The organism is Rhizobium lentis (genome assembly GCF_014200175.1).
GTDB lineage: Bacteria > Pseudomonadota > Alphaproteobacteria > Rhizobiales > Rhizobiaceae > Rhizobium > Rhizobium mulingense.
Window position 1 is genome coordinate 388,770 of sequence record NZ_JACHBD010000004.1, and the last position, 54,560, is coordinate 443,329.

The following is a 54,560-nucleotide window of genomic DNA, read 5'->3' on the forward strand; positions in this document are numbered from 1 at the left end:
TTCGTCCGAGCGTCGGCCTGGCGAAGGACGCCGGCCTTGCGGTCAATCGCGGCATCGTCGTCGATAACGGCATGCAGACTTCGGACGGCGATATCTTTGCGCTCGGCGAATGCGCCGAGGTCGGCGGCATGGTTTATGGCCTGGTCGCGCCGCTTTACGAAATGGCTCGCATCGCCGCCGCGCATCTCTCCGGCGACCGTTCGCCGGCTTTTGTGCATGCGGACACGCCGACCAAGCTCAAGGTCACCGGCATCGAACTCTACTCGCTCGGGGATTTTGCCGACGGTGACGACCGCGAGGAGATCGTGCTGCGCGATGCCAGCGCCGGCGTCTACAAGCGCCTGGTGCTTAAGGACAACAAGATCATCGGCACCGTGCTTTACGGCGAGACCGCCGACGGCGCGTGGTTCAACGATCTGAAGAAGAAGGCGACCGATATTTCGGAGATGCGCGAGACGCTGATCTTCGGTCAGGCCTATCAGGGAGGGTCACCGCTGGACCCTATGGCGGCCGTTGCAGCCTTGCCGGATGACGCGGAAATCTGTGGCTGCAACGGCGTATGTAAAGGCAAGATCACCTCGACGATCACGAGCAAAGGACTGACGTCGCTCGACGATGTGCGCGCCCATACCAAGGCATCGGCCTCGTGCGGCTCCTGCACTGGTCTCGTCGAACAGCTGATGGCGCTGACGCTCGGCGACGGCTACAATCCGGCCGCCGTGCAGCCGATGTGCACCTGCACCGAACTCGGCCATGACGATGTTCGCCGCCTGATCAAGGCAAAGGGTCTGAAGAGCATTCCCGCCGTCATGCAGGAATTGGAATGGAAGACCTCCTGCGGCTGCGCCAAGTGTCGGCCGGCGCTCAACTATTACCTTGTCTGCGATTGGCCGGACGAATACGCCGATGACTACCAGTCGCGCTTCATCAATGAGCGCGTCCACGCCAACATCCAGAAGGACGGCACCTACTCCGTCGTGCCGCGCATGTGGGGCGGCGTCACCAATTCGAACGAGCTGCGGGCCATCGCCGATGTCGTCGACAAGTTCGAGATCCCCATGGTCAAGGTGACAGGCGGCCAGCGCATCGATCTGCTCGGCATCGAGAAGGAAGACCTGCCCGCCGTGTGGGCCGATCTCGGAAAGGCCGGCTTCGTCTCCGGCCAGGCCTATGCCAAGGGCCTGCGTACGGTGAAAACCTGCGTCGGTTCGGACTGGTGCCGGTTCGGCACCCAGGATTCGACGGGTCTCGGCATCCGCATTGAGAAATTTATGTGGGGATCATGGACGCCGGCCAAACTGAAAATGGCCGTGTCTGGCTGCCCGCGCAATTGCGCCGAAGCGACCTGCAAGGATATCGGGGTGATCTGCGTGGATTCCGGTTTCGAGATCCATTTCGCCGGTGCCGCCGGTCTCGACATCAAGGGCACCGAGGTGCTCGGCCTGGTGAAGACCGAGGACGAGGCGCTGGAGCATATCGTGGCGCTGACGCAGATGTATCGCGAGCAGGCCCGCTATCTCGAGCGCATCTACAAATGGGCTAAGCGGGTCGGTCTGGACGAAATCCGCCGCCAGATCATGGATGATGGTGAAAAGCGCAAGGCCTATTACGACCGCTTCGTCTTCTCCCAGAAATTTGCCCAGGTTGATCCCTGGTCGGAGCGTGTTTCCGGCAAGGACAAGCACGAATTCAAGCCGATGGCGACGATCGGCTATCCGCAGGCGGCCGAGTAAGGAGATGGACATGAATTGGATCGCAATCGGTGACATCTCCGATATTCCGCTGCGCGGCGCGCGCTGCGTGAAGACGCCGCAAGGCAAGATCGCCGTCTTCCGTACGGCCGAAAACGAGGTGTTTGCCATCGAGGATCACTGCCCGCATAAGGGCGGCCCGCTATCCCAGGGCATCGTGCATGCCAAGGCCGTCACCTGCCCCCTGCACAATTGGGTGATCTCCCTCGAAACGGGCAAGGCGCTCGGCGCCGACGAGGGCGAAGTGCGGACCATACCGGTCCGCAACGAGGACGGCGCCCTGTTTATCGCGCTCGAAAGCCTGTTGATGGCGGCTGAATAATGGCGGCTGAGGTCAAGACCACCTGCCCCTATTGCGGCGTCGGTTGCGGCGTTATCGCCACGGTCGACGAAACCGGCGCGGTCAGCGTCAAGGGAGATCCGGAGCATCCGTCGAATTTCGGCCGGCTCTGCTCGAAGGGTTCGGCGCTTGCCGAAACCATCGATCTCGACGGCCGGCTTCTTTATCCCGAAATCGCAGGTGAACGCAGCGGCTGGGACGAGGCGCTCGATCTGGTCGCCCGGCGCTTCTCCGAAACGATCGCCGAACACGGGCCTGATTCCGTCGCCTTCTACGTCTCCGGCCAGTTGCTGACCGAAGATTACTACATCGCGAACAAGCTGATGAAGGGCTTCATCGGCTCGGCCAATATCGACACCAATTCCAGGCTCTGCATGTCCTCGTCGGTGGCCGGGCATCGCCGCGCCTTCGGCGCCGATACCGTGCCGGGGACCTATGAGGATATCGAACTTGCGGATCTGGTGGTGCTCACCGGCTCCAACCTCGCTTGGTGTCATCCCGTCATCTACCAGCGGCTGGCCGCCGCAAAAGCGGCGCGGCCGAACATGCGCATCGTCGTCATCGATCCGCGCCGGACGATGACATGCGATATCGCCGACCTGCATCTGGCTATCCGCCCGGACGGCGATGTCGCGCTGTTCATGGGGCTGCTCGCCCATCTTTCGACAAGCTCTGCGATCGACCAGAATTATATCGCCTCCCATACGGAAGGCTTCGCCGGCGCCTTTGCGGCCGCCTCAGCACTTGATAGCAACGATCTCCTCGAGCGGACCGGCCTGCCGGCCATGCAGATCCGGGAGTTCTTCCGCCTGTTCGAGATGACCTCGAAGGTGGTGACCTGCTACAGCCAGGGCGTCAATCAATCCTCCTCTGGCACCGACAAGGTCAACGCCATCCTCAATTGCCATCTGGCGACCGGCCGCGTCGGCCGCCCGGGTATGGGCCCCTTCTCGCTGACCGGCCAGCCGAACGCGATGGGCGGGCGCGAAGTCGGCGGTCTCGCCAACATGCTCGCCGCCCATATGGCGATCGAAAATCCAGAAGACCGTGACCGCGTTCAGCGCTTTTGGGAATCGCCGGTCATCGCTGCAAAGCCTGGTTTGAAAGCGGTCGACATGTTCCGCGCAGTCGCCGACGGACGCATCAAGGCACTCTGGATCATGGCCACCAATCCCGTCGTCTCGATGCCGGATGCAAACAGCGTCGAAAGCGCCATCGCCGCCTGTCCCTTCGTCGTCGTCTCCGACATACTGAGAGAGACGGATACCGCCCGGCACGCGCAGGTGCTTCTACCCTCGCTCGGCTGGGGCGAGAAGGACGGCACCGTCACCAATTCCGAACGGCGCATTTCCAGGCAGCGGCCGTTTCTCGGCATGCCCGGCGATGCGAAGGCCGACTGGTGGCAGCTTGCGGAGGTCGGACGCCGCATGGGATTTGCCGCCGCCTTCGATTTCGATGCGCCGGCCGAAATCTTCGCCGAACACGCCGCCCTGTCCGCCTTTGAAAACAACGGCAGCCGCGATTTCGATATCGGCGCCCGCGCCGGCATCACCGGCGCCGCCTATGACGAACTGTCGCCGTTCCAGTGGCCGCAGCCGGCAGGAAGCGCGCCCGGCGTCACCCGCTTCTTCGCCGATGGCGGTTTCTACCATGCCGACGGCAAGGCGCGTTTCGTTGCAGTGGAAGCACCGGCAACCGATCGCACCAATGCCGACTTCCCCTTCACGCTGAATACCGGGCGCATCCGCGACCAGTGGCACACGATGACGCGAACCGGAAAGAGCGCGCGGCTTTCCGCCCATATCGCCGAACCCTTTGCGGAGATCCATCCGCGCGACGCGATCGAGACCGGCATACCGAGCGCCGGCCTCGTCGAGATCGACAGCCCCCACGGCAAGGCGATCGTCCGGGCGCTGGTGACCGATCGCCAGGCGCGCGGCGGTATCTTCGCGCCGATGCACTGGAACGACCAGTTCGCGGCAAAAGCGCGGATCGACGCCGTGGTCGCGCCGATCACCGATCCCTTTTCCGGCCAGCCGGCGTCGAAGAACGTCGCTGTCACCGTCCGACCCTTCCCCGCAAGCCATTACGGTTTCGCCGTATCGGCGACAAAACCCGTAACACCTGACGCGGCCTATTGGGCACTGGCGAAAGCCGAGGGCGGCTGGCGGCTGGAGCTCGCCTTCGACCAGACCGTCGAAGACTGGACGGCGTGGTGCCGGGCGGTTTTCGCCATTCCTGATGAGATCGAACCGCTGGGTTATGCCGACCGGCAATCCGGCGACCTCAGGCTCGCCTTCTTCGACGGCGAGACCTTGCTCGCCGCGCTGTTCCTCGCCCGCGAGCCGGTTGCCGTGGCGCGCAACTGGGCGATCTCGCAGCTCTCCGCCGTGCATGGCGACCTCAGGAAGCGCTTCGCGCTCGTCGCGGGCCGTCCCGGGGCCGGCAGACCGGATCCGGGCGCCACCGTCTGCTCCTGCTTCAGCGTCGGTGTCAACCAGATCGCCGCCGCCGTGCGCGAGGGATGCCACAGTGTCCAGGCGGTCGGCAAGCAAACGAGCGCCGGAACCAATTGCGGCTCCTGCCGCGGCGAAATCGGCAGAATCATCGATCGCTGTCTGGCCGCGGCCGCGGAGTGAAAGGCAGAAACGGTTGCGCGGCCTGAGATCAGGCCGCGTTCGGGACGATGAGCATTTTATGGTCGGCCGAGATACGCACCGAGATCTCATCGTAGGATGACAGGGTCGGATGCGCCGTCTCCATCCGGGCATGATGGGTTGCCGTCACCACCATGACATCGGCGCCCGCCGCCTCACCGGCGATGATGCCGGCTGCGACATCCTCAAACACCAGGCAGTCCTGCGTGCTGACGCCGAGGCGTTCGGCGCCGAGAATATAGCATTGCGGATCGGGCTTTCCGATCTTGACGTCCTCCGCCGTCACCATGAATTTCGGCAGCGACAGGCCTGCGGCCTCCAGCCGCCGGCGGGCAAGACGCAAGGGCGAGGAGGTCACGATCGCCCAGCGATCCGGCGGTAGCGAACTCAGGAATGCGGCCGCACCTGAAATGGCGACGACATCGCTGACATCGGCGATTTCGGCCTCGGTCACCAACCTCGCTTCATGTTCGGGATCGACGCCCGGCAAATTCAGCCGGGCGATCGTGTCGACGCCGCGCGATCCATGCATCTTCGGCAGAAAGTCGGCGACATCGAGCCCCTGGCGCCTTGCCCAGTCGCTCCACACCCGTTCGGCCGCACGGATCGAATTAAGGATGGTGCCGTCCATATCGAACAGGAAGGCGGCATAAGGCTTCTCGAAGCCACGAGGCATCGGCTGGGACAAAAGGCTGAATCCTTCGGGAAAAAGAGTCGGGTGGCGATCGCTGGACGCGATGAAACGGCAAATCGCCATGTTTTGCAAGCTTTCGATCGTGACGGCGACGATGTCGCAAATCTATCCTAAAAAGAAGCGGCGGCGCCCGAAGCCGCGATCAGGTCGCAGGAGAGGCGAAGGCCGATCCGGTCATGGCAGCGGTCGCCGGTGCGGGCGGCAAGCTCCAGTTCGGCCGGCGCGTCGGCCCGCAGATAGGACTGTGCTGTCGGATCGACGCGCGTCGGAATGGCGGTCCATAACAAGGGGCGGCTGACGTCGATCGCGGACATTCCAGCTTTTTCGCCGCCCATAGCCGCGGAGGCGATTGCCATGCCACCTGCCGTCAACGCGAGTGAAAGCGCAATCTGCAGACCGATATCTGCGGCCTCACGGGCAGAAACGAACATAGTGGCCTCATGCTACGGATCGGCGTTTCGTCATGCCCTAAGACAGGCCGTGGCAGTGATCCAGCGGCTTCGCCCGTTAAGGTTTATGCGTAACCATGCAAGGCAAGCGTGCAGGTTTTTCGCGAATTTCGGAACAATGATTCCGTGACGCAGTTACACCAGGGTCATCCAAGATGAAAATCAAAGGAGGATATCCTCATGACGAGATCTCTTATCGCCGCTTCGCTGCTCGCGATCGGCATGGCATCGTCGGCCTTTGCCCAGTCGAATCCCGATCCGATCGGGCCGACGAATGGCGGCTCGACCGATCCGAGTTCGGGTAACTATTCGTCCGATTACACCAACAGCGACAATGGCATGCATCCTGTGCAGGTCGCCCCGGTCGATCCGACCACGACGCAGAGCATCGGCCGACCCCAGACGATGGAATGCCCCGGCATGCCACAACAGATGTCCGGCGTCGACACGCGTGGCGGCGAGAGTGGCGCTTCAATCAGCGAAGCCTGCCGCGAATACGACAACTGAGCAGACCGTCGCCCGCTTTGAGAAAAGGCCGGTTCACGCCGGCCTTTTCATGTCGCGGGATCACCAAAAGCTTTTCTCTTTGGACGATAGCTTCGGGCTCGATTACGCCCATACGCTTGTCGAATGGCGCGAGCGCTTCCGGTGGGTCTGGGAACGCATCCGCCCGATGGGCTTCGACGAGCGTTTCAAGCGGCTCTGGGAATTCTATCTGTTCTATTGCGAAGCCGGCTTCCGGGCCTGCAATATCGATGTACGTCAAGTGGTGTTCTCGCGCAGCTGATCATTCCGCCGGATGCGGTGTCGCCGGATGGTGACCTGCCGATGACGGCCGTTCGCGCCAGCCGGTCAAGCGGTTCACCAGCGGGAAATAAGCGCCGTAGGGAAGCAGACGCGCAAGCTTCAGCAGCGTGGTGAAGCGCCCGGGGGAAGTGATCTCGAACGCCTGCGATTTCAGTCCGGCTGCGATCTGCCGGGCAGCCTCCTCGGGCGACACCAGCGCCGTCATCGGCAAGGCGCTCTTGTCTGTCGCCGGGGTATCGATGAAGCCCGGGCTTACGAGCTGGATGCGGATGCCCATCTTGTCGAGATCGAATTTCAGGCTTTCGGCCATGTTGATCAACGCCGCCTTGGTGGCCCCATAGGCAGCCCCCGTCGGCAGGCCGCCATAGCCAGCGACGGAGGAGACGATGGCGATCTGTCCCTGCCCTTTCGCCTTCATATGGCGGATCGCCGGCAAGAGACAGTTGACGACGCCGGAAAGATTTACTGCGAAGCTCGTTTCGAAATCGGCGCGGTGCAGGTCCTCGGCATGAACAGGCAGATAGACGCCGGCATTGAGGATCACCATGGCGAGCGTCCCGTGCTCGTATTCGATGGAGGCCATGACGTGTTCCATGTCCTCGGCATCGGTGACGTCGCCGTCAAGAACGACGATGCTGCCGTCAAGGCCGCTGGCCTCGGCCTGCAGTTCGACCAATTTTTCATGGCTTCTGGCGGTGACGGCGACCTTGTATCCCTCGCCGGCGAGCTTCAGCGCAAGCGCCCGGCCGATGCCGGAACTCGCGCCCGATATCCAGACGATACCATGTTCGGGACGGGCGATGAAATCACGCATGACATGTTCCTCCGGCTCAGCCTGACCAACACGAGACAGATCCGGAAGTTCACATCTCCTCCCGGATTTACGGCCCTATCACACCATTGTGGCTGCTTTCAGCCGATCAGGTCGCCGATCATCTGACGGAGGGATCCGGCGAGCTTGATCGGCCCGTCGGAAACGGCAAAGGCGATGCAGGGCCTGTCCTTTTCGGCGAACGGCCGATGCTCGACCGTCTCGTCAGCAATGGAGATGTCGCCGGGACCGAAACGGCCGCGTTCATCGATGAACGCACCGTCAAGGATCAGGATCAGTTCCATGCCTTATGAGTGTGAGCCGGTAAGGCCCGGCCCGGACGGATCCACGTCAGGCTGACCTCGCAGCCCTCCATGCCGAACGAATATTTCTTGAAGCCGGGCAAGCGCCTGCGCCAGGGCACGTCCTCGGCTCGAACCCAAGGAGATGGCGCAAAGCCTGCGGAAACAGCGCCCTTTCTGGCCTCGTGGACACATGGCGTTCGGGGTCAGGAGGACCAGAGGAAAAGGTCGCAGCAAGCCGCTGGTCGCGATCGGCAATGGCGGGCTTCCGGCGTGCTTTCCAGGGCTTCCCCGGCCAAAAGCTCGAGGCTGCTCACGAAGCTTCGATTACCCGGCTTCATTTGCAGATGGGATTGTACGAGCACCCGTCCCGGCTCGGAAAAGAACCGGCGACGTAATGCGCATCAATGCGTCGATCCTATCGATCTGCTCGTGAACCATGTCGATTTTGTCACGCGCTGTGTGCTGCGCTCCGTTTCGCTTTGTCGTCAATCCGTACGGGTAAAGTCAATCTTCGGATCACCGCGCAACCGCCGGATGGCGGGCGATGCGCTTTTTCGGGCGGGGAAAGCGAAATTTTGTCGTGGTCGACAGAGGCATGGAATAGCATTTCTTGCCAACACAGGCTTGTGAAGGGAAAAGACCGTTCTTAAAGTAAGAGTTCGAAAGAGGCAGATTCCATGACCTTCCACCCCTCCGTCCTCGAAGCCATCGGCAATACGCCTCTGATCAAACTCAAGGGCGCCTCGGCGGCAACCGGCTGCACTATTCTCGGCAAGGCGGAGTTCCTGAACCCCGGGCAGTCGGTCAAGGACCGTGCCGCGCTCTACATCATCCGCGACGCCGAGCGGAAGGGGCTGCTTCGGCCCGGCGGCGTCATCGTCGAAGGCACGGCCGGCAATACCGGCATCGGGCTGACGCTGGTGGCCAAGGCGCTCGGCTACCGCACCGTCATAGTCATCCCGGAAACGCAGAGCCAGGAAAAGAAAGACGCGCTGAAACTGCTTGGCGCCGAACTCGTCGAAGTGCCCGCCGTTCCCTACAAAAACCCGAACAACTATGTGAAGGTGTCCGGGCGGCTCGCCGAGCAAATGGCAAAGAGCGATCCGAACGGGGCGATCTGGGCGAACCAGTTCGACAACGTCGCCAACCGGCAGGCGCATGTCGAAACGACTGCGCCGGAAATCTGGAAGGACACCGACGGCAAAATCGACGGCTTTATCTGCTCCGTCGGTTCCGGCGGCACGCTGGCAGGTGTCGCTGCAGGCCTCAAGGCTTTCAAGCCCGATGTCAAGATCGGCATCGCCGATCCCGATGGCGCCGCTCTCTATGAATTCTACCAGAACGGCACGCTGAAATCCGAAGGTTCATCGATCACCGAGGGCATCGGCCAGGGCCGCATCACCGCCAATCTCGAGGGCTTCACGCCGGACTTTTCCTATCGGATCTCCGATGCCGAAGCCCTTCCCTATCTTTTCGATCTCGTCGAAAACGAGGGCCTGTGCCTCGGTGGCTCGACTGCTATCAATATTGCCGGCGCCGTCAATCTCGCCCGGGATCTCGGGCCAGGTCACACGGTAGTGACAATCCTCTGCGACTACGGCAACCGCTATCAGTCGAAGCTCTTCAATCCGGATTTCCTCAGATCGAAAGGACTGCCCGTTCCGGGCTGGATGGCTAAGTCGTCCGACATACACGTTCCCTACGAACCCGTGTGAGACCCATGCCCGTCAATGCCCTCTATCGTGACGACTTCTATCTCTCGACATGCGAGGCGGTCGTCACCGCCGTTCACGACGACGGGGGCATCGAACTCGACCAGACCTGCTTCTATGCGGCTTCGGGCGGCCAGCCCGGTGACACCGGTCAGCTTGAACGCGCCGACGGCAGCAAGATCGCGCTCGGCCCGACGAAACATGGCGCCAGCAAGGATATCATCATCCATGTGCCGCTCGACAATGAGCCGCAGCCTGAGATCGGCGAGACGCTGGTGCTACATGTCGACTGGCCGCGCCGCTACCGGCTGATGCGCATGCACACGGCTTGCCACCTGCTGTCCGTCGTCTGCTCCTATCCGATCACTGGGGCCGCGGTCGGCGAGGAGGAGAGCCGCATCGACTTCGACATGAGCGAGACGATCGACAAGGACGAGGTCACGGCGAGGCTGATGGAACTGGTCGGTCAGAACCACCCGGTCTACTTGCAATGGATCACCGACGACGAGCTTGCGGCCAATCCTGATATCGTCAAATCGAAGAACGTGCGCCCGCCGCTCGGCCTCGGTCGTGTCAGCCTCGTCTGCATCGGCAAGAACTCCTCGATTGACAGCCAGCCCTGCGGCGGCACACATGTCTCGGAGACGCAGGAAGTCGGCCAGATTCACGTTGCCAAGATCGAAAAGAAGGGCAAGGAGAACCGGCGCTTCCGCATCCGCTTCGGTGCGCCCGGCGAAGAAGCCTGACAAGGGAGACTCAAATGACTGAGAACAAGAGCCGTTTCGTCGTCTCCGCCGACTGGCTGCAGGCCGAGCTCGGCAAACCGGATCTGCGTGTGCTGGACGCCTCCTTCTATCTGCCGGCGCAGAAACGCGATGCCGATGCCGAATATGCGGCCGGCCATATTCCCCGCGCCATCCGTTTCGACCAGGACAAGATCGCCGACCATTCGACGTCGCTGCCGCACATGATCCCCTCGCCCGATTATTTCGCCACTGAGGCCGGCCGGCTCGGCATCAGCGAGAACGATCGCATCGTCGTCTATGACGGCATCGGCGTGTTCGCCTCGCCCCGCGTCTGGTGGCTGTTCCGTGTGATGGGGGCAAAGAACGTCTTCGTGCTCGACGGCGGTCTCGACGGCTGGAAGGCTGAGGGCCGTCCGCTCGAAACTGCGGTGCCCGGCCATGCGCCGACGACCTTCACGCCGAACTTCGATGCAAGCCGCGTGGTGAGGCTCGATGCCATGCGCGACATCGTCTCGAGCGGCGCGATGCAGATCGCCGATGCCCGCAGCGCCGGCCGCTTCGCCGCCACCGAGCCTGAGCCGCGGGCCGGCATGCGCTCCGGCCATATGCCCGGCGCCCGTAGCCTGCCTTCCGGCGTCTTTGCCAGCCAGGGTCGGTTCAAATCACTGCCTGAACTCCGCCAGACGATCGAGGAGGCCGGCATCGATCTTTCGAAGCCGGTCGTCACCTCCTGCGGCTCGGGAATCACGGCGGCCATTATCACGCTGGCGCTGGAATCGCTCGGCCATCACGACAACAAGCTTTATGACGGTTCATGGAGCGAATGGGGCAGCCGTGAGGATACGCCCGTTGTCACCGGCCCGCCAACGCCGGTCAAAGCCTGATCACCATGGGGAAGACACCCGCTTCGCTGAAAGCTCACATCACCCGTCTCGAAATGACGGCGGCGCCGAAAACCAGCATGCCGGTGCCGGTCAATATCCAGACGGCGATCATGCGTGCGCCCGGCATACCGCTGCCCTTCTACCGCTATCTCTACCGGCAGGTGGGCGCGCGCTGGCAATGGGTAGACCGGTTGCGGATGAGCGACGAGCAGCTTACCCAGACGCTGAACGACAAGCGCAACAATATCAGCGTTCTCTATGTAAACGGGGCGCCGGCCGGCTTCTATGAATATTTCTGCGAGGACGAGGATACGATCGAACTCAGCCATTTCGGCCTGATCGAACATGCGCTCGGCCTCGGCATCGGCAAATGGTTCCTGCTGCAGGCGCTCTATGCCATCTGGTCGCTCAATCCGAAGCGGGTCACCACCACCACCAACAATCTCGACCATCCGCGCGCGCTGCAACTCTACCAGATGTACGGCTTCTCCCCGGTCTCCACCGGCACCGGCATCGTCCGGCCGCTGAGCGACAAGGAATTGCTGGAGATCGCGCGGAAAGGCTGAGGGCTTGTTTTGCTTTTCCCGTGCATGTGCCTGCTAACCATCTCAGTTACACAGCTATACGGTGAAATGCCCGCCTCTCCTCCTCATATCTGTGCCTGTCACAGGAATCCAGCCACGGCGCGTCTGCACCGTGAATGAAGCTATATCTCAAGGAAAGAGTCTATCGCGCCCAAGGTCTTGGGCGCACTGGATTCCTGTGACGGGCACAGGACAGGGGTTTTGCTGCGCAGGCAACAGCATGCGCAAGAATCGGGTGGCTTGCGCGCTCGTTCGGGCGCATTCATGGCAATCACCAGGAGATCTTCCATGACCGTCATTCGCTTTGCCGCCATGCCGACTGCCGATGCTAGAGCCCTCTGGAGCGGCGGCCGCGACGCCTATGACAGGCTGCCCGAGACAATGGTTTCCGATGGCCCGGGTCATCCCTGCCGCCATTGCCTGAGGAATATTGACGAGGGCGAGGAATTGCTGGTCTTCGCCTACCGGCCCTTCCCGGAGCTGCAGCCCTATGCCGAAACCGGGCCGATTTTCCTGCACAAGCAGCCTTGCCCGCGTTATGCCGCCGAGGAAATCCTGCCGCCGGTGCTGACGACCAGCCGTGACTTCATCGTCCGCGGCTACAGCGCCAACGATCGCATCGTCTATGGCACCGGCGCGGTGACCGCTATCGCCGATATCCCGGCCTATGCCGAGACATTGCTGGCCCGGCCCGAAATTGCCTACATGCATGTGCGCTCGGCCCGCAACAACTGCTTTCAATGCCGGATCGACAAGGTAAAGGCGCCGGCCCTTGTGGAGACCGGCGCCCTCGCCTAACCCTGAGTCAGGCAGCTTACGCTACGTTCAACACGCTCTCCGGCGCGAAGACCTCATAGCCGAGCGCTTCGGCGACCGGCTTGCTGGTGATGCGGCCCTTATGCACATTGAGGCCGTTTCTCAGGTGCTTGTCTTCGGCAATGGCGCGCAGGCCGCGATCGGCGAGCGCCAAGCCATGAACCAGTGTGGCGTTGTTTAGCGCGTGCGCCGAGGTGACGGGCACAGCGCCCGGCATGTTGGCGACGCAATAATGCACCACGCCGTCGACTTCGTAGGTCGGATCGGAATGGGTCGTCGCATGCGAGGTCTCGAAGCAACCACCCTGATCGATGGCGACGTCGACGATAACGGAGCCCGTTTTCATGCCGGACAGCATTTCGCGCGTGACGAGCTTCGGGGCAGCCGCCCCCGGAATGAGCACAGCGCCGATGACGAGGTCGGCCGAAAAGACCTCCTCCTCCAATGCCTGGATGCTGGAATAACGGGTGTGCACACGGCCGGCAAAAATGTCGTCGAGTTGGCGAAGGCGCGGCAGGGACTTGTCGAGAATGCTGACATCGGCGCCGAGACCGGCGGCCATCCTGGCGGCGTGCAGGCCGACAACGCCGCCACCGATCACCGTGACCTTGGCCGGCAGCACACCGGGTACGCCGCCGAGCAGGACGCCAAGACCGCCATTGGCCTTCTGCAGCGCGGTGGCTCCCGCCTGGATCGACAGGCGCCCTGCCACTTCCGACATCGGCGCCAGCAGCGGCAAGCCGCCGCGTTCGTCCGTTACCGTCTCATAGGCGACCGCGGTGACGCCGGAGGCGATCAGACCCTTGGCCTGTTCGGGATCGGGCGCCAGATGAAGATAGGTGTAGAGAAGCTGACCGTCGCGCAGCTGCGCCCATTCGGAAGGCTGCGGCTCCTTCACCTTGACGATCATGTCGCACTTTTCGAAGATATCCTTGGCGGAGGCGGCGATCTTCGCGCCAGCCGCCGCGTAGGCGGCGTCATCGGCGCCGATGCCGGCGCCCGCCTTCGTCTCCACCCAGACGTCGTGGCCATGGGCGACGTATTCGCGCACCGAAGCCGGTGTCAGGCCGACGCGATATTCATGGTTCTTGATTTCCTTCGGGCAACCGACACGCATTTGCGTTCCTCTCATTTTGTCTCCGCAGCCGCGGATCTCCTCGCCCGATGAATCCAACCACCAAGACAGCGAAATGTCCTTGCAAAGACGATTTGCAAAGAAGCAATTTTTCGCTGATTATTGCGCCATTATCATTATTTTTCGAAAGTTCTTCGAATGACTGATCTCGATCCCATCGATCTTGCGATTCTCAAGGTCCTGCAGGCCAATGCACGCATCACCAACGCCGAGCTTGCTGAAAGGATCGGTCTCTCGCCTTCGGCCTGTTCGCGCCGGCTCGACATCCTCGAAAGAAGCGGTGTCATCGGCGGCTATCATGCGCGGCTTTCGCATAAGGCCCTCGATTACAAGATGATCGCCATCGTGCATATCTCGCTCTCCGGTCAGTTCGCCAAAACGCTGGCGGAATTCGAAGCCGCTGTGAAGCTCTGCCCGAACGTGCTCGTCTGTTACCTGATGTCGGGCGAATACGACTATATCCTCAGGGTCGCCGCCCGTGACCTCGAGGATTACGAGCGCATCCATCGTGACTGGCTGTCGGCGCTTCCCCATGTGGTCAAGATCAATTCGAGCTTCGCGCTCAGAGAAATCATTGACAGGCCGAATGTGGGGCTTTGAGGCCTTGCTTATTTGCCGAAACGCTGCCCAGACTTTCGAGGCTCGCGCACTTTCCCTTTTACGGCACAACATGACTTCGAAGACCCACGGTTATATTTTCGCCCTGCTGGCCACCACCATCTTCTCTTTGCAGGACGCCATCTCGAAACATCTGGCGTCGACTTATCCGCCGATCTTCGTGACGATGATCCGCTACTGGGCCTTCGCGCTGTTTACGATCGTCCTCGCTTCGAAAATGCGCGGCGGCCTCCAGGCGACGGCCCGCACAAAACGCCCGCTTCTTCAGGTGGTGCGCGGCGTGCTGCTTGCCGCCCAGGTGGTTCTAGCCATCACCTGCTTTGCCGTGATCGGCCTTGCCCGCTCGCAAGCGATCTTTTCCGCGACGCCGATCCTGATCGCGCTGCTGTCGATGCCGATCCTCGGTGAGCGGGTCGGATGGCGACGGTGGACGGCGATCGGCGTCGGGCTTTGCGGGGTACTGCTGATCCTGAAGCCGGAAGGCGAGTTTTTCGACGTGAAGTTGCTTCTCGCCATTCTTTCCTGCTTCAACTTCGCCTTCTACGTCATCGCCACCCGCTTCGTCAGCCGCGACGATTCGTCGATGACCAGCTTCTTCTATACCGGCGTTATCGGCGGCATCACGATGACGCTCGTCGGCCCGTTCTACTGGAGCTGGATGTCGCCAGGCGACTGGGGCTGGATGGCGCTCGTCTGCATGACCAGCATTTCCAGCCACTATTTCCTGATCCGCGCCTACGATCTTCTCGATGCCGCCGCCGTCCAGCCGCTGACCTATCTGTCACTGGTCTACGCCTCGATCATCGGTGTGACGATCTATGACGAAACGCTCAGTCTCAACACGATCATTGGCTCGGTCATCGTCGTTGCCGCCGGCATCTTCACCATTTGGCGCGAACATGTGGTGGGGCGCAGGGCGGTGGTCGCCAACTGAAGTTTCACTGCAATTTTAGCCAAGCCCCTAAAACCATTTCAATTTTCTGGCGCTATGCTCCCCTCGCGTTTCATAGGGAGACAGCATGAGCAGCAACTTGAAAATCACGGCGCGGAAGGCCGATCGGAAGAATTGCCGCGTCTTCGGCAGCGTCAAATATCTGAACAGCGAAGTGGATGTGCGAATTCTCAACTTGTCGGTGACCGGCGCCGCCCTGGAGACCAAGACGCCGCTCCATGCCGCTTCCGGCAGCAAGGTGCGCATCGAAGCCGAAAACCTTGGACTGCTCGAAGGTATCATTCGCTGGAAGCACAATGGCCGCATCGGCATCCAGTTCGACGTGAATTCGAATGCGAGGGCGCAGATTTCCTCCTATTTCCGCTTTTTCCATAAGGAAATCCGGCCGGTACTGGCGGTGCGTCAACTAAGAGCCATGACCCACGGCGACCGCCCGCCGCGTTTGGCGACATTGACGCTGAAATCGTAGGACCGCATCACTTTTGCGCCGAAGGAGCGGCTGACAATCGTTCCGGCAGCCGCCATCGACATTGACGTCGTGCGCAATGGCGGCCTTGCGTCTGCACGAAGCTGACGCCGCGGTCCTCTATCGATGGCGGTCAGGCTATGACCACGCTAATCACGACCCGCCGCCGATGGATTTCAGCCGGAGCGCTGTGCGATATATTGCCTTTTAAAATCATATCGCCTTTGCTGCCGATTGTTTTGACGTCCTGTCATTTTCGCAGTGTACTCCTCGCCAATTCGTCCTAATTCTGACGGGCCGGACGATTGCATGATCCCTATAGGAGAGTTCCATGTCTTCCATTTTTGATGTCGGCGTCATGAGCCGCCGTTCCCTGCTCGGCGGCCTCGCCGCGACTTCCGCCCTGGTGCTGCTGCACCCTTTCAGCGCCCGTGCCAACGCCAACCAGGCGCATCTGCGGCTGATGGAAACGACCGACATCCACGTCAACGTCTTCCCCTATGACTATTACGCCGACAAGCCGAACGACACGATGGGCCTGTCGCGCACCGGCACGATCATCGACAATATCCGCGCAGAGGCGGTTAACTCGCTGCTGATCGACAATGGCGACGTGCTGCAGGGCAATCCGATGGGCGACTACATGGCCTATCAGCACGGCATGAAGGACGGCGACATCCATCCCGTGATCAAGGCGATGAACACGCTCGGATACACGGTCGGGACGCTCGGCAATCACGAGTTCAATTACGGCCTCGACTTCATGTTCAAGGTCCTGTCCGGCGCAAATTTCCCGTTCGTCTGCGCCAACCTGACCAAGGGCCAGCTCGCCTCGGATCCCAAGCACGACGACCTCTTCTTCAAACCCTACATCATTGTCGAAAAGCAGATCAAAGACGGCGCCGGCAAGGAGAGCCCTGTCAAGATCGGTTTCATCGGTTTCGCGCCGCCGCAGATCATGCTCTGGGACATCAAGAACCTCGAAGGCAAGGCGCAGACCCGCGACATCGTCGAGGCCGCCAAGTCCTGGGTTCCCGCCATGAAGGAAGCCGGCGCCGATATCGTCATCGCGCTCTCCCATTCCGGCATCGACGGAGCAGCACAGTCCGAAAAGATGGAAAACGCCTCACTGCATCTTGCCGCAGTCGAAGGGATCGACGCGATCTTCACTGGCCACCAGCATCTGGTTTTCCCCGGCCCGAAGAGCTGGGACGGCATCGCCAATGCCGATCCCGTCAAGGGCACGCTGCACGGCAAGCCGGCCGTGATGGCCGGGTTCTGGGGTTCGCATCTCGGCCTCATCGACCTGCTGCTCGAAAAAGACGGCAACAGCTGGAAGATCGTCGATTTCACCTCGGAAGCGCGGCCGATCTACCATCGCGACGACAAGAAGAAAGTGGTCGCTGACTACATCGACAAGAAGGACGTGGTCGAAGCCGCCAAGGCCGAGCATGAGGCGACGCTCGCCTATGTGCGCACGCCGGTCGGCAACACGTCGGCTCCGCTCTATTCATATTTCGCGCTGGTCGCCGACGATCCTTCAGTGCAGGTCGTCAGCCAGGCCCAGACCTGGTACATCAAGCAGATGCTCGCCGACACCCGGTATAAGGATCTGCCGGTGCTTTCGGCCGCAGCCCCCTTCAAGGCCGGCGGCCGCGGCGGCGCCGACTACTATACCGATGTGCCGGCCGGCGATATCGCGATCAAAAACGTCGCCGACCTCTATCTCTATCCGAACACGGTGCAGGCTGTCGCGATTACCGGCGCTCAGGTGAAGAACTGGCTGGAAATGTCGGCCGGCATGTTCAATCACATCGACGCCGGCGCGAAGGACGCGCCGCTGCTCAACGCCGATTTCCCGTCTTACAATTTCGACGTGATCGACGGCGTTACATATCAGATCGACCTGTCGCAGCCGCCAAAATATGATTCGTCCGGCAAGGCGATCAATCCGGATGCCAACCGTATCCAGAACCTCGCCTTCGAAGGCAAGCCGATCGATCCGGCCCAAAAGTTCGTCGTCGTCACCAACAATTACCGCGCCGGCGGCGGCGGCAGTTTCCCGGAGATCGCCGCCGACAAGGTGGTCTTCCAGGCGCCGGACACCAACCGCGACGTCATCGTGCGCTACGTCCACGAGCAGGGCACGATCAATCCGTCGGCCGACGCGAACTGGACCTTCAAGCCGCTGCCGGGCACGACGGCGACCTTCGAAAGCGGCCCCAAGGCGAAGCAGTTCCTCGCTGCGGTCAAGAGCGTCAAGATCGAGGAGGCCGGAGACGGCGCCGACGGCTTTTCGAAGTTCCGGCTCGTTCTTTAACCGATGGCATAGTAGCGAAGGCGCGGCTCCGCGCCTTCGTTATTCGGCCGCGAGCGGCTGCGTGGTGTCACGCAGTTCAGCCATCTCAGCATGAAAATCGGCCTGGTTCGGGCAATAGGAAAGCCGTGTGCGGAAGGCGTCGATCATCCAACTGGCGGCCGGTCCGGGTGGGTTGGCGAGCTGGCGCATCGAATAGATGGCATACTCACCCTGTTCATAGGCCTCCAGGTCGAGATGGATGAGCTCGCCGCTGCGCAGATCGTCATGTATGATGGACGCCGGAAGACCGCCCCAGCCAAGCCCAGCCTTAATGAGCTGGTGCTTTGTCGCAATATCACTGATGCGCCACGTCTTGTAGGACAGAACGTTGAAATCCCGCCCCTTTGTCCGGCCTGACGCGTCGGTGACGACGAGTTGCACTTCCTCGCGCACGTCGCCGAGCGTGAGCGGCCGGCCGATCGCGGCAAGCGGGTGGTTGGGCGCGGCGACGGGCAGCATGAAGGAATGGCCGATCCGTTCCGTGACAATCGAATCGTCCGGCTTGAGGACCGCGCCGCCAATGCCGATCGTCACCTTGCCGCTCAGAACGAGATCCATGACCATTCCGAGTTCACCGACATTGAGGTTTAACGAAACGGTCGGGTATCTTTCGCGGAATTCGTGCAGCACATCCACTACCGCGCGGGAAGGCACCATGACGCTGATGGCAACAGAAACCTCGGCTTCGAGGCCCTCCCTCAGGCTCTTGACCCGCGCCCGCATGACCTGCAGGTCGCCGAGAATGCGACGCGCATCCTCGAGCATCGCCTTGCCGGCCTCCGTCAGCTTCGGCTGGCGTGCGCCGGAACGCTCGAAAAGTGGCATTTCCAACTGCGCCTCCAGATTGGCGATCGTATAGCTGACGACCGACTGCGCTCGGTTCAGCGCCCGCGATGCGGCCGAAAAGCTGCCGGTTTCGGCTACGGTCAAAAACACCTGCAACTGGTCTAAAGTCGGGTTCGGAAGCATCTTCCATCCATTCCATCGATAATTTGGATCGACATTATCACCGTTTTTTCGATAGCGGGCCAGTCTTATTTTCCTCTTCGAAACCGCGGCTCACCTCCCAGCACCGAGCCGTCCAATTCAATTCGAAAGGAAATGCAGCATGCCGTCCATCCTTCTTCTGACGTCCAGCCCGCGTGCCGACTCGCTCTCGACCCCGATCGCCGTCGATCTCGCCGAAAAGCTGAAGAACCAGAAGCCTGGCAGCGTCGTCGTTCGCCGCGACCTCGCCGCAAACCCGCTGCCGCATATCGATGACCTCTTTACCGGCGCGATCCGCAAGCCGGCGGAAGCCCGTAGTGCCGAAGAGGTCGCCGCGGTTAAAATCTCCGACGAACTCGTGGCCGAATTGTTTGCCGCCGACACGATCGTCATCAGCACCGGCCTGATCAACTTCAACATCTATTCGTCGCTGAAGACCTGGATCGACAACATCGCCCGCGCCGGCGTGACGTTCAAGTACACGGAAAGCGGCCCCGTCGGTCTCGTCACCGGCAAGAAGGTTTATGTCGTTCTCGCCTCGGGTGGCGTTTACTCGCAGGGTCCGGCCGCTCCCCTGAACCATGCCGTGCCCTACCTGAAGTCTGTCCTCGGCTTCCTCGGCATCACAGACATCGAGACCATCTATGTCGAAGGCCTCGCCTTCGGCCCCGAAGCCGCGGAAAAGGCCGTTGACGCGGCCAAGTCGCGTGTCCAGGAAATCGCGCTGGCCGCCTGATCGGCTCTCAAACCCTAAGGTGTAATGCAACGGCCGGCCCTTCGCCGGCCGTCTGTCATTTGTCGATGGCGCCAACAAAATCGCGGATCGTCTCGAGGATTTCGGCCGACAGAGCCTCGTCTGAGGAAATCCTTGCAAGGCCGATGCCGCCTGCCATCATCGCGAAGGCCATGATCGCCTTGCGCCGCCTTTCCCCTTCATCCGCTCCTGCGGCTTTGCTCCCCAATCCCGCGAAATTGCGCCGGAGTCCTTCCGTCGCGATCGCTCGCGCCTTCTGGCCGCTGCGCGATATATCGGAGGTCAGCGCAGCAAAAGGGCAGCCCTCGCCGGGATTGTCGCGGTGATAGGTGCTGATATAACGCTCGGCGATATCGGCAGCCGTCATCTCCGCCGGATTGATCCCCTCGGCCTCCAATTTGCTTCCCCATGAATCGAAAGCCGACTGGATCGCCTCGGCGACCAGATCGTCACGGGATGCGAAGTGCTTGTAGAAACCGCCGACGGTCAGCCCGGCCTCCTTCATCAGGTCGGCAACGCTGATACCGTCGAGTCCCGCTTCGCGCAGCCGCCTGGACGCGGTCTCCACGATCTTCTCATGCGTCTTCTGTTTTTCCAGCTGCGAACGCCCCATAGGTGCCTCTTGACTAATGTGGATTACAATCATAATCCTTATAGATAGCGATCATAATCTAGATCGTTTTCATTTCCAAGAGGAGCATGAATCATGCGTCTAAAAAATAAGGTCGCCGTGATCACTGGTGGCAATAGCGGCATTGGTCTTGCGACCGCCAAGGCCTTCATCGATGAGGGCGCCAAGGTCGTGATCACCGGCCGCAATCCGGAAACGCTCGCTGCCGCCGAAAAGGTCCTGGGGGCTGGCGTCGTGGCGCTCAATCTCGACGTCACCGATGCAGCCGCCACCGAAAAGGCTTTTGCGGAAGCCGCCGCAAAGGTCGGCAGATTTGACATCGTCTTTGCCAATGCGGGCATCGGCGGCGCGACACCGCTCGGTGACACGTCGCCGGAACAGTTCAATCGGATCATCAGCACCAATCTCACGGCCGTTTTCTTCACCGTGCAGGCGGCCCTGCCGCATCTTAACGACGGCGCCTCGGTCATCCTCAATGGCTCGGTGCATGCCGTGCTCGGCGCTCCCGGCTGGACGGCCTATGCGGCGACTAAAGCCGCGGTCCGGGCGATGACGCGCAATATGGCGTCCGAGCTCGCACCGCGCAGCATCCGCGTTAACCAGGTGACGCCCGGCGGCACGAAGACGCCGATCTGGTCGCCGATGGCCCAGACGGAAGACGCGATGTCGGCGCTCGAAGCCCGTATCGGCGGCATGAGCCCACTCGGGCGCATGAGCGAAGCGGACGAAATTGCCAAGGCCGCGCTCTATCTCGCCTCCGATGACGCATCCAACGTCACCGGTATCGAGATCACCGTCGATGGCGGCATGACAAGCGCGCCTTCAGGCGCCAAGATCTTCCGCACCGCCTGATCGAACCGGAGGGCTAACTGGGTTCCAAGATGATGAGCGGCCGACGACGCGGTTGCGGCCGCTCTTCTTTGCCTCGTAAAGCCTGCCATCGGCGGCTGCGAGCACCGTCGTGAAACTGGCGCCGTCCTCGTCGGCCGTCGCAACGCCGATGCTGACCGTCACGGGCTTCTCATCCGGGGTCTTGACGCTGGTCTCGATCGTCCAGCGCAGACGCTCACTTAGCAGCAGCCCTTCCTCATGGCTTGTGCCGGGGCAGACGGCGACGAATTCCTCGCCGCCGAAGCGGAAGATGCGGTCGCTGGAGCGCAGCGTCGTGCCGAGCCGGGCGGCGATCGATTTCAGCACCGCGTCACCCTGGAGATGACCGTAGCCATCATTGACATCCTTGAAGTGATCGGCGTCGATAATGAGAACGGTGGCAAACAGCCCCTGCCTCAATGCCTCACGCAGCATCAGCGGCGCCTCGAGCTCCATGCGCGTTCGGTCATAGACGCCAGTCAGCATATCCCGGCCGGTGCGCTCCAGAAGGTCGTTATAGCGTTCGCGGAATGTCAGGTCGCCAAAGACGTCGCTGATGGAGCGCGCGGCGGCGTCGGCGCCAAGGCGGCGGATCCGATATTCATAGATCGCAAACATTGCCCCATAGAGGCAGACGGAAAGCATCTTCGCCTTCCAGCCTCCCCAGAACACGGCGATCGGCACATCGAGGAAAAAATGCAGCGCGGCGAAGAAGCCGACTTGGTCGAAGGTCAGCAGCACGAAGCCAGAGATCATGAAACGCAACACGACGCGCCTGCGGAAGAAATCGCCGAGTTTTTCGTAGAGCAGGATGATGCCGAGCGAATCGACATAGAGCAGCGCCGTGCCCCAAACCATCAGCCAGCCCATCTCCTTCAGAAAATCGATGTCGGGCGTATGGTTTGACGACAGCTGCAGCGGCTGGTGCAGTTGCAGCACCCAGGCGATGCCGACTGTCAGCAGGTTGCCGAGGAAGAGGCCGTAGATCGGCTGCCGCACCGTGGCGGCATCCTCCCACAGGTATAACATCAGGATCATCATCAGCTTGCCGGAGAAGAAGACGGATGAACCCGGCGACACATCCCCGAACGGCAGCGAGACGTAAAAGACCGCGGCCAGATAGGTCTCCATGAAATGCATGACGCCGAGCGCCGTCAGGAAGACCCCGAGACCGAGCCGATGGCGGAAGTGCAGAAGCGTCACCATCAGCACGAAATAGGCCACGGCTTCGACGACGAAGAGAACGAGGTTCAGCGACTCCATTACGACACCTCGGCTACAGGCCGGCGTCGCGCCGACGCGGCGATCGCGGCTGCGGATCCTTTGATCGATCGTCCGAAAAAGTCACACACGAGGGCGCCCTGCAATCCTGCAGGCCATAGCTTTCACCGCAATCCTTTAAGATTGCGTGAGCGCCTTCTTATATTTCGGATGAACGCCAAGTCATACGATTGAAAAGCGAGGAATTTCTGTTCGGCGCCCCGGGTCGGAACGATCGCGGCTTCAGACCTGGCGAATCTTTTCGCCGTCGCCAAAGAGCGACAGGCCATGCTGGTCGATGATCTGGTGCGCCTTGCGCACTGTGCACTCGATCGCGTCGTCCGAGGAGGAGAAGAGATCGGCGCGGATGAAATTGCGCACCAGCACCTCGTCGCCGACTTTCTTTTCGATGCGGCCGGCCAGACGGTATTGGCTGCCTTCCTTGCGTGGCTCCGCATAGATCGTGCAATCGCCGTAAAGCTGCGGCTCACCGGAGGGGCCTGCCTCCGAAGCGGCCTTGCCGCCGGAGAACATCGAAAAGAGATTTGAAAGGAACGAAGCCATGATCCGTCTCTAACACGGCGGTATCGCGCTCGCCAAGTCAAATGATCAGACTGGCGAGGATCTCGTTTTCGGTAATATCCTCGTAACCCATGCCGGCGGCTTCGAAATTTGCGATCAGCCGGGCGAAATTCTCCGGTGCCTTGGTTTCTATGCCGATCAGGATCGAGCCGAAATTGCGCGCCGATTTCTTCAGATATTCGAAGCGGGCGATATCGTCGTCGGGACCGAGCAGATTGAGGAAATCCCTGAGCGCGCCCGGGCGCTGGGCAAGCCTGAGGATGAAGTATTTCTTCAGCCCTGCGTAACGCATGGCTCTTTCCTTTACGTCAGGCAGGCGCTCGAAGTCGAAATTGCCGCCGGAGACGACGGCGACGACGGTCTTGCCGCGGATCGCATCGGGATCCATCGCGGCGATCGCCGTCAGCGACAGGGCGCCGGCCGGCTCCAGCACGACGCCCTCGACATTCAGCATCTCCTGAATGGTGACGCAGATGGCGTTCTCCGGCATCAGATGCACTTGGCTTGCCGGGAAATCGCGCAGAGCGGCGAAATTCAGGTCGCCGATGCGGGCGACGGCGGCGCCGTCGACGAAGTTGTCGACCTTGGCAAGCGTCGTCACTTGGCCCGCCTCGATGCTGCGCCTGAGGCTCGGCGCACCGGCGGGCTCGGCAAAGACAAAGGCCGATTTCGGCACGATGCCTTCGAGATGACCGGTAATGCCGGCGGCAAGGCCGCCGCCGCCGACCGGCAGCACGACCATGTCAGGCAACGTTCCATCAGGCAATTGCTGCAGGATTTCAGCGGCGACGGTCGCCTGCCCCTCGATGATATCGGCGTGATCGAAGGGCGGCACCATGACGCCGCCGATCGCCTCGACATGGTCACGCGCGGCCTGGTAGCACTGGTCGAAGAAATCGCCGAACAGCCGGATGGTGATGAATTCGGCGCCGAACATGCGAGTCTTGTCGATCTTCTGCTGCGGTGTCGTCACCGGCATGAAGACGACGCCCGGTACGCCGAAATGGCGGCAGACATAGGCGAAGCCCTGGGCGTGATTGCCGGCCGAGGCGCAGACGAAGGTCTTGCCTGAAGCACCCTGGCCGATCGCCTTGCGGAAGAAATTGAAGGCGCCGCGGATCTTGTAGGAGCGCACCGGCGACAGATCCTCGCGCTTCAGCCAGATATCGGCGCCGTAGCGGGCGGAGAGATGGTCATTGAGCTGCAGTGGCGTCGCCGGGAAAAGGCTGCGCATTGCCGCTTCGGCGCTTTCGACTTCAAGTCTTGTCACGGGCGTGGTCCATTCCTAAAGATTAACCGCCGCCGCTATGGCACAGGCCGGCCGGAAAAAGAAAGCCGGCTCCGGCCATTTCCGGTTCGCTGACCGAGCCGCTCATCTCTTGATGCCGGTTCCGGCCTCGGGAAGCGTTTCTTAAGCCAATCGCAAAATCGGCGGCAGATGAACTGATTTTAACTGTCAATGCAAAGGCCTGCCACTTATATGGAGCGATGATGATCTTCAAATTCGCAAAACCGATTGCCTGGCTGCTGCTCGCCTTGATTCTCTTTGTCACGGTTTCGCCGATCGGGCTGAGACCGCATACGGTAACGACCGTCGATACGGATCGTGGCGGCGCCTATGTTCTCCTCGGCCTCGCCTTCGCGCTCGCCTATCCCAGACAGTGGAAACTGGTGGCCGTGCTGCTGATTACAGGGGCGGTTGCCATCGAATATCTGCAGTACTTCACGCCGACCCGCCATCCGCGCCTGCACGACGCCGGCATCAAGGCGATGGGCGCAGCGCTCGGGTTGCTGGCCGGCTGGGTGGTCAATAAGTGGCGCGAAACCAGGGCGCCGGACACCCTTCCCGTTGCGGAACGCTGATTATTCCAACTTAAAAATCGCGCAGTTGTATCGCCCAGAAAAACAGCGGGACCGCTGCGATCACGGTTCCCAGAATAAGTGCGACACTGGTTTTGAAGACCCGAATGCGCCGGGCCCTTACCCCACTCCAATCGTAAACCATCGTCTTACTCCCACAAGACAACACTTACTTACCCCGCCGCGGCGCAATCCTTGCATTGAAAACGCCATTGTCAAGCAATAACGCGCGTCTTCACGCAATATACAGGCTATTCAAACAGGATTATGAACGTGGTGCGGGCGACGGGGATCGAACCCGTACAGCCAAGGCCGAGGGATTTTAAGTCCCTTGCGTCTACCAGTTTCGCCACGCCCGCTTGCGGCGTTTTCAATATCTTGCGTCATTGACGATGGGAAGAGCCGAGAGGAGTAAAAATCACGCTTCCATTGTCGGCAACAGAGGCAGCCCGTCTGATCCCAGAAATTGCACATCTGCGAGGCGACCGTGCCGCTCACACTTTTCCGCATCATGCTCGAGTGTTTGCAAAGCGGCCGAAGGGCGCTACCTATTGACCAGCCTCACATCACGGAACACCCTATGAGCCATGACACCGTCGTCACCGCCGCCATGCTCGCCATCGGCGACGAACTGCTTTCCGGTCGCACCAAGGACAAGAATATCGGTCATCTCGCCGAGCTCCTTACGCTTTCCGGCATCGATCTCAAGGAGGTGCGCATCGTCGCCGACGACGAGGAGGCGATCGTCGAGGCGCTGAACGCGCTTCGCGTCCGATATGATTACGTTTTCACCTCTGGTGGCATCGGGCCGACGCATGACGACATCACCGCCGATGCGATCGCCAAGGCGTTCGGCCTGCCCTGCGAGCATGACGAGGAGGCCATGACGCTGCTAGCCGAGATGTATCGCCGCCGCGAAATGGAATTCACCGAGGCGCGCCAGCGCATGGCGCGCATGCCCCGCGGGGCGGCCCATATCGCCAATCCTGTCTCGACCGCGCCGGGCTTCATCATCGGCAATGTCTATGTCATGGCCGGCGTGCCGCAGGTTTTTCAGGCGATGGTCGACAATGTGTTGCCGACGCTTCGAACCGGCACGCCGGTGCTGTCGCTCGCTATCGCCTGCCCTTACGGAGAAGGCGATATCGGCACGCCGCTCGCCGCCATCCAGAAAGCCCATCCGGACACCAGCATCGGTTCCTACCCGCGTTATATCGGCCAGAAATTCTCGACCGAGATCGTCGTGCGCGGCCGCGCGCAGGCGGCAATCGACGCGGCCGGCGCCGAGGTGCATGCGATGATCGACGCCATCCGGATGAAAAAGGAGGTCACTGAGAACCATTCCGCCGAGGCTTGAGGACAGTACGGGAACTGGCCATCCTTGATATCGGTCAAGGAACAGGAGAGAGGACCGGTGCTTTCCTTCCCTCGCGCCCGCCATTTCAGCGCAAGGAGAATTGATATGTCTTACAAAACCATTCTCGCCATTCTCGATACGAGAGACAATAGCGCCGCGGTTGCCGACTTCGCCTTTGCCATTGCCGCCGAAAACGGCGCTCATGTGATCGGACTGCACGCCGAAAACATCTCCGCCGTGCCGCTGGTGGCGCCGATGGAAATTCCCGATCCCGTCGCCGTGCAGGCGCTGCAAGACATGGCGCATGGCGAAACGACCGATGTCGAGGGCATATTCCGCGCCAAGGCGCAGGCCGCCGGCGCCTCCTCCGAATGGCGCAGCTTTGCCACATCGACCGGCTACGGCTCGGCACCGCTGATCGATAGCGCGCACAGCGCCGATCTTTTGATTGCGTCACAAGCCGATCCGGCCAACCCATCCGACAGCCATGTCGATCTCGACAGTTTCCTCTTCGAAACCGGCCGGCCGGTGCTGATGATCCCCTATATCATTCGCCAGCCGAAGCCGATCAAACGTGTGCTGATCGCCTGGAACGGCTCGAAGGAGGCGGCGCGCGCAACCTTCGACGCGCTGCCGTTCCTGAAGGCGGCCGAGGCCGTGGAGATCTTTTCGGTTGATCCGGCGGAGATGGCGCCGCAATCATCGATGATCCCAGGCGCCGAGATCGCCGCGACACTTGCCCGCCACGGCGTGAAGACGACGCTTTCGACGGCTCGAAGCATTGATAAGAACACCTCGCATGTCATTGAGAACCGGCTTTCCGACGACAGCATCGATCTCCTCGTCATGGGCGCCTATACCCACTCCTGGCTCTGGCAGATGATCTTCGGCGGCACGACGAGGACCCTGCTGCAATCGATGACGGCGCTGACGCTTCTGTCGCGTTGATCCTCTTGCCGGAATCGTTGGGCGCTCTTGCGTTTTGCTGGCAAATCCCGCTAATTGCGGCGACCGATGAGGGCTTCGAGCCTCGGCCGATCTCGCGCAGTTCCGGCTCGCGCGATTTCTTGTTTTGCCGATCGCCGCCGCAAGCCCGTCCGGTCGCCGGCAAACGGCGTGTCATCTCTATCATGCCGCGGAGCAGCCCGATGTCCCTTCCCGATAAAGCCTTTCCCGTTTCCTGGGATCAGTTCCACCGCGATGCGCGCGCCCTTGCCTGGCGGCTTGCCGGCCTCGACCAGACGTTCAAGGCGATCGTCTGCATCACCCGCGGCGGCCTTGTTCCGGCCGCGATCATCTCGCGCGAATTGAACATCCGCCTGATCGAAACCGTCTGCATCGCCTCCTATCATGACTACGCCAACCAGGGCGACATGGTGCTGCTCAAGGGAATTGCGCCCGAGCTTGCGGAAAACGGCGGCGAAGGCGTGCTGGTCGTCGACGATCTCACCGATACCGGCAAGACCGCCGCACAGGTGCGCACCATGCTGCCGAAGGCCCATTTCGCCTGCGTCTATGCCAAGCCGAAGGGCGTGCCGACCGTCGACACCTTCATCACCGAGGTGAGCCAGGATACCTGGATCTATTTCCCCTGGGATATGGGCTTCACCTATCAGGAGCCGATCGCCAAGGGGGCGCGCTGACCGCCCCCTTTCGGAGCCCGCCGGCAGCGTCGCCGGCGCAGTTCGACAGCCCGATATTTCCGGCGAATCGCCATGCGCATCTGCGCCGAAAATGCCATCACAAGATTTGCCGCAGGACGCTTTTTTGTGGTTCCGGCGTTTTCCTCAGCCGGCAGTGCCCGCAAGCCATTGTAATTTCAGCGTTCCCTGGCTTTCCCCAATCTTCACAGGCGCATCCACAAGATGTTGTGGTTAGCAATCAATTTAAACCCAGCCCTTGACGGAATCAGCTGTTTCAAACTTTACTATCCCTGATGTTGCGGCGGCGACAGGACCGGAGGTAACGAGCCCGGTTCCTTTTTGAAAATAAGACGCGGAATCAGGTGCTGCACCGAAAAACGGTTCAGGCCCGACAGCATTTCCGCGCGATTTTCAGCCCCAAAAAAAGTGACATCGGGGCTGGCGATAATAAGCTGTTAATACTATATTTAGTGTTTGCAGCCACCATCACCACAATATACAGGAAGGGCATCTCCGGATGACACCCCTGTCACGATACGGAAACGAGACTGGCTGCATGACAGAAAGTGCCGCCGGATAGGAATTTTGCGCCCTGGGGACAGGCGCCAACGCGAGGTCAAGACTATGCGCATCGAACGTCGTTTCACGAAGGCCGGCCAAGGCGCCTATGCGGATATCGAATTCCGCAAGGCGACGAGCGAGATCAAGAACCCGGACGGTTCGATCGTTTTCCGCCTCGAGAATATCGACGTTCCCGCCCAGTTCTCCCAGGTCGCGACCGACGTTCTGGCGCAGAAGTATTTCCGCAAGGCCGGCGTTCCCACGCGGCTGAAGAAGGTCGAGGAAAACGACGTTCCGTCCTTCCTGTGGCGTTCCGTTCCCGACGACGCCGCGCTAAAGACCCTGCCGAAAGAAGAGCAGACCGGCTCCGAGATCGATGCGCGCCAGGTCTTCGACCGTCTTGCCGGCACCTGGACCTATTGGGGCTGGAAAGGCGGCTATTTCTCTTCCGAGGAAGATGCTGCGGCCTTCAAGGACGAGCTTGCCTATATGCTCGCCACCCAGCGCGTGGCGCCGAACTCGCCGCAATGGTTCAACACCGGCCTGCATTGGGCCTACGGCATCGACGGCCCCGGCCAGGGCCATTTCTATGTCGACCCCTTCACCGGCAAGCTGACCAAGTCCAAGTCGGCCTACGAACATCCGCAGCCGCATGCCTGCTTCATCCAGTCGGTCGAGGACGACCTCGTCAACGAAGGCGGCATCATGGATCTCTGGGTGCGTGAGGCGCGCCTGTTCAAATACGGCTCCGGCACCGGCTCCAACTTCTCCATGCTGCGCGGCGAAGGCGAAAAGCTTTCCGGCGGCGGCCGCTCCTCCGGCCTGATGAGCTTCCTGAAGATCGGTGACCGCGCCGCCGGCGCCATCAAGTCGGGCGGTACGACGCGCCGTGCCGCCAAGATGGTGGTCGTCGACATCGACCACCCCGATATCGAGGAATACATCAACTGGAAGGTCAAGGAAGAGCAGAAGGTCGCAGCCCTCGTCACCGGCTCGAAGATCGTCGCCCGGCACCTGAAGGCGATCATGAAGGCCTGTGTCAATTGCGACGGCGGCGACAATGGCGATTGCTTCGATCCGGCCAAGAACCCTGCCCTGAAGCGCGAAATCCGCGCCGCCAAGAAGGATCAGGTTCCGGAGAATTACGTCCAGCGCGTCATCCAGTTCGCCCGCCAAGGTTATAAGGATCTCGAATTCAAGACCTACGACACGGATTGGGATTCGGAAGCATACCTCACGGTCTCCGGCCAGAACTCCAACAACTCCGTCTCGATCAAGGACGACTTCCTGCGCGCCGTCGAAAATGACGGCGAATGGAAGCTGACCGCCCGCAAGGACGGCCGGGTGATGAAGACGCTGAAGGCGCGCGATCTCTGGGAAACGATTTCCTACGCCGCCTGGGCCTCGGCTGATCCGGGCATCCACTTCAACACGACGATGAACGACTGGCACACCTCGCCCGCCGGCGGCCCGATCCGCGGCTCGAACCCGTGCTCGGAATACATGTTCCTCGACGACACCGCGTGCAATCTTGCCTCGCTGAACCTGCTGCAGTTCAAGGACAAGGCCACCAAGCGCATCAATATCGGCGACTATGAACATGCCGTCCGCCTGTGGACCGTCGTGCTCGAAATCTCGGTGATGATGGCGCAGTTCCCCTCGAAGCGCATTGCCGAACTCTCCTACGAATACCGCACGCTCGGCCTCGGCTACGCCAACATCGGCGGCCTGCTGATGTCCTCGGGCATTCCCTATGATTCGGCCGAAGCCCGCGCCATTGCTGGCTCGCTGACGGCGATCATGACCGGCATCTGCTATGCGACCTCGGCCGAAATGGCCGCCGAGCTCGGGCCCTTCCCGAACTTCGCGCCGAACCGCGAAAGCATGCTGCGGGTCATCCGCAACCATCGCCGCGCCGCTTACGGCGAAACCTCCGGCTATGAGGCGCTGTCGATCGACCCGGTCGCGCTGATCCATTCGGAAAACCCGGACCAGGATCTTGCCGCCCATGCCAAGTCGGCCTGGGACAAGGCGCTCGAGCTCGGCGAGAAGCATGGCTACCGCAATGCCCAGGTCTCGGTCATCGCGCCCACCGGCACGATCGGCCTCGTCATGGATTGCGACACGACCGGCATCGAGCCCGACTTCGCCCTCGTCAAGTTCAAGAAGCTCGCCGGCGGCGGCTACTTCAAGATCATCAACCGCGCCGTGCCGGAAGCGCTGCGCACGCTCGGTTATTCCGAGAGCCAGATCGCCGAAATCGAGGCCTATGCCGTCGGCCACGGCAACCTGAACCAGGCGCCGGCGATCAACCCGTCGACGCTGAAGGCCAAGGGCTTGACCGACGAGAAGGTGGAAGCCGTCAACGCGGCGCTGAAGAGCGCCTTCGACATCAAGTTCGTCTTCAACCAGTGGACGCTCGGCGCCGACTTCCTGAAGGAGACGCTGAAGGTTTCCGACGAACAGCTCACTGACATGAGCTTCAGCCTGCTCGACCATATGGGCTTCTCGAAGAAGGACATCGAAGCCGCCAACATCCATGTCTGCGGCGCGATGACGCTGGAAGGCGCGCCCTTCCTGAAGGCCGAGCACCTGCCGGTCTTCGATTGCGCCAATCCCTGCGGCAAGATCGGCAAGCGCTACCTCTCGGTGGAAAGCCATATCCGCATGATGGCGGCCGCCCAGCCCTTCATCTCCGGCGCGATTTCCAAGACGATCAACATGCCGAACGACGCCACCGTCGAGGATTGCAAGAACGCCTACCTTCTGTCCTGGAAGCTCGGCCTCAAGGCCAACGCGCTCTATCGCGACGGCTCGAAGCTGTCGCAGCCGCTCAATGCCTCGCTGATCGAGGACGAGGACGACGAGGATGCGCTGGAGGAACTGTTGCAGGCCCCCGTCGCCGCACAGGCCGTCACCATCACCGAGAAAATCATCGAGCGGGTGATCGAACGCGTTTCGCGCGAACGCGAGAAGCTGCCGAACCGCCGCCAGGGCTATACCCAGAAGGCCGCCGTCGGCGGACACAAGGTCTATCTCCGCACCGGTGAATTCGGCGACGGCCGCCTCGGCGAGATCTTCATCGACATGCACAAGGAAGGCGCTGCCTTCCGCGCGATGATGAACAATTTCGCCATCGCCATCTCGCTCGGCCTGCAATATGGCGTGCCGCTCGAGGAATATGTCGAGGCCTTCACCTTCACCAAGTTCGAGCCGGCCGGCATGGTCATCGGAAACGACGCGATCAAGAACGCCACCTCGATCCTCGACTACGTCTTCCGCGAGCTAGCCGTCTCCTATCTCGGCCGCCACGACCTCGCCCATGTCGATACGTCGGATTTCTCGAACACCGCACTCGGCAAGGGCATCCAGGAAGGCAAGACCAACCTGCTGTCGACCGGCTGGACCCGCGGCTACAAGCCGACGCTCGTCTCCGGCGCTGGCGAGCGCCAGGCGGGCGAACCCAAGGGTGCCGCCACCGCAGCCCCTGCCCGCGCCGCGTCCACCGGCACCGTGACCGCCTTTGCCGGCAGTGCTGCCCGCAAGCTGGAGCCGACGGTCGCCATCTCCACCTCCGAAATCGTCGCCTTCAAGCGCGATTACGAGGAGCGCGCCAAGGAATTGGCCGAAGAGATCGCCGAAGAGGTGCTGGAAGAAATCACCAGCGACGCCACCGCCCTCTTCTCCGACAAGGCGGCAGCCGACGCGGCAACGGCCAAGACCGAAGCCAAGAAGGTGGAAGCCGAACGCAGGCAGCGCTCGATCATGCAGGGCTATACCGGCAACATGTGCTCGGAGTGCCAGAATTTCACGATGGTGCGGAACGGGACTTGCGAGAAGTGCGACACGTGTGGTGCGACGAGCGGTTGCAGTTGAGAGAGCCTAAGTAGCGCTCATTCGCCATCATCGCGTTTGAACTCTGACAGCCGACCTTGAGTTGAAAGCCGAGAAAGCCGGGCTGCCACGCCCGGCTTTGTCGTTCACGGCGACCCCTTAGCCGTTGGTCGCGGCCCGGAAGTCACAAAGGCAGGAAATCGAACAGGCGCTTGCTTGCGCTCGCCGCCCAGGAGGGCTTCACGGTTCCGGCCGCCAACGGCGGGCCTGGCGATGGAACCAGGGGCGACGGGTAAAACCGGTTGAGCATCGCGTCGCAGACATAGTGCCCCCAATTCGCCAAGCGCTCCGTCTCTCGCGCGCCGAGGAAATGAAGATAGGTGCCGACGTCGGCGGGAATGACCGACGACGGCGGCAGCGTGTAGGAGGCATATGGCTTGAGTTCGACATCCCTGCTGTCGATCGACCAATAGACGCCGTGCGTTCTTGCGCGCAGAGCCGATTTTGTAAGATCGTCGAGGCCAAGCAGATCAGCCCGTTTTGCGGCCTTGAAGCCGCCGATCAGGTCCCGCCGCCGCAGCGCCCTCACCTGATTGTCGGCCGTGTCGAGCACCCGCTTGAGCTGGCTGAAGTAGTTCCAATATCCGCGGGTGGAGGAACGCCAGGGCGCGCCGGCATCGCTGACGAGCAGGCAGTCGCAGCGTTTCAGCGCCGGCTCGATGCCGTGATTGTCGTAAACGCCGCCATCGCTCAATATCGCCCGGCCCGGAGCGACAGGTTCGCCGACCGTCTCGTCGAGCTTTTCTCTCTTCCATGAAAATTGCGACAGGTCCAATCGCAGCGGTGACAGCACGGGCGGGAATGCGGCCGAGGCGGCAACTGCGGTCGCAAGCGGAAGCGCCGGATGAAACGAGAGGCCGATCCGGTAATCCGCGATATAGCGATTGGACATGCGGAAGAGCGAACCGGTGCTGAGATTGCTGGCGCAGAAGACGAACCAGGGCGATCCCGGCAGGTCTTTCAGGCTCGGCGACTTTCCGTCGAACAGGTGTCGGTCGTAGAGTTTGGCGGCTTCCTCCGCCGCACTCGAGAAGGGGTTGAACACGCCCTTCAGGAAGCTCGGCTCATCCGCAAAGACCTGGCTGAAGGCCAGGATACGATCCAAATACTCGGCGTTGAAATTGACGGCGACCCCGTCCTGAAGGACAAGCCGCGGCCACACATAGGCCAGCAAGCCGGAGGCGATCGATCCGCCCGATACCGAAGAGATCATATCGAGCTTCGCCAGAAGACCGGCCTCGTTCAGCCTCGCCAGCGATCCCGCATGGAACAGCATGGCCCGATAGCCGCCGCCCGAAAGGCAAAGGCCGAGTTGGTAACGTTCCGCCGGCTTCTCGGGATCGTCAGATCCAGACAGGACGCCGTTTTCCTCGGGATGCTCGTCTTCTGACATGCTCGGCCTCACTCAGGAATGTGAGTTTCCCAACATTTCTTCCTCCGAGCAACCACCGGTCGCTCGTCTTTGGGCCTGCGCGCTACTTGCTCGTATATCGGCGGGAATTGGCATCGCATTTGTGCCACTCCCAGTTTATTCCGGCTTCGCCTTCATGGCCGTAGCACCAGTCGACGCGATTGAGCAGCGGACCGAGCTCGTCGCGCCGTTTGCATGCCCGTAGCGTCTCGGTGCCCTCGCGATCGACACTCGTACGGCAGAAGTCGTCCAGTCCTGTCCACTGATGGATCAACCGGTCCGGCGCCTTGGCTCCCTTGTCCGTGGCGAGCACCTTTCCGGTCTCGGACTCGATCTGCAGAGAGGCCGTGTTCCACACGAAGGAGAATTCCGCCATGCCGGAGGATGTCTTACCCGTGTCCCTGTTTCCGGCAAACCACTCGACAATTCCCGACATTTCGCATTTTCCGGCACAGCTCGCAGTCACGGAGCCGGGCTTGACGCTGTAGATGCGCTGCGGCCAGCGTTGGGCGAAGGTCGCCTTGTCCTGTAGCACGACGCCTTTGTCGACCGAGTTTCCAAAGAAGGAGACCTCGTCGGCATAGACGTCCTTCATGAAGGCCAACGCCGAGGCGCTGTCTTTCGACCATTCGTCATTGTATCGGTTGACGAAATCAACCGCTTCCGTGGTCAGGTCGCCAGGTTCGGATGCGGCCGCCTCCTCAGAATCGCTTGAGTCCGGTGGCATGACGGCGGGTGTTGCGCTCACCTCAGGCGCGGCGTCCTGAGGCGGCGACGCGCTTTCCTGCGGCGCGGGCATGTCCTCGGGCGTGTTGATGTTCCAGTTCCCCATTTCCGCAGCAGTGAGATACCTGATATCGGTGCTGTCGATCGACAGGCTGAGCTGCAGCAGACTGGGGCTTACCCCCATGTCGGTGAGATAGCCGATGATCTCCCCGGTCATCACTTGAACGGTCGAGACTGCCAATTTGTTGTCCATGGGAACATCGTCGGATAGGGAAACGCGATGCACGCCGATGGAGCCCGGCTCGGCAAACCGTTCAACGCCACCGACAAAGGCGAAGGCGCAAGCCGATGCACATTCCAGGGCTCTGATCTGGAGCGTTTTTGCATTCAGTGCGCGGAGAGCCCGGCCGAACCGGATCGCAGCGACCACGTTTCCGCCGGGCGAGTCAAAGCTGATATAGTCCGGATGGTACTGCGTATATTCTTCGACAAGCGTCATCGGATCGTCGGAGAATTCGAACACGCCCTTTATCACCAGACCACGCTCTCCCGGCGCACCGTCCAGACGTTGGTAGGAAATTGCCGCATGCCCCTCTCCGGCCATGGCGACGAAGGCCAGCAGCATCGCTATCAACGAGACGGATTTCCGCATTCTTCCCCAGCCTTCGAGCACCTGTACCTCTCCTGTCGTCATTCGCAGCCTAGCTTGCGCAGGGTATAGCCGGATGACGAAATCACCTGCCCCCGTGAATCCCGGCCGTCCGCGCCCAGCCGACGCCGATTACGGTCTGAAGAACAATAGCTTCGCAGAGAATGTTGATAGCGACCCCAGCAGCTTAAGATCAATGCACAACGGGCGATCTTCTGGCAAGCGTCACAATCAGAAGTGTTGGGACAAGGTAAATGCTGATCCTCGCCGGGAAAGATCGCAGTTCGCAAGGCATCATAGACCTATGCAATAAATATCGGTTATGTCGCCTGCACCGAAGCATTTGACCAACGAGGCACTTCGTGACTTCTATCTATGACAATCACGCCCTCGACCTGACGAGCGATCTCGATTTCTTCTCCCTCCTCACCTGCAGCTACATGCGCATCGTTGGCCGTCCTCTTGTCCAGGACGGACAAGGGCCGGGCTGGCTCTACAATTCTGCTCCTTTCGTGGTCCTCGCCCACAATACCGAACCCGACCCGCGCTTCATCTACGCGAATCGCACCGCGCAGACCTGTTTCGAATATAGCTGGGATGAATTCATCGCGCTGCCGTCGCGGCTTTCGGCCGAGCAGCCGGATCGGGCGGAACGCCAGCGGCTGCTCGATAGCGTGACCCGCGACGGTTTTGTCGAGAATGGCCGCGGCGTCAGGATCGCGAAATCGGGGCGCCGTTTCTGGATCGAGAAGGTGACTGTCTGGCAGCTTATCGACGAAAGCGGCAAACGTTTGGGCCAGGCTGCGATATTCCTTTCGTGGCGGGACGCGTAGGCTAGCCGGCCAGCCGCCGGGCCTCAGCCTGATGCATTGTACCCGGGCGGTGACGTCACGGCTTTACGCGGTCGGGATGCGCCGCCTGGAAGGCCGGCAGTTCGGCACACCGGGCGGCGATCGCGATGATGCGCTTGAGATGCGTGAGATCAACGCCCCAGCGGCGGGCATTGTAGACCTGTGGGATGAGGCAAAGGTCGGCCATCGTTGGCGCATCGCCGAAGCTGAAGGCTCCGCCGGTTTCGGCAATCATGGCTTCCAGTTTGCCAAGTCCGTCGGCGATGAAATGCTTCATCCATTCCTCGCGGGCATCCGCCTTCTCGGTCAGGGTCATGACATGCGACACGACGTGCATGTTGCAGATCGGATGGATGTCCATGGCGATTGCATAGGCAAGCGCGCGCACATGCTGGCGATCGGCGTTGTCCGAGGGCAGCAATCCGCATTCCGGCCGCAGCTCGGCCAGATATTCGATGATCGCCAGCGACTGCGTCAGGGGCCTTCCATCGATCACCAGGGTCGGCACGAGCCCTTGCGGGTTGAGTGCGAGATAATCCGGTTTCCTGTGCGCGCCCTCCAAGAGGTTGACCGGCACCGTCCTGTAGTCGATCCCAAGCAGGTTGAGGGCGATGCGGACGCGGTAGCTCGCCGACGATCGCCAGTAGTCGTAAAGAACGACCTCGCTCATTGCGGTCCCGCTCCTCCATAGCGTTCGACGGTCTGCTCGATCGCCCCGAAGATCGAATGGCCGGCACGGTCCTTCATCTCGATGCGGACCTGGTCGCCGAACTGCATGAAGGGGGTCTTCGGCGAGCCGCTTTCGATCGTCTCGATCATCCGGATTTCGGCGATGCAGGAATAGCCGTCGCCGCCGTCTTCGACCGGCCTGCCCGGGCCGCCGTCCCGCTTATTGGAAACCGTACCCGAACCGATGATCGTTCCGGCGCTGAGATGACGGGTCTTGGCGGCATGGGCGATCAGCTGGCCGAAATCGAAGGTCATATCGATGCCGGCATTGGCCTTGCCGAAAGGCTTGCCGTTCAGGCTGACGAGCAGCGGCAGATGCAGCTTGCCGCCATCCCACGCCTCCCCCAGCTCGTCCGGCGTCACCGCCACCGGCGAAAATGCCGAGGCCGGCTTGGACTGGAAGAAACCGAACCCCTTGGCCAGCTCTTCGGGGATCAGGCCGCGCAGCGACACGTCGTTGACGAGCATCACCAGGCAGATGGCGTCGCGGGCGGTCTCAGGGCTTGCCCCCATGGCGACATCGCCGGTGATGACAGCGACCTCGCCCTCCATATCGATGCCATGAGCCTCGTCGGCCGCGACGATCTGATCGCGAGGCGCGAGGAAGACATCCGAGCCCCCCTGATACATCAGCGGATCGGTCCAGAAGCTTGCCGGCATTTCGGCGCCGCGCGCCTTGCGCACCAGTTCGACGTGGTTGACGTAAGCGGAACCATCGGCCCATTGATAGGCCCGCGGTAGGGGTGACGCGGCGTCATGTTCGTGAAAACGGCGCGTCGGCTGGGCGCCGGTCTCGATGCCTTCGGCAATCAGCCGGAGTCTCGGCGCCACATGGTCCCAGTCGTCGAGGGCTGCCTGCAGCGTGCGGGCGATGTGGCCGACTTCGGAGCAGCGGGTCAGGTCGCGGGACACGACGACGAGGCGGCCGTCCCTGGTGGAGTCCTTCAAGGTCGCAAGTTTCATGTGCCAATTCCGATGCTATCACTTGATACCGGGGGTTCCGTCGAACTTGCGTTCCAACCCGTCCCAGCACTCGAGGTAATCCTCCTGCAGCGTTTCCAGCTCGGCGGCGTATTTCGTCAGTTGCTGCGGGTACCGGGTCTCGAACATGAAGGCCATGGTGTGATCGAGCTTCACCGGTTTGAGCTCGACATTGGCCGCCTTTTCGAAGGCGAGCGCATCCGGCCCATGCGGCAGCATCATGTTGTGCAGGCTCATGCCGCCCGGCACGAAACCCTCTTCCTTGGCGTCATACTGTCCATGGATCAGACCCATGAATTCGCTCATGATGTTGCGGTGATACCAGGGCGGGCGGAATGTATGCTCGGCCACCAGCCAGCGCGGTGGAAAGATCACGAAATCGACATTGGCGGTGCCGGCATCCTCGGTCGGAGCGGTCAGCACCGAAAAGATCGACGGATCGGGATGATCGAAGAGGATGGCGCCGACCGGAGAAAATGTCGTGAGATCGTATTTGAACGGGGCATAATTGCCGTGCCAGGCCACCACATCGAGCGGCGAATGGCCGATCTCGGTGACATAGAATTTGCCGCACCACTTCACATGAACGCGGCAAGGCGTTTCCTTGTCCTCATAGGCGGCGACAGGAGTCTTGAAATCGCGCGGGTTTGCCAGGCAGTTGGCACCGATCGGGCCACGCTCCGGCAGCGTGAATTTGGCGCCGTAGTTCTCGCATATATAACCACGCCAGGTGGTCTGCTCGCCTGATGTGAGGATCTTGAACATCATGCCGCGGGGGATGAGGCATATTTCGGCGGGCTCGACATCCATGATGCCCATTTCGGTGAACACCCGGATGGCGCCGAGCTGCGGCACGATCAGCAATTCGCCATCGGCGTTGAAGAAATAGTCATCGACCATGTCCTCGTTGAAGACATAGGCGTGGGCCGACATGCCCACCTGGGTCGTGGCGTCGCCGGCCGTCGTGATTGTCCGCACGCCTTCCAGAAAATTCAGCTTTTCGGTGGGCGCAGGGATAGGGTCCCAGCGAAGCTGTCCGAGAGGCAGCGAATGCTCGTCGAGGCAGGGCGCGGTCTTCCAGAGCGGATAGGACGCGTTCGAGAAGCGCCGCGTGTGGCGCACGCTCGGGCGAATGCGGTAAAGCCAGGACCTCTCGTTCGTCCCGCGCGGGGCGGTGAACGGCGAGCCGGAAAGCTGCTCGGCATAGAGGCCGTAATTGCATTTCTGCGGGCTGTTCTGGCCCTGCGGCAAAGCACCGGGAAGCGACTCGGTTTCGAAGTCGTTCCCGAAACCCGGCATATACTTCACTTTGTCTGCCGCCGCCGCTTCACCGCCGGAAGCCTGGATCGATGTCTGGTCCATTGCTCAACTCCTCCCCAAAAACTCAAGGCCGAAAACTCCGGCGCCGCGCGCCCTTCAGACGCACGGGCGCCCTTAGAGTTTACTCCGCTGCGGTGCCGATGACACCACGCTTGATCTGATCGGCCTCGATCGACTCGAAAAGAGCGCGGAAGTTGCCTTCGCCAAAACCCTCGTCACCCTTGCGCTGGATGAATTCGAAGAAGATCGGGCCGATGACGGTTTTCGAGAAGATCTGCAGCAGGATTTTCGTCATGCCGCCATTCACCACACCTTCGCCGTCGATGAGGATGCCGTGCTTCTTCATGCGCTCGATGGGTTCACTGTGGCCGTTCACACGTTCATAAGACATGTCGTAATAGGTCTCCGGCGGACCCGGCATGAAGCGCAACCCGTTGTCGGCAAGCCGGTCGGTGGCCCCATAAATATCCTCGGTGCCGACGGCGATGTGCTGGATGCCCTCGCCCCGGTACTTCTTCAGATATTCCTCGATCTGGCTGGTGTCGTCCTTCGATTCATTCAGCGGAATGCGGATCTTGCCGCAGGGCGAGGTGATGGCACGGCTGACCAGACCGGTGATGCGGCCGTCAATATCGAAGAAGTGGATCTGCTTGAAATTGAACAGCTCGCGGTAGAAATCCCACCATTTGTCCATATTGCCGCGGAAGACGTTGTGCGTGAGATGATCGAGGTAGTAGAAGCCGATCCCCTCAGGGCGCGGGTTACGCTCACCCAACCAATCGAATTCGGCATCGTAGGCCGATCCCTTGGCGCCATAGGTCTCGACGAAATAAAGCAGCGAGCCGCCGATACCTTCAATCGCCGGGACGTCCAGCATCTTGTCGTCGCCTTCATAGGGAACGGCGCCCTTCGACACCGCATGGTCGAAGGCGTGTTTGGCGTCGACGACACGCCAGGCCATCGATGCCGCGCAGGGACCGTGCTTTTCGACGAAGCGGGCGGCATGACTGCCGGGTTCGGCATTGACGACATAGTTGATATCGCCCTGGCGCCAGACGGTGATGTCTTTCGTCTTGTGCCGGGCGACGGCGGCGTAGCCCATGCGTGTGAAGAGCTCGCTGAGCTTCTCCGGCTCGGGATGCGCGAACTCGACGAATTCGAAACCGTCGGTGCCGGCCGGGTTGTCGGCGGTGATTTCCGACGGCGGTGCATCATGCGGGAAAGGACCCATTTTCTCCTCCTGACGATTGGAGTTTGACTGTGCAAAGTGTGACCCAAAACGCGCGCAAAGTTCTTGCATTCTTTATGCGTACAGAAGATATTATGCACAGTTCGTGAGTATTTTGGAGATTTTGCGCAATGGATGAACGGCTGGACAAATTGGATCTGCGCCTGCTCCAGGAACTGCAAAAGGATGGCAGGCTGACGAACAACGAACTTGGCGATCGCATCGCCCTTTCACCCTCGCAATGCTCGCGCCGGCGCACGCGACTGGAGTCCGAGGGCTATATCCGCAGCTACCGTGCCTATCTCGATCGGGAGAAGCTGGGGCTGGACATGCTGGTGGTCATTTCGGTGACGCTTGCCACCCACAACAGGGATAATGCCCGGCGGTTTTCCCAGCTGATCAACGGGCTGCCGGAAGTTCTAGAAGCCTATGCGCTGACCGGCGAAATGGACTACCACCTGAAGGTCGCGACCCGCGGGCTCGCCGACCTCTCCAAATTCGTCAACGACGTTCTGTTGCCGCACGAGTCGGTGCAGCACGTGAAAACCTCGATCGTGCTCGACACGCTGAAGACCTTCGAGGGCTTTCCGGTACGCATACCCGGTAGCTGGCACGGCGACAGCGCGCGTTGATCTCCCCTTGTCACCGATCGGCGACCCACTTAGCAATAAGCGTCAAAGCGGCAGTTCGGTCGAGAATTTCAGCTCGCGCAGGACGAAGCTCGAGACCACCGTGCGCACATGCGGGTTGCGCATGAGGTACCGCGTCATGAAGGCTTCGTAGCTTTCGACGTCGCTGGCCCGGATCTTCAGCATATAGTCGAAGGCGCCCGACAAGGCGTAGCATTCCATGATCTCCGGGCGTTCCAGCACCACCGAAGCGAAGGACGCGACCGCCTCTTCGTGGTGATCCTCCAGCGTGACATGGGCGATCACGCAGAGTTTGAGATCGAGTTTGCCGGGATCGAGCAGCGTCACGCGCTTGCGGATAACGCCGTCGGCTTCCAGTTCCTGGATCTTCCGCCAGGCGGAGCTCTGCGACATGCCGGCCTTCTCCGCCAGGTCCGCCAGCGACAGGCTGCCATCGGCCTGGATGAGTTTCAGAAGCTTGCGGCGAAAGCTCCCGGTTTCTTTCATTTTCACTTTCTTGATCGAGAATATTTTTCATCACTATGGCGATACGCGGCACAAAAGAAAAGAAAATCCGCCCGGCACGGAGCATAATCGCAGAAATAGCGACATTCTCGGGAGGATCGACCGATGACCAAAGAAAGCAGCTACACCGCCAAACTGCCCGGCCCGGACGGCCTCTACGACTACAGCCCCGAGGAAGATGCGATCTGGGGCGAACTCTACCGGCGTCAGATGAAGATACTGGCCGACACGGCCTGCCAGGAATATCTGGATGGCGTCAAACTGCTGGGCTTGAAGCCGGAGAAAGTGCCTCAGCTTCTCGATGTGAACAGACGCCTTAACGAGACCACCGGCTTCGGCGTCGAAGGCGTGCCGGCGCTCATTCCGCCCTCGCGCTTTTACGAACTTCTGTCGCAAGGCAAATTCCCGCTGGCAACCTTCCTGCGCCGTCGCGAACATATCGACTATATCGAGGAACCGGACCTGTTTCACGAGGTCTTCGGCCACTGCCCGCTACTGACGAACCAGAGTTACGCCAATTTCGTCCGGCATTTCGGCGAAACGGCCATGCGCCTCGGCAAGGGCTATTCATGGCATCTGTTCCGGATTTTCTGGTTCACGGTCGAATTCGGCCTGATCAATACGCCGCAAGGCCGCCGCTGCTTCGGCGCCGGCATCGTCTCATCGCCCAGTGAAGCAAAGGCAGCAACGGAAGGCACGGCCTGCGAATTCCGGCCGTTCGATCTGCTGAGCGCTCTCAGGACCCCCTATCGAATCGATATCCTCCAGCCGATCTACTATGTCATCGACAGCTTTGCCGATCTTGAAGCGATCGTGGACCAAGATATCGGCGGCATGATCCTCAAGGCGAAAACGCTGGGTGACTTCGCTCCGGCCTTCGAAGCCAAGGCCTCGTAATAGGTCCTCAGCGGGGGAAACAGTCGGTCTGCAAAATGCCGCGTCTCACTTCGGAGCGGCCGGGCTGCGATTGACAAAATCGACAAGGACGCCCGGCTTGACCATGCCGGCCAACTCTTCGGCGTCCCAGTTCGTCAGCCGCACGCAACCATGCGAGCCGACCTTGTCGATGAGCTTCGGCTCCGGCGTCCCATGGATTCCATAGGTCGGCTCGGTCAGGTCGATCCAGACGCTGCCAACCGGCCCGTTCGGCCCCTTCGGGATCGTCAGGACCTTGTCGTTCTTTCCCTGCTTGAAGTTGCGCTTCGGGTCGTATCGGTAGACCGGCATCCTCGCGACGCCCTTGACCTTGTGCTTTCCCGAGGGCGACGGATTGTCTTTGCTGCCGATCGTCGCGGGATAGACGGCCAGCAAAGATCCGTCCTCGGCATAGGCCAGCACCTGCCCTAGCTTCTTGTCGGCCTCGATTCTCTTGACCTTGCCTTCCCTTGCGGGACCGGGGTCGACGACCCACACCGTGTCTCCAGGTGCAAACTGCGAAGCCGGGTTGAGCGCGTTCAACAGATCGAGACCCATATGGAAGCGTTCGGACAATTTCTCTGCGACGCTGGTATAGCCGAGGCTCTGCATCTTGGCCTTGTCGCCGTAATCCTCGGGGATCGTCTCGACGAGACCCGTGGCATCCTCGGGCGAGACGACATAGCTCCTGATAATGGCGGCATTGTCTTCCAGGCGGGAAACGACCTCGGGATCCGGCCTACCGTCGACAGGAAGTTTGTTCATGGCCTCGAAACCGGCCACGGCCTTATTGACGTTCTCCCCGGATAGGCCGTCGATCACGCCGGGAGACGAGCCCGCCCGGTCGAGCAGGACCTGAAGACGGACGATCGCCGGGTCCGGATCTGCGGGCGACGGCTTTGCCGTCTCGATGTCGGCAATCGAGGCGGCGTTGATCGCTTCGGGTCGGAGATCCCGCGCGGCGGCGCCGCCAACGGAGATGGCCAGCGCGAGCAGCGACATCGGCAGGGATGTTTTCATGGACGACAAATGGCCGACGTGGGAATTTGTTCCCACGCGGGCTGCGCAGGCCCGGGACTGCCTCTGCGACAGGTCCAGCCCCTTGCGACAGCTGCGGTCACGGCGCCCTGGCGCGCTTCCTGGCGTCGCGTGATCTTGCCGCGCGGCGGGCCGGCCTCAGCTCTTCGATCATCGGCAGCCACCATCTGGCACCTTGAAGGGGCGGTGTTTTTGCCGGCCACGTACGGACAAGCTCTTCGAATGTCGGCAGCCGCCAATATCCCCAGAGATCATCCTCGTTGACGCCGGGATAGAAGTCCGAAACAGACTGGGGATCGACCAATTCGCCGGTGACATCAGTAAACACGACGATCCCATAGGAGGTGGCCACCGGGCGTCCTATCGGCGGCAAGTCGCCGGCGGGAAGTGGGTAACGATGGCGCTTTCGTTCGGCCGAGCGAAGCCTGCTGCGCAGATCCTGTTCGGTCCCCTTACGCTCCTCGGCGCGCCGTCGTCTCTCCTCCGGCTCGTTTCTGCGAGCCGCCGCTTCAATGTCGGGCCATCGACGTCTCAAATCCTCATAGGATCGAAAGGGGACGTGCCATAAGCGAAGGTCGCCGTCCCACCGCGAGAACGGCACTTCGCGCAATTCGTCGACGACTGTCTTCGAATAGGGTGTGCGGATTCGAAAGCCTGCCTTGCCGACTTCAAGATATGGACTGTCGATCGGATCGAAGGCGAAGGCATCGCGCCCCTTCGCATCCGCATGCGCGTCGGCCTCGGCCTCCCGCTCGGCAAACCATCGTCCGATGCGGCGGGATGCCGTGCTGCCGGGAACGAACCAGGCCTTGCGATCATCGCTCCATCGGGCGCGTGGGAAGCGTCGTCGGAATTGCTCGACAGTCACCCTGTCGTAGGGAAAGGAGACATCCGCACCGGGATTTCGATCGTCTTCGCCTGAGGGCGCCGCGTCGGGAGATTTTGATTCGGTCATGCGGGAAGAACGCTTGCGTACCGGCATCGGTTTCCAGCGCAGTGGCCCGCCGGGTCATATTGAAAGGCCCCGGTCCCGTCATTGCCAGGATCGAAGCTAGTGAACCGTCCTCGACGGCTTTTCCGGGCGGGAAATGTTATGCAGCGTCGCCATGAGCTTTTCGAACTCGTTCAGAACCCGATTGAACTCTGCGTCCTGCATGGTGACGATTTCCGATATCGTCGAGGACACCGATGCAATAAGCCTGTCGATCCATACACAGCGATCGGCCGGTACGTTTCCGAGAACCTCCCGACGCAGCGTCTTCAGCTCACGAAGGATGCGCATGATAAGGGCTCCCCGCTCCGCCCTGCTCAGGAACGGAAGCCTTGTCTGCGCCTGGTGGATTTCTGCTATCAGCGTCGTCGCCATCCCCACTCTCCGCCCTCAAATACAACCGGATATCACAACCGGTGCGATTACAACACGGACTTTAGTCTGGCCTGCCTGCTTGGCGCGATTTCGTACTCCCCGCCCCGGCCATGGTTAGTTGCTGGTCGCTATCAGATCCGACATGTCGCAGCTTCGCCGCGGTCCTTCCCAGGGTTGATAGCTATTGTCTTCCGGCCGGTATGATCGATAGCGGGCGGCGCATCGGGCAGCTGCCTGCGCATTCACTTTCGTGCTGCCGCCTTCATCGCTTTCGGCGATATTCTGCTGAAAAGGCGAAGAGCATTCGCGGGTCTCGCCGCTATAGGATCGGTAACTATTGGTCGCCGGATTGAAGGAGCGGTAACGCTGCGCACACCAAGCGAGATGCTGGAGGGACAATTCCGGCCGCGGCGTCTGCGGTTCGCTCGACGGGGGAGCGGGCTGCGCAGTCGTTGTCGACGCCACGTTCGCCGGCGCTTCGGTGACGTAGCTGGAATAGAGCGGGGCAATCCGTTCATAGTGCTGTTGCCGAGGATCGATTTTCACCGGGCTCGCCGTCCATAGATCGCTCCCGGCCAATTCAGGAAAAGCGTGCGGTTCGGGATTCGCCACGACGTGCGAAGCAACCGATGCCGCAGCCATACAGGCGCCAACCGAACTGACGATGCCGAAGGCGACGGATGCAATGGCGTTCATTGACCCGCCTCCTGCTGTTGTGCCTGGGGAACCCAAACACGCGGACCGGCACTGCTGTGGCCGCCGGTGGCGACAAGTACGGCGAGAATGCCGGCGATTGCGAGCAGGATGGCGATCAGCGGCACGGCCAGGCCGGCGGATTTTTCTTCGGAATAGATCATGGTCCTTCTCCTTGGTCCCGGCGGCACAAACTGCCGCGGGCACCGCGGCGCTCTACGCCGAGATGATGTAGACGATGGTGAACGAGGAGGGATCGACGATGACGATCCGCCCGTCCGCCAGGATGAAGAAACGATAGGCCTTGTACTGCGGCACGATCTCGACGATCCGCGGCGGCAGCGGTTCTAGCCTGATCTTCTTCGGAATGGTGGTACCAACCGAGACCGTGAAATCGGTCTTCCGAACCGGCTCGACATGAACCTCCTTCACGACGCTGCGGATTTCCGTTTGCTGCTCGACCGAGATGTTCACATTGGTCGTGGTGTTCGTCTGGGTCTTGCTGCTGTCGACCGAGGTGTTGCTGTTCTCGACGTTCGCCTTGCTATTCGACTCGGTCGAACCGCCGGAGCCGGTCGATGTGCCGGCGTCCTTGCTACCGGCGGGCTTCTGGCTTTCAGTCGAAGGTTGGCCAGGATCGGTCGTCTTCGAGCTGTCCGAAGTTCCGCCGTAGCCTCCGCTCTGTGTCTTCGCATCCGACTGCGTCTTGGCGCCGGGCTCGGTCGCCTGGCCAGAGGATCTATCCGTTGTGGATCCAGAGGATGCACCCGCCGAGCGTCCGCCGGAGTTGGAAGGCTGTTGGTCAGTCGCTGTGCCCGGGGCAGTCGCTGTGCCCGGGTCAGCCGCCGTGCCCGTGCCGCCCGGCGCAGCGGCGCCCGCATCCGGCTGCTCAGTCGCAGCGCCGGCGGACTGGCCGCTTTGAGCGGCACCCTTCTTTGGGATGATCGGCGCATCCTGCGCCGAGGCGGCGACGAGGCCAACCGGCGAAACGCCGATCGAGAGTGCTGTCATCAGGACGGCAAATGTCTTGGTGTTCATAACAACGATCTCTCTGCTATTTTCGGCCGCACGACGACTCTGCCGTCCATCGTGCGGCTGGTTCTGAATGGTGATTTTCGGAAGCGAGGCGCGGCAGAGCCGCGTGTACGATCAGGTCACTTGATAACCTGGATCACCTTGCGAGACGACGGTTCGACTATGACGCGCTCGTCATTGACCACCGCGTAAGCATATGTCGGGTCATCCGGGATCGGCGTCACGACGACCGTTTTCGGCAACGGCTGGCCGACGACAACTTTTTCCTTCACGACCACGCGCGTCGACGGTGCCGGAGCTTCGCGGACATAGGTGACAACCTTTTCCGGTGGCGGATCGATCGCGGTGCCGACAACTGCGCCGGCAACGCCGCCGATAGCAGCGCCGGCGGGACCACCGACAATCGCTCCTGTGACCGCGCCGCCCGCCGCCCCGTTGACGGTCGAGGACTGGGCGAATGCGACGCCCGACATTAGTGACACGGCGGTTGCCGCGCCGGCAATAAGCTTCAAGAGCATATTTTCCTCCTTCTGTTTCAACACGGTCTTCGCGACCGCTGGCAGACCAACTAGCTGCGCGCCAGGTCGTTCCAGCTTTCGGACCTCAGTCTGAGGGGGCCCGGCCCTAGGTCCGAACCCCATTTCAATAATCGTTGCCGGCGCTATTTGAGGATCGCTGGGCCACCGCGTTGTGGGCATGGCAGGAGACTGAGGGAGATGACACGATCCAACCGCCGCGAAGCTGGACGCAGGCGCCTGGCGATGCGCCTGCCGCAGATACGGACGCTGATCATGGAGGCGCGCGAGCCCTGGCAGCTCGAGCTTTTCGAAGCCTATCAAATGGCGGTCGAGGCACGCGATCGTCTTCGGCGGCGACGGTTCAATCTCAAGCTGGTGCGGGAATATGACGAGACCTGTCTCGAGATCGAGCAGCACGTCATCGACGCGATGCACGAACCCTCCCGTACAAACTACTGGATGGTTCCTTAATCAAAGCCTCGGCGCCGATCAGGCGTCCACTCTGCATTTGATCTGCGGCTGGAACAGTTACTGAACGCGGCCGGTGACGATGAACGCGCTCATATCTCCGCAAGGGTTCGCGCCGTAGCGCGACGCTACCTGCTCCGCCACCTCATCAACGATCTCGGACATGCGCTCCGGCGCCCGCGATTCGATCTCTCCTCTGAGAGGCGAACCCTTGCAGAATGCCGCCGCAACGTGGTGGGCGGTGGCCGCGACCGAGGTCAACGTCACCCGATCGCAAGAAACCGCCTCGAATCCCGCCGAAGAAACCTCTGCCTTGATCGCTCCGGCGTCAAAATAGGAGTATGGCAAACGTTCGAAGAAGTCCGGAGGATCGGACGGGAACAGCCTTCTCAGACATTCGTCCACACAGCTTGCGAAGTCGTTGGCCGCAAGCCCATCCCATGTCGAAAACAGGAAACCGCCTCCGCTCCGCAAAACTCTTTTCGCCTCGCCATAGGCCTTCGGCCTGTCCGGAAAGAACATGACGCCGAACTGGCAGATAACGAGATCGAACATTGCGTGGGCGAAGGGCAAATTTTGCGCGTCCGCATGCATCCAATGGGTCCGCGACAGCGTCAAGGACGGAGCGCCGACGTCGATCATTGCCTGGCTGAGATCGGTGGCGACGATCTCGGCCGCCGGATCGAGCCTGGCGCGCAGAGCGCGTGTCAAGGCGCCTGTCCCCGCCGCGACTTCCAGCACGCTGACGGGTTTTAACCGTTCGGCGACGATCGCCATTTCCGACGCATAGGGTTCGAAAAGGATTGGCACGAGAAGCGCTTGGTAAAGGTCGGCGACGCCTTCCCCGAACGGTGTCGGAGAGGTGGCAAATGCGGCGTCTGCGCCGCCTTCGATGTCCGCAGCAATTGCCACTCATAAGTCTCCAAAACCAACTCCGTCGAACAAGAAAATATGGCTGAATCGGACATTGTCCACGGGGTCGGACCATGGTCCCAAGCCCCTTCGACCGAAGTCCCCGGCGTGGAACGGGGGGCCTGGCGGCGTCGTTTGAAAGTCACGGAAGGAGATCCGCACATGAACCGCAATAACAGATCCCATGTGAATGACGCCTGGAACGTCTCCGTCATCGCTCTCGTCGTCGTTCTGGCCGGCCTTCTCTACGCCTTCGGCGCAGCCATGTCAGGCGATAGCCTCCGGTTGACCGAGAGCGTCAGAGGCGCCGAGGTATTCGATACCAGGAATCTGCCCTGATCCTGTCTGGAAAAACTCTGAAGACGCTGTAGGTTAGTCGGCAAAGTCACTTGCCGGTATCAAAATGAATTGGCTTCGCCGCTGGAACGCCCGCTCCCTCGCCTCCCAATTTTTCATTGCGGGAGGCCTGGTCTCGATCGCCGCCATGTTTCTGGTCGGCGTTCTCGTGACCCATCTGATCGAGGATGCCGTCATTCATAATTCCGGCGCAGCAACAGCACTTTACGTCGACAGCGTCGTGGCGCCGCTGCTTCCCGACATGCAAACGGAATCGTTGCTGGACGAAGGTAGCGCTCAGGCGCTGGACGAGACGCTCGGCCAGGGCGCGCTCGGCAGGCGCCTTGTCTCGTTCAAGCTGTGGCGAAGCGACGGCACCATTCTCTATTCGAACGAGAAAGACCTGGTGGGCCGGAAGTTTCCCGTAAGCGACAAGCTGCAGAGGGCATTCGCCGGATCGCTCGTCGCGCGCTACGAGATCGCCGACGACCCGGAAAGCGGTGTCGAGCGTGCGCTTGGCAAGCCGTTGATGGAAATCTACAATCCGGTTCTGCAGCCGTGGTCCGGCCAAGCGGTCGCCGTGCTCGAATTCTACGAGACGGCGGAAGGTCTGGCCGACAGTCTGGCGCATGCGAGGCTGCGGAGCTGGGGGGCAGTCGCCGCTGTCACAGGGCTGTTTTTCCTCGTTCTCTCCGCTCTGGTGTTTCGCGGCAGCCGCACGATCGAAGCGCAGCGCAAGGATCTCAAAGAACGGGTGACGGAATTGTCGGCGTTGCTCTCCGAAAATCGCGGGCTGCAGCGGCGGCTGCAGCGCGCCTCGCAACGGGTGGCGGCATTGAACGAAACATATCTGCGCAGCATCGGCGCCGATCTGCACGACGGTCCGGCACAGCACATCGCCTATGCTTCATTGCGACTCGACAGCGACCTCTTGATCAACGCGTCTACCAAACCCGAAGCCCGGGAAAGGGAACTTGCCTGGATCCGCTCGAGCCTCGCCGAGGCGATGACGGAGATCCGCAATATCTGCAGCGGACTGGTGCTGCCGCAGATCGAAAAATCCACGATCAGCGAGATAGTGCTGCGGGTCGTCGAAGCGCATCAGCACAAGACCCAAACCTTCGTCGAAACGATCGTCGACGAGGATGGACCCGAACTCGCGACTGCCGTAAAGATCTGTCTTTATCGCTTCATTCAGGAAGCCCTGAACAACGCCTATCGCCATGGCGGCGGCGTTGAGCAGACGGTGAAAGCCGTGTCGCACAACGGTCATATCCGTGTCGAGGTCAGCGATCGTGGCGATGGTTTCGATCCGGCGGAAGTGCGGCCAACAAGCCTCGGCCTGGTGGGACTTCGCGAACGCATCGAGAGCCTGGGGGGCTCCTTCGATATCAAGACAGGCGAAGGAGGAACGACCGTGACCATGACCTTCGAGCCCATGGAAGTTGGAGATTAGAGAGATGACAGCAATCACCGTCGGCGTCGTGGACGACCACCCGCTTTTTCGCGAGGGCGTAACACGCAGCTTGTCGGAGATGAGCGACTTCGTGGTTATCGGCGAAGGCGCCAGCAGCGAAGACGCCGCCATGATCGCTTCGAACAACCGCCCCGACGTCATGCTTCTCGATGTCTCTATGCCCGGCGGCGGATTGGCTGCGATCAGTGATGTCCTGGAGCACAGTCCAGCGACGAAAGTGCTGATGTTGACCGTATCCGAAGAAGTGGACACGCTGCTTGGCGCCCTGCAACGCGGGGCGATGGGCTATGTTCTCAAAGGTGTCGGCTCCCGTGGTCTCGCCGAGGCGATCCAGACCGTCCTCAGCGGATCACGATATATCTCGCCGACGATGTCGGCAAAGGTCATGGAGAATTCGCTGAATGGCGCAGCCTCCGACAAGAACGGTCTGACGCCACGGGAACGCGAGGTGATGGATCTTGTCGCTCAAGGCCTTTCCAACAAGCATATCGGTTTGCGCCTTAATCTGCAGGAAAAGACCGTGAAGCACCATATGACCCAGATTCTGAGCAAACTCGGCGTCTCGAACAGGACCGAAGCGGCCCTGCAATGGCGCGAACGGCGCTAGCGCCGGGGTCAGCCATAATTCTGAATCCTGTTCTCAATTAAAGAATTAGGGCATGATGTCGCCCGAAAACCGCTCACACCGGCACCAGCTAGCGAAGGAAGCGGCTCAGCCGGCGGGTGTCGTTGGCCGTCGCCTGACGACTTATGATCGTCCTGCCTTTCGCGTCCTTCATGACATAGCGGCCGCTGCGCAGGCTCTCGGTGATGCCGTTCGCGTGGCGAACGTTGATCGATCCGTCGGAACCCGCGGTCGCTCTCGTCCCCAATTCTCTCGACGACGCGGCGGCGGAGGAAGAGGATGACGCGTTGCTGCTGGAGTTTCCGCCACCACTGTTGCCGGATCCACCGCTGCTGTTTCCGCCCCCACCGCTATTCCCTCCCCCATTGCCGTTCCCACTCCCTCCGCTATTGCCGCCGCCACCGCTGTTGCCGCCGCCATTGCCGTTGCCGTTATTGCCATCCTTTGCCTGCGCGTGCTTCACCGCCAGATGGGGAAGGGAGCCGCCGAGGTTGATCGACAAAGGCGATGCGGCAACAATGAGGGCGACGGCCGCGTTGCCGCCCCATCTCAGAAAATCGCGTTTCGAGACAGTCATGCCGTAGCCTCGTTCATCTGTTCTTCGCCATTCCAACCGTTATTGGACGCACGAGAATTTTCGCTTTTCCGACCATTAAATGCAACCGGACCTAGGTACTACAAAAGCCGGGACTTTGGTCCGGCGCCAGACTACCAAATGGATGGACGCAAAAAACGTGAGCGGCCTTTTGGCTGTAATATTCTCGCCTTTCTTACCAAGGTGTTGCTGCCTGAGGCGTGGACGCATTTTTCTGGAACTTCTTTCTTTGTCATCGCTTTGTTTATCAAAGTGCAACAGAGGAAGCCCCGATGCCAAACCCGAACGAATCCCCTGCCGTCCAATCCATGAAAAAAGAACAGGCAGAGCAGCGAACGCAGGCCCGAAGGGGCGATCTCGACAAGGCGATCGAAGACACGTTTCCGGCATCCGATCCGGTGTCGGCCACCCATACCTCCATTCCCGTCGGCCGCAGCGATGTCGAGGCGGCTGAGCGCGTGAAGCGCGAGCCTGATCCGACCGCGCTGGATCAAGATTATCCGCTGGTCGATCAAGCCCTGCGCCCGACCGGCTACGAGCGCGAGGAGTTGCGGGCACTACAGAAAGAAGCTGGCCGGATGGCGGAGTCCGCCTCGGAACTGGCGTCCGGAACGGCCCGTCTGGCAAAGGCGGAAGCGAAGAGTTTCGTCCAGGACATCGAGGACCGGATACGCCGGCAGCCGCTGACCGCCGCAGCGATCGTCGCCGGCATCGCCTTCGTCTTGGGCGCGACGCGTTGAGAACCTCTGACATGGCTACCCAATGGACCGGCGGCTGCCTGTGCGGATCTTGCCGATACGAATTCGCCGGCGATCCACCGCATTCGGGATATTGCCATTGCGATATGTGCAAGAAGGCGACCGGAGGTCCTTTCGCAGTTCTCGTCCAGGCCAGGGTCGAGGATCTCGTCTGGACACGGGGCTCCCCCGCCGCCTACCGATCCTCGCCCATTGCGATGCGGGGCTTTTGCGGCAATTGCGGAACACCGCTCTTTCTTCAATATGACGGCGATGAGCTGATCCGCGTGACGGCCGGCTCGCTCGACCACCCCGACCGTGTTCGGCCGGCGGGACATTACGGCGTGGAGAGCCGTCTTGACTGGGCCGATGGTGGGCGCGGACTTCCGGAGGAGGAAACTCAGGAGCGGTTTTAGATTATGGCCGCACCGTCTCGACATGGGTCTCATGAAAATCGCAACCTACAATGTCAACGGGATCAACGGACGTCTGGATATCCTGCTGCGCTGGCTGAAGGAGGATTCCCCGGATGTCGCCTGCCTCCAGGAACTGAAAACCGACGACGCCAGATTTCCCCGGAAGGAGGCTGAAGGGGCCGGCTACGGCGCCGTCTGGCATGGACAGAGATCCTGGAATGGGGTTGCCATTCTGGCGAAGGGCAAGACACCGATCCTGACAAGGCGTGGCCTTCCCGGCGATCCCGACGATACCCACAGCCGCTATATCGAAGCCGTCGTCGACGGCCTTGTGATCGGGTGCCTGTATCTGCCGAACGGCAATCCCTTTCCCAGCGCCAAGTTCGAATACAAGCTCCGCTGGTTCCGTCGCCTGCACGCCTACGCCGCCGAACTTCTCGAAATCGAGGTGCCATCGATCCTGGCCGGCGATTTCAATGTCATGCCGACCGAGATCGACGTCTACAAGCCGGAGCGCTGGCTGGACGACGCGCTTTTCAGGCCGGAAGTGCGCAAGGCCTATGCCCGGCTGGTGGCCCAGGGCTGGACGGACGCCGTCAGGCATCTGCATCCGAACGAGCGCATCTACACCTTCTGGAAATACTGGCGGAACAGTTTCGAACGCGACGCCGGGCTCAGGATCGACCACCTTCTGCTGAGCCCGGCAGTGACGCCGTGGCTTCGATCGGCAAGCGTCCGGCGAAAGCCAAGGGGCTGGGAGCATACGAGCGACCATGCGCCTGTCATGATCGAGCTCGACATCCCCGAAGCTGGCGGCGTTTGAGCCGCGATATCTCGCGGAGGAGCGACGGAACCTCACGATGCCAGCTGGCGTTAGCTTGCAAAGGAGATTGTCTAAAGCGCGTCGCATCAAATTTGATTCATGCGACGCGCTTTAGCCCTTTGTTTTTATGCATGTCGTTGTCCCGGAACTGCTGCATAGTTTCGAAAGACATGCATAATGGCTGCCAATTCCATCCCCGGAGTGATCGTCATGGGTGAAAGCAAGAATTATCTCAACACCGACGAGATCCAGGCCGACGACCAATTATCGCCGAAGCCGATCGAAGGAAAAGATCAGCCAAGGCGCGTGCGCAAGAGCGAAGAGGCCGTCGCCGAAGGCTCTGACGACACGGAGCGCATCCGGGTTCCGCCACCGGTTGCCAATCCCGATTGATTGCGATTGCGGTACCTTATTCCCCGGCGCCGAGATCGTAGATGCGGCCTGTCAACCAGGCGGGCCAGTCTCGTTCGAAGAAGGATCTGGCGCTTTCGTCGAAATGGCGGTTCGAACGGGTTGAAAGCCTGAGCTTATCGCCATCGAGCTGAACGACGATCTGCTCGTCCCGATGCGCTTCACGTTCTCTGCGGAAGCGATATTCCTCCAAAGGGCCTGCACTCGCATATGGAAGGGATTCGCCCTGGGCATCACATATTGCTCGCGCTCCGCGGCTACCGCCGCCATTGCATATGAAGAAGTCGAGGGCGCTGAGCACGGCTTCCGAGGCGAGCGCCATGTGGCGCCATTGCACGCCTCGCACCGCTTCGGCGGCGCGGCCATAGGCGACGCCCCCGGCACGAATGGTGGCGTTCAGTTTGCGCGCTTCGATCAAGGCCTGGGCGACGCTCTCCTGATCGCAGATAATGCCGGCCTTCTCGCTCATTCGCGCCTGCACCTCCGAGCGGACCGATTTGAGAGTGAGCGGGCTCTCGCTGCGAAGAGCAGCCAGCAGAGCGGTGATCCCTGCCTCCGCGACCCCTGACATATTGCCCGTGGCGGCCCCCTTCGCCCTTCCGCTTGCGCTGATATGCTCGGCCGCCCGGGTACCGAAGACCTGCCCGGCATTGAGCGCGGC

At 61.1% G+C, this 54,560-nt stretch carries 58 protein-coding genes, 1 tRNA gene and 2 pseudogenes (2 of these 61 cut by a window edge); 32 read left to right on the forward strand and 29 right to left on the reverse strand.

Features of this window, described 5'->3' with window-relative positions; translation table 11 throughout:
- The 3 genes in view from nirB to GGI60_RS12715 are tightly spaced (at most 4 nt apart) and all read left to right on the forward strand, a layout consistent with a single transcriptional unit that may run on beyond the window.
- Positions 1 to 1,733, forward strand: the 3' portion of a protein-coding gene (gene nirB, locus GGI60_RS12705; RefSeq protein WP_183916163.1) for a nitrite reductase large subunit NirB. The gene continues 718 nt to the left of window position 1, outside the view; only the last 1,733 of its 2,451 coding nucleotides appear in the window; its start codon lies beyond the left edge, outside the window; its stop codon occupies positions 1,731 to 1,733.
- Between the two features lie 4 nt (positions 1,734 to 1,737).
- Entirely contained in the window at positions 1,738 to 2,073 is a 336-nt protein-coding gene (nirD, locus tag GGI60_RS12710; RefSeq protein WP_020921100.1) for a nitrite reductase small subunit NirD, read from the forward strand.
- Positions 2,073 to 4,730: a nitrate reductase gene (locus tag GGI60_RS12715; RefSeq protein WP_183916165.1), complete on the forward strand. Its 2,658-nt coding sequence runs from the start codon at positions 2,073 to 2,075 to the stop codon at positions 4,728 to 4,730. Before nirD ends, GGI60_RS12715 begins: the two co-directional genes overlap by 1 nt.
- A 28-nt stretch (positions 4,731 to 4,758) precedes the next feature.
- Here the strand turns inward: GGI60_RS12715 and GGI60_RS12720 are convergent, their stop codons facing one another.
- Together GGI60_RS12720 and GGI60_RS12725 are read right to left on the reverse strand one after the other, a co-directional pair.
- A complete protein-coding gene (locus GGI60_RS12720) occupies positions 4,759 to 5,436 on the reverse strand; it encodes an HAD-IA family hydrolase (RefSeq protein ID WP_183916167.1) in 678 nt (225 codons plus the stop codon).
- 116 nt (positions 5,437 to 5,552) lie between these two features.
- Entirely contained in the window at positions 5,553 to 5,873 is a 321-nt protein-coding gene (locus GGI60_RS12725; RefSeq protein WP_183916169.1) for a hypothetical protein, read from the reverse strand.
- A gap of 198 nt (positions 5,874 to 6,071) precedes the next feature.
- Here GGI60_RS12725 and GGI60_RS12730 point away from each other — a divergent pair, with 198 nt between their 5' ends.
- Both GGI60_RS12730 and GGI60_RS12735 read left to right on the forward strand, forming a co-directional pair.
- Entirely contained in the window at positions 6,072 to 6,398 is a 327-nt protein-coding gene (locus GGI60_RS12730) for a hypothetical protein (protein WP_183916171.1), read from the forward strand.
- Between the two features lie 82 nt (positions 6,399 to 6,480).
- Positions 6,481 to 6,678, forward strand: a pseudogene (locus tag GGI60_RS12735) (class I SAM-dependent methyltransferase); the annotation flags it as partial.
- Here GGI60_RS12735 and GGI60_RS12740 read toward each other — a convergent pair.
- A complete protein-coding gene (locus tag GGI60_RS12740; protein WP_183916173.1) occupies positions 6,679 to 7,512 on the reverse strand; it encodes an SDR family NAD(P)-dependent oxidoreductase in 834 nt (277 codons plus the stop codon).
- A gap of 98 nt (positions 7,513 to 7,610) precedes the next feature.
- Positions 7,611 to 8,252 (reverse strand): annotated as a pseudogene (locus tag GGI60_RS12745) (cupin domain-containing protein).
- Between the two features lie 239 nt (positions 8,253 to 8,491).
- Here GGI60_RS12745 and GGI60_RS12750 point away from each other — a divergent pair.
- The 5 genes from GGI60_RS12750 to GGI60_RS12770 all read left to right on the forward strand — a co-directional run bounded on the left by GGI60_RS12750 (position 8,492) and on the right by GGI60_RS12770 (position 12,538).
- Complete coding sequence (locus GGI60_RS12750) at positions 8,492 to 9,529, forward strand: cysteine synthase A (protein ID WP_183916175.1); 1,038 nt, start codon at positions 8,492 to 8,494, stop codon at positions 9,527 to 9,529.
- Between the two features lie 5 nt (positions 9,530 to 9,534).
- On the forward strand, positions 9,535 to 10,272 hold the full coding sequence (locus tag GGI60_RS12755) for an alanyl-tRNA editing protein (RefSeq protein WP_183916176.1): 738 nt from the start codon (positions 9,535 to 9,537) through the stop codon (positions 10,270 to 10,272).
- A gap of 14 nt (positions 10,273 to 10,286) precedes the next feature.
- Positions 10,287 to 11,156: a 3-mercaptopyruvate sulfurtransferase gene (gene sseA / locus GGI60_RS12760; RefSeq protein ID WP_183916178.1), complete on the forward strand. Its 870-nt coding sequence runs from the start codon at positions 10,287 to 10,289 to the stop codon at positions 11,154 to 11,156.
- Between the two features lie 5 nt (positions 11,157 to 11,161).
- A complete protein-coding gene (locus GGI60_RS12765) occupies positions 11,162 to 11,722 on the forward strand; it encodes a GNAT family N-acetyltransferase (RefSeq protein WP_183916180.1) in 561 nt (186 codons plus the stop codon).
- Between the two features lie 306 nt (positions 11,723 to 12,028).
- Entirely contained in the window at positions 12,029 to 12,538 is a 510-nt protein-coding gene (locus GGI60_RS12770) for a DUF1203 domain-containing protein (protein WP_183916182.1), read from the forward strand.
- A 16-nt stretch (positions 12,539 to 12,554) separates the two neighbouring features.
- Here the strand turns inward: GGI60_RS12770 and ald are convergent, their stop codons facing one another.
- Positions 12,555 to 13,673, reverse strand: coding sequence for an alanine dehydrogenase (ald, locus tag GGI60_RS12775; RefSeq protein WP_183916318.1), 1,119 nt, complete (start codon positions 13,671 to 13,673; stop codon positions 12,555 to 12,557).
- Between the two features lie 156 nt (positions 13,674 to 13,829).
- Between ald and GGI60_RS12780 the strand changes: the two genes are divergently transcribed.
- The 4 genes from GGI60_RS12780 (at position 13,830) to GGI60_RS12795 (ending at position 18,047) form a co-directional block, all read left to right on the forward strand.
- Positions 13,830 to 14,291 (forward strand): Lrp/AsnC family transcriptional regulator, encoded by a 462-nt coding sequence (locus GGI60_RS12780; RefSeq protein ID WP_183916183.1) that lies wholly within the window; start codon positions 13,830 to 13,832, stop codon positions 14,289 to 14,291.
- Positions 14,292 to 14,361: 70 nt separating this feature from the next.
- Positions 14,362 to 15,243, forward strand: coding sequence for a DMT family transporter (locus GGI60_RS12785; RefSeq protein WP_183916185.1), 882 nt, complete (start codon positions 14,362 to 14,364; stop codon positions 15,241 to 15,243).
- Between the two features lie 85 nt (positions 15,244 to 15,328).
- Positions 15,329 to 15,730 (forward strand): PilZ domain-containing protein, encoded by a 402-nt coding sequence (locus tag GGI60_RS12790; protein WP_183916187.1) that lies wholly within the window; start codon positions 15,329 to 15,331, stop codon positions 15,728 to 15,730.
- Between the two features lie 328 nt (positions 15,731 to 16,058).
- The gene (locus GGI60_RS12795) at positions 16,059 to 18,047 is read left to right on the forward strand and encodes a bifunctional 2',3'-cyclic-nucleotide 2'-phosphodiesterase/3'-nucleotidase (RefSeq protein WP_183916189.1); all 1,989 of its coding nucleotides are present in this window, start codon (positions 16,059 to 16,061) and stop codon (positions 18,045 to 18,047) included.
- 39 nt (positions 18,048 to 18,086) lie between these two features.
- On the opposite strand, the gene GGI60_RS12800 is transcribed toward GGI60_RS12795, so the two are convergent.
- Positions 18,087 to 19,055: a LysR family transcriptional regulator gene (locus GGI60_RS12800; RefSeq protein WP_183916191.1), complete on the reverse strand. Its 969-nt coding sequence runs from the start codon at positions 19,053 to 19,055 to the stop codon at positions 18,087 to 18,089.
- Between the two features lie 139 nt (positions 19,056 to 19,194).
- Between GGI60_RS12800 and GGI60_RS12805 the strand changes: the two genes are divergently transcribed.
- Entirely contained in the window at positions 19,195 to 19,809 is a 615-nt protein-coding gene (locus tag GGI60_RS12805; protein WP_183916193.1) for an FMN-dependent NADH-azoreductase, read from the forward strand.
- A 55-nt stretch (positions 19,810 to 19,864) separates the two neighbouring features.
- Here GGI60_RS12805 and GGI60_RS12810 read toward each other — a convergent pair whose 3' ends face one another.
- The gene (locus tag GGI60_RS12810; protein ID WP_183916195.1) at positions 19,865 to 20,440 is read right to left on the reverse strand and encodes a TetR/AcrR family transcriptional regulator; all 576 of its coding nucleotides are present in this window, start codon (positions 20,438 to 20,440) and stop codon (positions 19,865 to 19,867) included.
- Positions 20,441 to 20,533: 93 nt separating this feature from the next.
- On the opposite strand from GGI60_RS12810, the gene GGI60_RS12815 reads away from it, so the two are divergent.
- Positions 20,534 to 21,310 (forward strand): SDR family oxidoreductase, encoded by a 777-nt coding sequence (locus GGI60_RS12815; RefSeq protein ID WP_183916196.1) that lies wholly within the window; start codon positions 20,534 to 20,536, stop codon positions 21,308 to 21,310.
- Here the strand turns inward: GGI60_RS12815 and GGI60_RS12820 are convergent.
- The 4 genes from GGI60_RS12820 to GGI60_RS12835 all read right to left on the reverse strand — a co-directional run bounded on the left by GGI60_RS12820 (position 21,281) and on the right by GGI60_RS12835 (position 24,672).
- Positions 21,281 to 22,591 carry a sensor domain-containing diguanylate cyclase gene (locus GGI60_RS12820; protein ID WP_183916198.1) on the reverse strand — a complete coding sequence of 437 codons (1,311 nt, stop codon included), beginning with the start codon at positions 22,589 to 22,591 and terminating at the stop codon, positions 21,281 to 21,283. The two genes, GGI60_RS12815 and GGI60_RS12820, sit on opposite strands and share 30 nt — an antisense overlap.
- A gap of 240 nt (positions 22,592 to 22,831) precedes the next feature.
- Positions 22,832 to 23,152, reverse strand: a complete 321-nt coding sequence (locus GGI60_RS12825) for an HlyU family transcriptional regulator (RefSeq protein ID WP_183916200.1) — start codon at positions 23,150 to 23,152, stop codon at positions 22,832 to 22,834.
- Between the two features lie 37 nt (positions 23,153 to 23,189).
- The gene (gene ilvA, locus GGI60_RS12830) at positions 23,190 to 24,440 is read right to left on the reverse strand and encodes a threonine ammonia-lyase (protein WP_183916202.1); all 1,251 of its coding nucleotides are present in this window, start codon (positions 24,438 to 24,440) and stop codon (positions 23,190 to 23,192) included.
- Positions 24,441 to 24,462: 22 nt separating this feature from the next.
- On the reverse strand, positions 24,463 to 24,672 hold the full coding sequence (locus tag GGI60_RS12835) for a hypothetical protein (protein WP_183916204.1): 210 nt from the start codon (positions 24,670 to 24,672) through the stop codon (positions 24,463 to 24,465).
- Here GGI60_RS12835 and GGI60_RS12840 point away from each other — a divergent pair.
- The gene (locus GGI60_RS12840; RefSeq protein ID WP_183916206.1) at positions 24,659 to 25,033 is read left to right on the forward strand and encodes a VanZ family protein; all 375 of its coding nucleotides are present in this window, start codon (positions 24,659 to 24,661) and stop codon (positions 25,031 to 25,033) included. The genes GGI60_RS12835 and GGI60_RS12840 overlap by 14 nt on opposite strands.
- A gap of 271 nt (positions 25,034 to 25,304) precedes the next feature.
- Here the strand turns inward: GGI60_RS12840 and GGI60_RS12845 are convergent.
- Positions 25,305 to 25,389: transfer RNA gene (locus GGI60_RS12845), tRNA-Leu, on the reverse strand.
- Positions 25,390 to 25,610: 221 nt separating this feature from the next.
- Here GGI60_RS12845 and GGI60_RS12850 point away from each other — a divergent pair.
- From GGI60_RS12850 to GGI60_RS12865, 4 genes are all read left to right on the forward strand, one after another.
- A complete protein-coding gene (locus tag GGI60_RS12850; protein WP_183916208.1) occupies positions 25,611 to 26,387 on the forward strand; it encodes a competence/damage-inducible protein A in 777 nt (258 codons plus the stop codon).
- Positions 26,388 to 26,492: 105 nt separating this feature from the next.
- Positions 26,493 to 27,335 (forward strand): universal stress protein, encoded by an 843-nt coding sequence (locus tag GGI60_RS12855; protein WP_183916210.1) that lies wholly within the window; start codon positions 26,493 to 26,495, stop codon positions 27,333 to 27,335.
- Between the two features lie 200 nt (positions 27,336 to 27,535).
- Positions 27,536 to 28,030: a xanthine phosphoribosyltransferase gene (gene gpt / locus GGI60_RS12860; RefSeq protein WP_183596633.1), complete on the forward strand. Its 495-nt coding sequence runs from the start codon at positions 27,536 to 27,538 to the stop codon at positions 28,028 to 28,030.
- Positions 28,031 to 28,654: 624 nt separating this feature from the next.
- Positions 28,655 to 32,467, forward strand: coding sequence for a vitamin B12-dependent ribonucleotide reductase (locus tag GGI60_RS12865; RefSeq protein WP_183916213.1), 3,813 nt, complete (start codon positions 28,655 to 28,657; stop codon positions 32,465 to 32,467).
- 142 nt (positions 32,468 to 32,609) lie between these two features.
- On the opposite strand, the gene GGI60_RS12870 is transcribed toward GGI60_RS12865, so the two are convergent.
- Together GGI60_RS12870 and GGI60_RS12875 are read right to left on the reverse strand one after the other, a co-directional pair.
- Entirely contained in the window at positions 32,610 to 33,878 is a 1,269-nt protein-coding gene (locus tag GGI60_RS12870) for a patatin-like phospholipase family protein (RefSeq protein WP_183916215.1), read from the reverse strand.
- An 82-nt stretch (positions 33,879 to 33,960) separates the two neighbouring features.
- Positions 33,961 to 35,295, reverse strand: coding sequence for a hypothetical protein (locus tag GGI60_RS12875; RefSeq protein ID WP_183916321.1), 1,335 nt, complete (start codon positions 35,293 to 35,295; stop codon positions 33,961 to 33,963).
- 338 nt (positions 35,296 to 35,633) lie between these two features.
- Between GGI60_RS12875 and GGI60_RS12880 the strand changes: the two genes are divergently transcribed.
- A complete protein-coding gene (locus tag GGI60_RS12880; RefSeq protein WP_183916217.1) occupies positions 35,634 to 36,104 on the forward strand; it encodes an MEKHLA domain-containing protein in 471 nt (156 codons plus the stop codon).
- Positions 36,105 to 36,159: 55 nt separating this feature from the next.
- Here GGI60_RS12880 and maiA read toward each other — a convergent pair whose 3' ends face one another.
- The 4 genes from maiA to hppD all read right to left on the reverse strand — a co-directional run bounded on the left by maiA (position 36,160) and on the right by hppD (position 40,383).
- Positions 36,160 to 36,792 (reverse strand): maleylacetoacetate isomerase, encoded by a 633-nt coding sequence (gene maiA, locus GGI60_RS12885; protein ID WP_183916219.1) that lies wholly within the window; start codon positions 36,790 to 36,792, stop codon positions 36,160 to 36,162.
- On the reverse strand, positions 36,789 to 37,814 hold the full coding sequence (locus tag GGI60_RS12890) for a fumarylacetoacetate hydrolase family protein (RefSeq protein WP_183916221.1): 1,026 nt from the start codon (positions 37,812 to 37,814) through the stop codon (positions 36,789 to 36,791). The genes maiA and GGI60_RS12890 overlap by 4 nt, the downstream gene beginning before the upstream one ends.
- Positions 37,815 to 37,832: 18 nt before the next feature.
- Positions 37,833 to 39,194, reverse strand: coding sequence for a homogentisate 1,2-dioxygenase (gene hmgA, locus GGI60_RS12895; RefSeq protein WP_183916224.1), 1,362 nt, complete (start codon positions 39,192 to 39,194; stop codon positions 37,833 to 37,835).
- A gap of 79 nt (positions 39,195 to 39,273) precedes the next feature.
- The gene (hppD, locus tag GGI60_RS12900) at positions 39,274 to 40,383 is read right to left on the reverse strand and encodes a 4-hydroxyphenylpyruvate dioxygenase (protein WP_183916226.1); all 1,110 of its coding nucleotides are present in this window, start codon (positions 40,381 to 40,383) and stop codon (positions 39,274 to 39,276) included.
- A gap of 128 nt (positions 40,384 to 40,511) precedes the next feature.
- On the opposite strand from hppD, the gene GGI60_RS12905 reads away from it, so the two are divergent.
- Entirely contained in the window at positions 40,512 to 41,012 is a 501-nt protein-coding gene (locus GGI60_RS12905) for an Lrp/AsnC family transcriptional regulator (protein ID WP_183916228.1), read from the forward strand.
- A gap of 42 nt (positions 41,013 to 41,054) precedes the next feature.
- On the opposite strand, the gene GGI60_RS12910 is transcribed toward GGI60_RS12905, so the two are convergent.
- Positions 41,055 to 41,516, reverse strand: a complete 462-nt coding sequence (locus GGI60_RS12910) for an Lrp/AsnC family transcriptional regulator (RefSeq protein ID WP_183916229.1) — start codon at positions 41,514 to 41,516, stop codon at positions 41,055 to 41,057.
- 123 nt (positions 41,517 to 41,639) lie between these two features.
- Here GGI60_RS12910 and GGI60_RS12915 point away from each other — a divergent pair, with 123 nt between their 5' ends.
- Positions 41,640 to 42,431, forward strand: a complete 792-nt coding sequence (locus GGI60_RS12915; RefSeq protein ID WP_183916231.1) for a phenylalanine 4-monooxygenase — start codon at positions 41,640 to 41,642, stop codon at positions 42,429 to 42,431.
- Between the two features lie 45 nt (positions 42,432 to 42,476).
- Here the strand turns inward: GGI60_RS12915 and GGI60_RS12920 are convergent, their stop codons facing one another.
- The 7 genes from GGI60_RS12920 to GGI60_RS12950 all read right to left on the reverse strand — a co-directional run bounded on the left by GGI60_RS12920 (position 42,477) and on the right by GGI60_RS12950 (position 47,099).
- On the reverse strand, positions 42,477 to 43,469 hold the full coding sequence (locus tag GGI60_RS12920; RefSeq protein WP_183916233.1) for a L,D-transpeptidase: 993 nt from the start codon (positions 43,467 to 43,469) through the stop codon (positions 42,477 to 42,479).
- A 97-nt stretch (positions 43,470 to 43,566) separates the two neighbouring features.
- On the reverse strand, positions 43,567 to 44,442 hold the full coding sequence (locus tag GGI60_RS12925; RefSeq protein ID WP_183916235.1) for a hypothetical protein: 876 nt from the start codon (positions 44,440 to 44,442) through the stop codon (positions 43,567 to 43,569).
- Positions 44,443 to 44,538: 96 nt separating this feature from the next.
- On the reverse strand, positions 44,539 to 44,853 hold the full coding sequence (locus tag GGI60_RS12930; RefSeq protein WP_183916237.1) for a hypothetical protein: 315 nt from the start codon (positions 44,851 to 44,853) through the stop codon (positions 44,539 to 44,541).
- Between the two features lie 114 nt (positions 44,854 to 44,967).
- Positions 44,968 to 45,549, reverse strand: coding sequence for a BA14K family protein (locus tag GGI60_RS12935; protein ID WP_183916239.1), 582 nt, complete (start codon positions 45,547 to 45,549; stop codon positions 44,968 to 44,970).
- Positions 45,546 to 45,710 (reverse strand): hypothetical protein, encoded by a 165-nt coding sequence (locus GGI60_RS12940; RefSeq protein WP_183916241.1) that lies wholly within the window; start codon positions 45,708 to 45,710, stop codon positions 45,546 to 45,548. The genes GGI60_RS12935 and GGI60_RS12940 overlap by 4 nt, the downstream gene beginning before the upstream one ends.
- A 52-nt stretch (positions 45,711 to 45,762) precedes the next feature.
- On the reverse strand, positions 45,763 to 46,584 hold the full coding sequence (locus GGI60_RS12945; protein ID WP_183916243.1) for a DUF1236 domain-containing protein: 822 nt from the start codon (positions 46,582 to 46,584) through the stop codon (positions 45,763 to 45,765).
- Positions 46,585 to 46,700: 116 nt separating this feature from the next.
- Entirely contained in the window at positions 46,701 to 47,099 is a 399-nt protein-coding gene (locus GGI60_RS12950; protein ID WP_183916245.1) for a DUF1236 domain-containing protein, read from the reverse strand.
- Positions 47,100 to 47,297: 198 nt separating this feature from the next.
- Here GGI60_RS12950 and GGI60_RS12955 point away from each other — a divergent pair, with 198 nt between their 5' ends.
- Positions 47,298 to 47,570, forward strand: coding sequence for a hypothetical protein (locus tag GGI60_RS12955; protein WP_183916247.1), 273 nt, complete (start codon positions 47,298 to 47,300; stop codon positions 47,568 to 47,570).
- Between the two features lie 57 nt (positions 47,571 to 47,627).
- Here the strand turns inward: GGI60_RS12955 and GGI60_RS12960 are convergent, their stop codons facing one another.
- The gene (locus tag GGI60_RS12960) at positions 47,628 to 48,479 is read right to left on the reverse strand and encodes a class I SAM-dependent methyltransferase (RefSeq protein ID WP_183916249.1); all 852 of its coding nucleotides are present in this window, start codon (positions 48,477 to 48,479) and stop codon (positions 47,628 to 47,630) included.
- 162 nt (positions 48,480 to 48,641) lie between these two features.
- Here GGI60_RS12960 and GGI60_RS12965 point away from each other — a divergent pair, with 162 nt between their 5' ends.
- The 3 genes from GGI60_RS12965 to GGI60_RS12975 all read left to right on the forward strand — a co-directional run bounded on the left by GGI60_RS12965 (position 48,642) and on the right by GGI60_RS12975 (position 50,899).
- Complete coding sequence (locus GGI60_RS12965; RefSeq protein WP_183916251.1) at positions 48,642 to 48,818, forward strand: hypothetical protein; 177 nt, start codon at positions 48,642 to 48,644, stop codon at positions 48,816 to 48,818.
- Between the two features lie 64 nt (positions 48,819 to 48,882).
- Positions 48,883 to 50,271: a sensor histidine kinase gene (locus GGI60_RS12970; protein WP_183916253.1), complete on the forward strand. Its 1,389-nt coding sequence runs from the start codon at positions 48,883 to 48,885 to the stop codon at positions 50,269 to 50,271.
- Between the two features lie 4 nt (positions 50,272 to 50,275).
- Positions 50,276 to 50,899 carry a response regulator gene (locus GGI60_RS12975; RefSeq protein ID WP_010029651.1) on the forward strand — a complete coding sequence of 208 codons (624 nt, stop codon included), beginning with the start codon at positions 50,276 to 50,278 and terminating at the stop codon, positions 50,897 to 50,899.
- A gap of 88 nt (positions 50,900 to 50,987) precedes the next feature.
- Here the strand turns inward: GGI60_RS12975 and GGI60_RS12980 are convergent, their stop codons facing one another.
- The gene (locus GGI60_RS12980; RefSeq protein WP_183916255.1) at positions 50,988 to 51,494 is read right to left on the reverse strand and encodes a hypothetical protein; all 507 of its coding nucleotides are present in this window, start codon (positions 51,492 to 51,494) and stop codon (positions 50,988 to 50,990) included.
- A gap of 290 nt (positions 51,495 to 51,784) precedes the next feature.
- On the opposite strand from GGI60_RS12980, the gene GGI60_RS12985 reads away from it, so the two are divergent.
- From GGI60_RS12985 to GGI60_RS13000, 4 genes are all read left to right on the forward strand, one after another.
- Entirely contained in the window at positions 51,785 to 52,252 is a 468-nt protein-coding gene (locus GGI60_RS12985; protein WP_183916323.1) for a hypothetical protein, read from the forward strand.
- A gap of 11 nt (positions 52,253 to 52,263) precedes the next feature.
- Complete coding sequence (locus tag GGI60_RS12990) at positions 52,264 to 52,665, forward strand: GFA family protein (RefSeq protein WP_183916257.1); 402 nt, start codon at positions 52,264 to 52,266, stop codon at positions 52,663 to 52,665.
- Between the two features lie 31 nt (positions 52,666 to 52,696).
- Complete coding sequence (gene xth / locus GGI60_RS12995) at positions 52,697 to 53,488, forward strand: exodeoxyribonuclease III (RefSeq protein WP_183916259.1); 792 nt, start codon at positions 52,697 to 52,699, stop codon at positions 53,486 to 53,488.
- A gap of 210 nt (positions 53,489 to 53,698) precedes the next feature.
- On the forward strand, positions 53,699 to 53,881 hold the full coding sequence (locus GGI60_RS13000; protein WP_183916325.1) for a hypothetical protein: 183 nt from the start codon (positions 53,699 to 53,701) through the stop codon (positions 53,879 to 53,881).
- Between the two features lie 16 nt (positions 53,882 to 53,897).
- Here the strand turns inward: GGI60_RS13000 and GGI60_RS13005 are convergent, their stop codons facing one another.
- Positions 53,898 to 54,560, reverse strand: the final stretch of a protein-coding gene (locus GGI60_RS13005) for an FAD-binding protein (protein ID WP_183916261.1). 1,422 nt of this gene lie beyond the right edge of the window; 663 of the gene's 2,085 nt are visible here — the last part of the coding sequence; its start codon lies off the right edge, out of view — the gene reads right to left on this strand; it ends in the stop codon at positions 53,898 to 53,900.

What these genes read in the sequence shown, in the direction of transcription:
- nirD (WP_020921100.1), top strand. Translation starts at nt 1,738, where the DNA reads ATGGACATGAATTGGATCGCAATCGGTGACATCTCCGATATTCCGCTG.
- GGI60_RS12715 (WP_183916165.1), top strand. Translation starts at nt 2,073, where the DNA reads ATGGCGGCTGAGGTCAAGACCACCTGCCCCTATTGCGGCGTCGGTTGC.
- GGI60_RS12725 (WP_183916169.1), bottom strand. Translation starts at nt 5,873, where the DNA reads ATGTTCGTTTCTGCCCGTGAGGCCGCAGATATCGGTCTGCAGATTGCG.
- GGI60_RS12730 (WP_183916171.1), top strand. Translation starts at nt 6,072, where the DNA reads ATGACGAGATCTCTTATCGCCGCTTCGCTGCTCGCGATCGGCATGGCA.
- GGI60_RS12740 (WP_183916173.1), bottom strand. Translation starts at nt 7,512, where the DNA reads ATGCGTGATTTCATCGCCCGTCCCGAACATGGTATCGTCTGGATATCG.
- GGI60_RS12750 (WP_183916175.1), top strand. Translation starts at nt 8,492, where the DNA reads ATGACCTTCCACCCCTCCGTCCTCGAAGCCATCGGCAATACGCCTCTG.
- GGI60_RS12755 (WP_183916176.1), top strand. Translation starts at nt 9,535, where the DNA reads ATGCCCGTCAATGCCCTCTATCGTGACGACTTCTATCTCTCGACATGC.
- sseA (WP_183916178.1), top strand. Translation starts at nt 10,287, where the DNA reads ATGACTGAGAACAAGAGCCGTTTCGTCGTCTCCGCCGACTGGCTGCAG.
- GGI60_RS12765 (WP_183916180.1), top strand. Translation starts at nt 11,162, where the DNA reads ATGGGGAAGACACCCGCTTCGCTGAAAGCTCACATCACCCGTCTCGAA.
- GGI60_RS12770 (WP_183916182.1), top strand. Translation starts at nt 12,029, where the DNA reads ATGACCGTCATTCGCTTTGCCGCCATGCCGACTGCCGATGCTAGAGCC.
- ald (WP_183916318.1), bottom strand. Translation starts at nt 13,673, where the DNA reads ATGCGTGTCGGTTGCCCGAAGGAAATCAAGAACCATGAATATCGCGTC.
- GGI60_RS12780 (WP_183916183.1), top strand. Translation starts at nt 13,830, where the DNA reads ATGACTGATCTCGATCCCATCGATCTTGCGATTCTCAAGGTCCTGCAG.
- GGI60_RS12785 (WP_183916185.1), top strand. Translation starts at nt 14,362, where the DNA reads ATGACTTCGAAGACCCACGGTTATATTTTCGCCCTGCTGGCCACCACC.
- GGI60_RS12790 (WP_183916187.1), top strand. Translation starts at nt 15,329, where the DNA reads ATGAGCAGCAACTTGAAAATCACGGCGCGGAAGGCCGATCGGAAGAAT.
- GGI60_RS12795 (WP_183916189.1), top strand. Translation starts at nt 16,059, where the DNA reads ATGTCTTCCATTTTTGATGTCGGCGTCATGAGCCGCCGTTCCCTGCTC.
- GGI60_RS12800 (WP_183916191.1), bottom strand. Translation starts at nt 19,055, where the DNA reads ATGCTTCCGAACCCGACTTTAGACCAGTTGCAGGTGTTTTTGACCGTA.
- GGI60_RS12805 (WP_183916193.1), top strand. Translation starts at nt 19,195, where the DNA reads ATGCCGTCCATCCTTCTTCTGACGTCCAGCCCGCGTGCCGACTCGCTC.
- GGI60_RS12810 (WP_183916195.1), bottom strand. Translation starts at nt 20,440, where the DNA reads ATGGGGCGTTCGCAGCTGGAAAAACAGAAGACGCATGAGAAGATCGTG.
- GGI60_RS12815 (WP_183916196.1), top strand. Translation starts at nt 20,534, where the DNA reads ATGCGTCTAAAAAATAAGGTCGCCGTGATCACTGGTGGCAATAGCGGC.
- GGI60_RS12820 (WP_183916198.1), bottom strand. Translation starts at nt 22,591, where the DNA reads ATGGAGTCGCTGAACCTCGTTCTCTTCGTCGTCGAAGCCGTGGCCTAT.
- GGI60_RS12825 (WP_183916200.1), bottom strand. Translation starts at nt 23,152, where the DNA reads ATGGCTTCGTTCCTTTCAAATCTCTTTTCGATGTTCTCCGGCGGCAAG.
- GGI60_RS12840 (WP_183916206.1), top strand. Translation starts at nt 24,659, where the DNA reads ATGATGATCTTCAAATTCGCAAAACCGATTGCCTGGCTGCTGCTCGCC.
- GGI60_RS12850 (WP_183916208.1), top strand. Translation starts at nt 25,611, where the DNA reads ATGAGCCATGACACCGTCGTCACCGCCGCCATGCTCGCCATCGGCGAC.
- GGI60_RS12855 (WP_183916210.1), top strand. Translation starts at nt 26,493, where the DNA reads ATGTCTTACAAAACCATTCTCGCCATTCTCGATACGAGAGACAATAGC.
- gpt (WP_183596633.1), top strand. Translation starts at nt 27,536, where the DNA reads ATGTCCCTTCCCGATAAAGCCTTTCCCGTTTCCTGGGATCAGTTCCAC.
- GGI60_RS12865 (WP_183916213.1), top strand. Translation starts at nt 28,655, where the DNA reads ATGCGCATCGAACGTCGTTTCACGAAGGCCGGCCAAGGCGCCTATGCG.
- GGI60_RS12870 (WP_183916215.1), bottom strand. Translation starts at nt 33,878, where the DNA reads ATGTCAGAAGACGAGCATCCCGAGGAAAACGGCGTCCTGTCTGGATCT.
- maiA (WP_183916219.1), bottom strand. Translation starts at nt 36,792, where the DNA reads ATGAGCGAGGTCGTTCTTTACGACTACTGGCGATCGTCGGCGAGCTAC.
- GGI60_RS12890 (WP_183916221.1), bottom strand. Translation starts at nt 37,814, where the DNA reads ATGAAACTTGCGACCTTGAAGGACTCCACCAGGGACGGCCGCCTCGTC.
- hmgA (WP_183916224.1), bottom strand. Translation starts at nt 39,194, where the DNA reads ATGGACCAGACATCGATCCAGGCTTCCGGCGGTGAAGCGGCGGCGGCA.
- hppD (WP_183916226.1), bottom strand. Translation starts at nt 40,383, where the DNA reads ATGGGTCCTTTCCCGCATGATGCACCGCCGTCGGAAATCACCGCCGAC.
- GGI60_RS12905 (WP_183916228.1), top strand. Translation starts at nt 40,512, where the DNA reads ATGGATGAACGGCTGGACAAATTGGATCTGCGCCTGCTCCAGGAACTG.
- GGI60_RS12910 (WP_183916229.1), bottom strand. Translation starts at nt 41,516, where the DNA reads ATGAAAGAAACCGGGAGCTTTCGCCGCAAGCTTCTGAAACTCATCCAG.
- GGI60_RS12915 (WP_183916231.1), top strand. Translation starts at nt 41,640, where the DNA reads ATGACCAAAGAAAGCAGCTACACCGCCAAACTGCCCGGCCCGGACGGC.
- GGI60_RS12920 (WP_183916233.1), bottom strand. Translation starts at nt 43,469, where the DNA reads ATGAAAACATCCCTGCCGATGTCGCTGCTCGCGCTGGCCATCTCCGTT.
- GGI60_RS12925 (WP_183916235.1), bottom strand. Translation starts at nt 44,442, where the DNA reads ATGACCGAATCAAAATCTCCCGACGCGGCGCCCTCAGGCGAAGACGAT.
- GGI60_RS12930 (WP_183916237.1), bottom strand. Translation starts at nt 44,853, where the DNA reads ATGGCGACGACGCTGATAGCAGAAATCCACCAGGCGCAGACAAGGCTT.
- GGI60_RS12935 (WP_183916239.1), bottom strand. Translation starts at nt 45,549, where the DNA reads ATGAACGCCATTGCATCCGTCGCCTTCGGCATCGTCAGTTCGGTTGGC.
- GGI60_RS12940 (WP_183916241.1), bottom strand. Translation starts at nt 45,710, where the DNA reads ATGATCTATTCCGAAGAAAAATCCGCCGGCCTGGCCGTGCCGCTGATC.
- GGI60_RS12945 (WP_183916243.1), bottom strand. Translation starts at nt 46,584, where the DNA reads ATGAACACCAAGACATTTGCCGTCCTGATGACAGCACTCTCGATCGGC.
- GGI60_RS12950 (WP_183916245.1), bottom strand. Translation starts at nt 47,099, where the DNA reads ATGCTCTTGAAGCTTATTGCCGGCGCGGCAACCGCCGTGTCACTAATG.
- GGI60_RS12955 (WP_183916247.1), top strand. Translation starts at nt 47,298, where the DNA reads ATGACACGATCCAACCGCCGCGAAGCTGGACGCAGGCGCCTGGCGATG.
- GGI60_RS12965 (WP_183916251.1), top strand. Translation starts at nt 48,642, where the DNA reads ATGAACCGCAATAACAGATCCCATGTGAATGACGCCTGGAACGTCTCC.
- GGI60_RS12970 (WP_183916253.1), top strand. Translation starts at nt 48,883, where the DNA reads ATGAATTGGCTTCGCCGCTGGAACGCCCGCTCCCTCGCCTCCCAATTT.
- GGI60_RS12975 (WP_010029651.1), top strand. Translation starts at nt 50,276, where the DNA reads ATGACAGCAATCACCGTCGGCGTCGTGGACGACCACCCGCTTTTTCGC.
- GGI60_RS12980 (WP_183916255.1), bottom strand. Translation starts at nt 51,494, where the DNA reads ATGACTGTCTCGAAACGCGATTTTCTGAGATGGGGCGGCAACGCGGCC.
- GGI60_RS12985 (WP_183916323.1), top strand. Translation starts at nt 51,785, where the DNA reads ATGCCAAACCCGAACGAATCCCCTGCCGTCCAATCCATGAAAAAAGAA.
- GGI60_RS12990 (WP_183916257.1), top strand. Translation starts at nt 52,264, where the DNA reads ATGGCTACCCAATGGACCGGCGGCTGCCTGTGCGGATCTTGCCGATAC.
- xth (WP_183916259.1), top strand. Translation starts at nt 52,697, where the DNA reads ATGAAAATCGCAACCTACAATGTCAACGGGATCAACGGACGTCTGGAT.
- GGI60_RS13000 (WP_183916325.1), top strand. Translation starts at nt 53,699, where the DNA reads ATGGGTGAAAGCAAGAATTATCTCAACACCGACGAGATCCAGGCCGAC.